The sequence below is a fragment of the Streptomyces sp. NPDC102441 genome, from assembly GCF_044765585.1.
Taxonomy (GTDB): Bacteria; Actinomycetota; Actinomycetes; order Streptomycetales; family Streptomycetaceae; genus Streptomyces.
Genome location: NZ_JBIWKH010000006.1, coordinates 1 through 55,123, shown reverse-complemented (window position 1 = coordinate 55,123; position 55,123 = coordinate 1). Strand labels below are relative to the sequence as shown.

General features: G+C 70.1%; 59 protein-coding genes and 1 pseudogene (1 of these 60 cut by a window edge). 39 read left to right on the top strand and 21 right to left on the bottom strand.

Annotated elements, in window-relative coordinates; all coding sequences use genetic code 11:
* From ACIREO_RS14355 to ACIREO_RS14330, 6 genes are all read left to right on the top strand, one after another.
* Positions 1-518, top strand: partial view of a cytosine permease gene (locus ACIREO_RS14355; protein ID WP_404108919.1) — the 3' end only. Its footprint begins 877 nt before the window's first position; the window shows 518 of its 1,395 coding nt (coding positions 878-1,395); its start codon lies off the left edge, out of view; it ends in the stop codon at positions 516-518.
* On the top strand, positions 515-1,822 hold the full coding sequence (locus tag ACIREO_RS14350; protein ID WP_404108916.1) for a M20/M25/M40 family metallo-hydrolase: 1,308 nt from the start codon (positions 515-517) through the stop codon (positions 1,820-1,822). The genes ACIREO_RS14355 and ACIREO_RS14350 overlap by 4 nt, the downstream gene beginning before the upstream one ends.
* A 127-nt stretch (positions 1,823-1,949) precedes the next feature.
* Positions 1,950-2,606: a class I SAM-dependent methyltransferase gene (locus ACIREO_RS14345; protein WP_404108913.1), complete on the top strand. Its 657-nt coding sequence runs from the start codon at positions 1,950-1,952 to the stop codon at positions 2,604-2,606.
* 22 nt (positions 2,607-2,628) lie between these two features.
* A complete protein-coding gene (locus ACIREO_RS14340; protein ID WP_404108910.1) occupies positions 2,629-3,555 on the top strand; it encodes an N-acetylmuramoyl-L-alanine amidase in 927 nt (308 codons plus the stop codon).
* Between the two features lie 186 nt (positions 3,556-3,741).
* Positions 3,742-4,581: a DUF5336 domain-containing protein gene (locus ACIREO_RS14335; protein WP_404108907.1), complete on the top strand. Its 840-nt coding sequence runs from the start codon at positions 3,742-3,744 to the stop codon at positions 4,579-4,581.
* 384 nt (positions 4,582-4,965) lie between these two features.
* Positions 4,966-5,259, top strand: a complete 294-nt coding sequence (locus tag ACIREO_RS14330) for a hypothetical protein (protein ID WP_104785126.1) — start codon at positions 4,966-4,968, stop codon at positions 5,257-5,259.
* Here ACIREO_RS14330 and ACIREO_RS14325 read toward each other — a convergent pair.
* From ACIREO_RS14325 to ACIREO_RS14315, 3 genes are read right to left on the bottom strand one after another with little or no spacing between them, the layout of a single operon-like run.
* Positions 5,256-6,335, bottom strand: coding sequence for a prenyltransferase (locus ACIREO_RS14325; protein WP_404108904.1), 1,080 nt, complete (start codon positions 6,333-6,335; stop codon positions 5,256-5,258). The genes ACIREO_RS14330 and ACIREO_RS14325 overlap by 4 nt on opposite strands.
* Positions 6,332-7,063 carry a class I SAM-dependent methyltransferase gene (locus ACIREO_RS14320; RefSeq protein ID WP_404108901.1) on the bottom strand — a complete coding sequence of 244 codons (732 nt, stop codon included), beginning with the start codon at positions 7,061-7,063 and terminating at the stop codon, positions 6,332-6,334. The genes ACIREO_RS14325 and ACIREO_RS14320 overlap by 4 nt, the downstream gene beginning before the upstream one ends.
* Positions 7,064-7,115: 52 nt before the next feature.
* Complete coding sequence (locus ACIREO_RS14315; RefSeq protein WP_404108899.1) at positions 7,116-8,429, bottom strand: glycosyltransferase family 4 protein; 1,314 nt, start codon at positions 8,427-8,429, stop codon at positions 7,116-7,118.
* Positions 8,430-8,661: 232 nt separating this feature from the next.
* On the opposite strand from ACIREO_RS14315, the gene ACIREO_RS14310 reads away from it, so the two are divergent.
* On the top strand, positions 8,662-9,267 hold the full coding sequence (locus ACIREO_RS14310) for a TetR family transcriptional regulator (protein ID WP_404108896.1): 606 nt from the start codon (positions 8,662-8,664) through the stop codon (positions 9,265-9,267).
* A 358-nt stretch (positions 9,268-9,625) separates the two neighbouring features.
* Here the strand turns inward: ACIREO_RS14310 and ACIREO_RS14305 are convergent, their stop codons facing one another.
* Complete coding sequence (locus ACIREO_RS14305) at positions 9,626-10,132, bottom strand: hypothetical protein (RefSeq protein WP_404108894.1); 507 nt, start codon at positions 10,130-10,132, stop codon at positions 9,626-9,628.
* A gap of 271 nt (positions 10,133-10,403) precedes the next feature.
* On the opposite strand from ACIREO_RS14305, the gene ACIREO_RS14300 reads away from it, so the two are divergent.
* The 5 genes from ACIREO_RS14300 to ACIREO_RS14280 are packed head-to-tail and all read left to right on the top strand — an operon-like array spanning position 10,404 to position 16,033.
* Positions 10,404-11,657, top strand: a complete 1,254-nt coding sequence (locus tag ACIREO_RS14300) for a prenyltransferase/squalene oxidase repeat-containing protein (RefSeq protein ID WP_404108891.1) — start codon at positions 10,404-10,406, stop codon at positions 11,655-11,657.
* Positions 11,654-12,364, top strand: coding sequence for an SCO2322 family protein (locus tag ACIREO_RS14295; protein ID WP_404108889.1), 711 nt, complete (start codon positions 11,654-11,656; stop codon positions 12,362-12,364). Before ACIREO_RS14300 ends, ACIREO_RS14295 begins: the two co-directional genes overlap by 4 nt.
* Complete coding sequence (locus ACIREO_RS14290) at positions 12,361-13,506, top strand: energy-coupling factor transporter transmembrane protein EcfT (RefSeq protein WP_404108887.1); 1,146 nt, start codon at positions 12,361-12,363, stop codon at positions 13,504-13,506. Before ACIREO_RS14295 ends, ACIREO_RS14290 begins: the two co-directional genes overlap by 4 nt.
* A complete protein-coding gene (locus ACIREO_RS14285; protein ID WP_404108884.1) occupies positions 13,503-15,218 on the top strand; it encodes an ABC transporter ATP-binding protein in 1,716 nt (571 codons plus the stop codon). The genes ACIREO_RS14290 and ACIREO_RS14285 overlap by 4 nt, the downstream gene beginning before the upstream one ends.
* A complete protein-coding gene (locus ACIREO_RS14280) occupies positions 15,215-16,033 on the top strand; it encodes an ECF transporter S component (RefSeq protein WP_404108881.1) in 819 nt (272 codons plus the stop codon). The genes ACIREO_RS14285 and ACIREO_RS14280 overlap by 4 nt, the downstream gene beginning before the upstream one ends.
* Here ACIREO_RS14280 and ACIREO_RS14275 read toward each other — a convergent pair whose 3' ends face one another.
* Genes ACIREO_RS14275 through aroQ form a run of 3 tightly spaced genes read right to left on the bottom strand, consistent with a single transcriptional unit; the run spans position 16,034 to position 19,216 of the window.
* Positions 16,034-17,830: a bifunctional sugar phosphate isomerase/epimerase/4-hydroxyphenylpyruvate dioxygenase family protein gene (locus ACIREO_RS14275; RefSeq protein WP_404108878.1), complete on the bottom strand. Its 1,797-nt coding sequence runs from the start codon at positions 17,828-17,830 to the stop codon at positions 16,034-16,036.
* A gap of 55 nt (positions 17,831-17,885) precedes the next feature.
* Positions 17,886-18,749 (bottom strand): shikimate dehydrogenase, encoded by an 864-nt coding sequence (locus tag ACIREO_RS14270; protein ID WP_404108876.1) that lies wholly within the window; start codon positions 18,747-18,749, stop codon positions 17,886-17,888.
* Positions 18,746-19,216: a type II 3-dehydroquinate dehydratase gene (gene aroQ / locus ACIREO_RS14265; protein ID WP_404108874.1), complete on the bottom strand. Its 471-nt coding sequence runs from the start codon at positions 19,214-19,216 to the stop codon at positions 18,746-18,748. Before aroQ ends, ACIREO_RS14270 begins: the two co-directional genes overlap by 4 nt.
* Positions 19,217-19,411: 195 nt before the next feature.
* Here aroQ and ACIREO_RS14260 point away from each other — a divergent pair, with 195 nt between their 5' ends.
* Together ACIREO_RS14260 and ACIREO_RS14255 are read left to right on the top strand one after the other, a co-directional pair.
* Complete coding sequence (locus tag ACIREO_RS14260) at positions 19,412-20,074, top strand: TetR family transcriptional regulator (RefSeq protein WP_404108871.1); 663 nt, start codon at positions 19,412-19,414, stop codon at positions 20,072-20,074.
* 176 nt (positions 20,075-20,250) lie between these two features.
* On the top strand, positions 20,251-21,609 hold the full coding sequence (locus tag ACIREO_RS14255) for an MFS transporter (protein WP_404108868.1): 1,359 nt from the start codon (positions 20,251-20,253) through the stop codon (positions 21,607-21,609).
* An 81-nt stretch (positions 21,610-21,690) separates the two neighbouring features.
* Here ACIREO_RS14255 and ACIREO_RS14250 read toward each other — a convergent pair whose 3' ends face one another.
* Positions 21,691-23,739, bottom strand: a complete 2,049-nt coding sequence (locus tag ACIREO_RS14250) for a bifunctional glycosyltransferase 87/phosphatase PAP2 family protein (RefSeq protein ID WP_404108866.1) — start codon at positions 23,737-23,739, stop codon at positions 21,691-21,693.
* Positions 23,740-23,961: 222 nt separating this feature from the next.
* Between ACIREO_RS14250 and ACIREO_RS14245 the strand changes: the two genes are divergently transcribed.
* Positions 23,962-24,438, top strand: coding sequence for a GNAT family N-acetyltransferase (locus ACIREO_RS14245; RefSeq protein ID WP_404108863.1), 477 nt, complete (start codon positions 23,962-23,964; stop codon positions 24,436-24,438).
* A gap of 14 nt (positions 24,439-24,452) precedes the next feature.
* On the opposite strand, the gene ACIREO_RS14240 is transcribed toward ACIREO_RS14245, so the two are convergent.
* Positions 24,453-26,498: a DHA2 family efflux MFS transporter permease subunit gene (locus ACIREO_RS14240; protein ID WP_404108860.1), complete on the bottom strand. Its 2,046-nt coding sequence runs from the start codon at positions 26,496-26,498 to the stop codon at positions 24,453-24,455.
* 139 nt (positions 26,499-26,637) lie between these two features.
* On the opposite strand from ACIREO_RS14240, the gene ACIREO_RS14235 reads away from it, so the two are divergent.
* The 6 genes from ACIREO_RS14235 (at position 26,638) to ACIREO_RS14210 (ending at position 32,717) form a co-directional block, all read left to right on the top strand.
* Positions 26,638-27,603: a peptidoglycan-binding protein gene (locus tag ACIREO_RS14235; RefSeq protein ID WP_404108857.1), complete on the top strand. Its 966-nt coding sequence runs from the start codon at positions 26,638-26,640 to the stop codon at positions 27,601-27,603.
* Positions 27,604-27,814: 211 nt separating this feature from the next.
* Positions 27,815-28,477 carry an HAD-IA family hydrolase gene (locus ACIREO_RS14230; RefSeq protein ID WP_404108855.1) on the top strand — a complete coding sequence of 221 codons (663 nt, stop codon included), beginning with the start codon at positions 27,815-27,817 and terminating at the stop codon, positions 28,475-28,477.
* A 385-nt stretch (positions 28,478-28,862) separates the two neighbouring features.
* Positions 28,863-29,507 carry an HNH endonuclease family protein gene (locus tag ACIREO_RS14225; protein WP_404108852.1) on the top strand — a complete coding sequence of 215 codons (645 nt, stop codon included), beginning with the start codon at positions 28,863-28,865 and terminating at the stop codon, positions 29,505-29,507.
* Positions 29,508-29,582: 75 nt separating this feature from the next.
* A complete protein-coding gene (locus tag ACIREO_RS14220) occupies positions 29,583-31,262 on the top strand; it encodes an alkaline phosphatase D family protein (protein ID WP_404108849.1) in 1,680 nt (559 codons plus the stop codon).
* A gap of 114 nt (positions 31,263-31,376) precedes the next feature.
* Complete coding sequence (locus tag ACIREO_RS14215; RefSeq protein ID WP_404108846.1) at positions 31,377-31,835, top strand: DoxX family protein; 459 nt, start codon at positions 31,377-31,379, stop codon at positions 31,833-31,835.
* A gap of 207 nt (positions 31,836-32,042) precedes the next feature.
* The gene (locus ACIREO_RS14210; protein ID WP_404108844.1) at positions 32,043-32,717 is read left to right on the top strand and encodes a DedA family protein; all 675 of its coding nucleotides are present in this window, start codon (positions 32,043-32,045) and stop codon (positions 32,715-32,717) included.
* A 17-nt stretch (positions 32,718-32,734) separates the two neighbouring features.
* Here the strand turns inward: ACIREO_RS14210 and ACIREO_RS14205 are convergent, their stop codons facing one another.
* On the bottom strand, positions 32,735-32,956 hold the full coding sequence (locus ACIREO_RS14205; protein ID WP_404108841.1) for a DUF2277 domain-containing protein: 222 nt from the start codon (positions 32,954-32,956) through the stop codon (positions 32,735-32,737).
* Positions 32,957-33,026: 70 nt separating this feature from the next.
* Between ACIREO_RS14205 and ACIREO_RS14200 the strand changes: the two genes are divergently transcribed.
* From ACIREO_RS14200 to ACIREO_RS14150, 11 genes are all read left to right on the top strand, one after another.
* Positions 33,027-34,634 carry a recombinase family protein gene (locus ACIREO_RS14200; RefSeq protein ID WP_404108838.1) on the top strand — a complete coding sequence of 536 codons (1,608 nt, stop codon included), beginning with the start codon at positions 33,027-33,029 and terminating at the stop codon, positions 34,632-34,634.
* Entirely contained in the window at positions 34,631-34,810 is a 180-nt protein-coding gene (locus ACIREO_RS14195; protein ID WP_404108836.1) for a hypothetical protein, read from the top strand. The genes ACIREO_RS14200 and ACIREO_RS14195 overlap by 4 nt, the downstream gene beginning before the upstream one ends.
* Before the next feature lie 824 nt (positions 34,811-35,634).
* The gene (locus tag ACIREO_RS14190; RefSeq protein WP_404108833.1) at positions 35,635-36,045 is read left to right on the top strand and encodes a hypothetical protein; all 411 of its coding nucleotides are present in this window, start codon (positions 35,635-35,637) and stop codon (positions 36,043-36,045) included.
* A 288-nt stretch (positions 36,046-36,333) separates the two neighbouring features.
* On the top strand, positions 36,334-36,843 hold the full coding sequence (locus tag ACIREO_RS14185) for a hypothetical protein (RefSeq protein ID WP_404108831.1): 510 nt from the start codon (positions 36,334-36,336) through the stop codon (positions 36,841-36,843).
* A 242-nt stretch (positions 36,844-37,085) separates the two neighbouring features.
* Positions 37,086-37,337, top strand: a complete 252-nt coding sequence (locus ACIREO_RS14180; protein ID WP_404108829.1) for a hypothetical protein — start codon at positions 37,086-37,088, stop codon at positions 37,335-37,337.
* Positions 37,338-37,524: 187 nt separating this feature from the next.
* Positions 37,525-37,755: a hypothetical protein gene (locus tag ACIREO_RS14175; RefSeq protein WP_404108826.1), complete on the top strand. Its 231-nt coding sequence runs from the start codon at positions 37,525-37,527 to the stop codon at positions 37,753-37,755.
* Positions 37,748-38,161: a hypothetical protein gene (locus ACIREO_RS14170; RefSeq protein ID WP_404108824.1), complete on the top strand. Its 414-nt coding sequence runs from the start codon at positions 37,748-37,750 to the stop codon at positions 38,159-38,161. Before ACIREO_RS14175 ends, ACIREO_RS14170 begins: the two co-directional genes overlap by 8 nt.
* 144 nt (positions 38,162-38,305) lie before the next feature.
* Positions 38,306-39,142, top strand: a complete 837-nt coding sequence (locus tag ACIREO_RS14165; protein WP_404108822.1) for a phage major capsid protein — start codon at positions 38,306-38,308, stop codon at positions 39,140-39,142.
* A gap of 633 nt (positions 39,143-39,775) precedes the next feature.
* Positions 39,776-40,204: a P27 family phage terminase small subunit gene (locus ACIREO_RS14160; RefSeq protein WP_404108819.1), complete on the top strand. Its 429-nt coding sequence runs from the start codon at positions 39,776-39,778 to the stop codon at positions 40,202-40,204.
* Positions 40,201-40,467 (top strand): hypothetical protein, encoded by a 267-nt coding sequence (locus ACIREO_RS14155; RefSeq protein WP_404108817.1) that lies wholly within the window; start codon positions 40,201-40,203, stop codon positions 40,465-40,467. The genes ACIREO_RS14160 and ACIREO_RS14155 overlap by 4 nt, the downstream gene beginning before the upstream one ends.
* A 556-nt stretch (positions 40,468-41,023) precedes the next feature.
* A complete protein-coding gene (locus ACIREO_RS14150) occupies positions 41,024-41,368 on the top strand; it encodes a hypothetical protein (protein WP_404108814.1) in 345 nt (114 codons plus the stop codon).
* A gap of 142 nt (positions 41,369-41,510) precedes the next feature.
* On the opposite strand, the gene ACIREO_RS14145 is transcribed toward ACIREO_RS14150, so the two are convergent.
* The gene (locus ACIREO_RS14145; protein WP_404108812.1) at positions 41,511-41,774 is read right to left on the bottom strand and encodes a hypothetical protein; all 264 of its coding nucleotides are present in this window, start codon (positions 41,772-41,774) and stop codon (positions 41,511-41,513) included.
* A gap of 268 nt (positions 41,775-42,042) precedes the next feature.
* Here ACIREO_RS14145 and ACIREO_RS14140 point away from each other — a divergent pair, with 268 nt between their 5' ends.
* Entirely contained in the window at positions 42,043-42,300 is a 258-nt protein-coding gene (locus tag ACIREO_RS14140; RefSeq protein ID WP_404108810.1) for a GntR family transcriptional regulator, read from the top strand.
* Positions 42,301-42,412: 112 nt separating this feature from the next.
* Here ACIREO_RS14140 and ACIREO_RS14135 read toward each other — a convergent pair whose 3' ends face one another.
* The 3 genes from ACIREO_RS14135 to ACIREO_RS14125 form a co-directional block, all read right to left on the bottom strand.
* A complete protein-coding gene (locus ACIREO_RS14135; protein WP_404108808.1) occupies positions 42,413-42,850 on the bottom strand; it encodes a hypothetical protein in 438 nt (145 codons plus the stop codon).
* Positions 42,851-42,966: 116 nt separating this feature from the next.
* Positions 42,967-43,311, bottom strand: coding sequence for a hypothetical protein (locus tag ACIREO_RS14130; RefSeq protein ID WP_404108804.1), 345 nt, complete (start codon positions 43,309-43,311; stop codon positions 42,967-42,969).
* 5 nt (positions 43,312-43,316) lie between these two features.
* Positions 43,317-43,532, bottom strand: coding sequence for a hypothetical protein (locus ACIREO_RS14125; RefSeq protein WP_404108801.1), 216 nt, complete (start codon positions 43,530-43,532; stop codon positions 43,317-43,319).
* 157 nt (positions 43,533-43,689) lie between these two features.
* On the opposite strand from ACIREO_RS14125, the gene ACIREO_RS14120 reads away from it, so the two are divergent.
* A complete protein-coding gene (locus ACIREO_RS14120; RefSeq protein WP_404108799.1) occupies positions 43,690-44,253 on the top strand; it encodes a flavoprotein in 564 nt (187 codons plus the stop codon).
* Between the two features lie 58 nt (positions 44,254-44,311).
* Here the strand turns inward: ACIREO_RS14120 and ACIREO_RS14115 are convergent, their stop codons facing one another.
* A complete protein-coding gene (locus ACIREO_RS14115; RefSeq protein ID WP_404108796.1) occupies positions 44,312-44,791 on the bottom strand; it encodes a DUF6194 family protein in 480 nt (159 codons plus the stop codon).
* Between the two features lie 63 nt (positions 44,792-44,854).
* Between ACIREO_RS14115 and ACIREO_RS14110 the strand changes: the two genes are divergently transcribed.
* Positions 44,855-45,568, top strand: a complete 714-nt coding sequence (locus ACIREO_RS14110) for a MerR family transcriptional regulator (RefSeq protein ID WP_404108793.1) — start codon at positions 44,855-44,857, stop codon at positions 45,566-45,568.
* 193 nt (positions 45,569-45,761) lie between these two features.
* Here the strand turns inward: ACIREO_RS14110 and ACIREO_RS14105 are convergent, their stop codons facing one another.
* Both ACIREO_RS14105 and ACIREO_RS14100 read right to left on the bottom strand, forming a co-directional pair.
* On the bottom strand, positions 45,762-47,042 hold the full coding sequence (locus ACIREO_RS14105; protein WP_404108791.1) for an LPXTG cell wall anchor domain-containing protein: 1,281 nt from the start codon (positions 47,040-47,042) through the stop codon (positions 45,762-45,764).
* Between the two features lie 321 nt (positions 47,043-47,363).
* Positions 47,364-48,215 carry a helix-turn-helix transcriptional regulator gene (locus tag ACIREO_RS14100; protein ID WP_404108788.1) on the bottom strand — a complete coding sequence of 284 codons (852 nt, stop codon included), beginning with the start codon at positions 48,213-48,215 and terminating at the stop codon, positions 47,364-47,366.
* Between the two features lie 86 nt (positions 48,216-48,301).
* On the opposite strand from ACIREO_RS14100, the gene ACIREO_RS14095 reads away from it, so the two are divergent.
* The 3 genes from ACIREO_RS14095 to ACIREO_RS14085 all read left to right on the top strand — a co-directional run bounded on the left by ACIREO_RS14095 (position 48,302) and on the right by ACIREO_RS14085 (position 50,876).
* The gene (locus ACIREO_RS14095; protein ID WP_404108785.1) at positions 48,302-49,084 is read left to right on the top strand and encodes an SDR family NAD(P)-dependent oxidoreductase; all 783 of its coding nucleotides are present in this window, start codon (positions 48,302-48,304) and stop codon (positions 49,082-49,084) included.
* Positions 49,085-49,173: 89 nt separating this feature from the next.
* Entirely contained in the window at positions 49,174-50,085 is a 912-nt protein-coding gene (locus ACIREO_RS14090) for an alpha/beta fold hydrolase (RefSeq protein WP_404108782.1), read from the top strand.
* A 53-nt stretch (positions 50,086-50,138) separates the two neighbouring features.
* Positions 50,139-50,876 (top strand): MerR family transcriptional regulator, encoded by a 738-nt coding sequence (locus ACIREO_RS14085; RefSeq protein ID WP_404108779.1) that lies wholly within the window; start codon positions 50,139-50,141, stop codon positions 50,874-50,876.
* Between the two features lie 16 nt (positions 50,877-50,892).
* Here ACIREO_RS14085 and ACIREO_RS14080 read toward each other — a convergent pair.
* The 4 genes and pseudogenes from ACIREO_RS14080 to ACIREO_RS14065 all read right to left on the bottom strand — a co-directional run.
* A pseudogene (locus ACIREO_RS14080) lies at positions 50,893-51,107 on the bottom strand (hypothetical protein); the annotation flags it as partial.
* Positions 51,107-51,955 (bottom strand): helix-turn-helix domain-containing protein, encoded by an 849-nt coding sequence (locus ACIREO_RS14075; RefSeq protein WP_404108776.1) that lies wholly within the window; start codon positions 51,953-51,955, stop codon positions 51,107-51,109. The pseudogene ACIREO_RS14080 and the gene ACIREO_RS14075, both read right to left, overlap by 1 nt.
* Before the next feature lie 25 nt (positions 51,956-51,980).
* On the bottom strand, positions 51,981-52,511 hold the full coding sequence (locus ACIREO_RS14070; protein ID WP_404108773.1) for a DUF6879 family protein: 531 nt from the start codon (positions 52,509-52,511) through the stop codon (positions 51,981-51,983).
* Entirely contained in the window at positions 52,480-52,743 is a 264-nt protein-coding gene (locus tag ACIREO_RS14065; protein WP_404108770.1) for a hypothetical protein, read from the bottom strand. The genes ACIREO_RS14070 and ACIREO_RS14065 overlap by 32 nt, the downstream gene beginning before the upstream one ends.
* Positions 52,744-53,448: 705 nt before the next feature.
* Between ACIREO_RS14065 and ACIREO_RS14060 the strand changes: the two genes are divergently transcribed.
* Entirely contained in the window at positions 53,449-54,567 is a 1,119-nt protein-coding gene (locus tag ACIREO_RS14060; RefSeq protein WP_404108767.1) for a methyltransferase domain-containing protein, read from the top strand.
* The last annotated feature ends 556 nt before the right edge of the window (positions 54,568-55,123 follow it).

Below are 55,123 nucleotides of genomic sequence, written 5' to 3'. Positions count from 1 at the left end.
AGATCAACGACTGGAACCTGTACGGCTCCTCGCTCGGCGTCGTCAACTTCTTCCAGGTCGTCTTCGGCAGGCGGCTGCACCGCGGAGTCGTCACCGTCGCCCTCGGAGCCGCCGGCACCCTCCTCTCCGCGGTCGGCATCATGACCCACTTCACGGAGTTCCTCTCCCTGCTGGGCGTGATGATCCCGCCGATCGGCGGGATCATCGTCGCGGAGTACTGGGTCGTGAAGCGGATGCGAAGGCCGCTGGACGAGACCCGCGAGGCACAGACCCTGCCCGCGACCTCTCCCACCTGGGTGCCGATGTCCCTGGCCATCTGGCTCGCCGCGTTCTGCGTCGGCAAGTTCTACGACGGCGGCATCCCGGCCCTCAACTCGCTGGCCACCGCCTTCCTGCTGTACTGCGTGCTCGGCCTGCTGGGCTGGATCAAGCCGTACGGCACCTCCACCCTGGACGACGACGCGCACACCCCCGCGCCCGCCGCCGCCCACGTCACCACCCCGACAGGAGCAGCATGAGCATCGTCCCCGCGTCCGGGCAGGCCCAGGAGGAGGTCGTCGGTCTCTGCGCCGAGCTGATCCGCTTCGACACCTCCAACCCCACCAGCGACGAACGCGCGGCAGCCGACTGGGTGGTGGCCCGGCTCGCCGAGGTGGGCATCGAGTCCGTACTGGTCGAGTCGGCCCCCGGCAGGGCCAACGTCATCGCGCGTATCGCGGGCGCCGACCCGTCGCGGGGCGCCCTGCTGGTCCACGGCCACCTCGACGTCGTACCCGCCGACGCCTCCGAGTGGCAGGTGCCGCCGTTCTCCGGCGAGATCCGCGAAGGCTACCTCTGGGGGCGCGGCGCGATCGACATGAAGGACACGGTCGCGGTCATGCTGGCCACCGCGCGGCACTTCGCCCGGACCGGCACGCGTCCGGCCCGCGATCTGGTGCTCGCCTTCCTCGCCGACGAGGAGGCCGGCGGGAAGTTCGGGGCGCACTGGCTGGTCGAGCACCGCCCCGAGCTCTTCTCCGGGGTCACCGAGGCCATCGGGGAGGGCGGCGGCTTCTCCTTCGCGATCGACGGCACCCGCCGGCTGTACCCGATCGAGAACGCCCAGCGAGGCATGGCGTGGATGGAGCTCACCGCCACCGGCCGGGCCGGCCACGGCTCCTCCCCCAACGACGAGAACGCGGTCACCGACCTCGCCGAGTCCCTCACCCGGATCGGCCGCGAGACCTTCCCGGTCCGGCTGATCGAACCGGTCCGCGCCCTGCTGGAGGAGGCCGCACGTCTCTACGGTGTGGAGTTCGACGAGGACGACATCGAGGGCACCCTGTCCCGGCTGGGCCCGGTCGCGGACTTCATGCAGGTGGTACTGCGCAACTCCGCCAACCCCACCATGTTCACGGCCGGTTACCAGACCAACGTGATCCCCGGGAAGGCGACCGCCCGCGTCGACGGGCGCTTCCTGCCGGGCCACGAGCAGGAGCTGATCGACACGATCGACCGGCTGCTGCTGCCCTCCGTCAGCCGCGAGTGGGTCAACCACGACATAGCGATGGAGACGACGTTCGACGGGCCGCTGGTCGAGGCGATGTGTGACGCCGTCCGCGCGGAGGACCCGGACGGCCACCCCGTCCCGTACTGCAACCCCGGCGGCACCGATGCCAAGGCCTTCACCCACCTGGGCATCCGCTGCTTCGGCTTCAAGGGGCTGAAGCTCCCGCACGACCTGGACTACGGCCGGCTCTTCCACGGCGTGGACGAGCGCGTTCCGCTGGAGGGCCTGCGCTTCGGTGTCCGGGTCATGACCCGGCTCTGGCAGAGCTGCTGACCTGACCCGGCAGCCCTGCCAGGGGCCCCGGCCCGGGCCCGCCCGTACGCCCCCGCCGATCCCTGTCGCGGGGGCGTACGGCACGATGGGACGCCGTCCGATCCACCGCCCCACCAGGAGGAACCCCGTGGCCGCCGAGTCGCCCGCCCGTCCCGAGCCGGATGTTCTCGCCGCCTTCGAGGCCGCCAAGGGCTTCATGCCGGTCCACGAAGGGCTCGCCCTGTACGCCGCCGCCGTCGAGGCCGCCGCGCTCGGGCTCCCGCTCCTGGAGGTCGGCACCTACTGCGGTCGTTCCACGATCCTGCTGGCCGCCGCCGCCCGCGCCGCGAAGGTGACGGCGCTCACCGTCGACCACCACCGGGGCAGCGAGGAGCAGCAGCCGGGGTGGGAGTACCACGACCCGTCGGTGGTGGACCCGGAGACCGGCCTGATGGACACGCTGCCGACCTTCCGGCGCGCCCTGCACCGGGCGGGCCTGGAGGAGCACGTGGTGGCGCTCGTCGGCCGGTCCCCGCAGGTCGCGGGAGTCTGGGGCGGGGCGCTCGGTCTGGTCTTCATCGACGGCGGACACACCGACGAGCACGCGAACGGAGACTACGAGGGCTGGGCCCCGAAGGTGGCCGACGGCGGTCTGCTGGTCATCCACGACGTGTTCCCCGACCCGGCGGACGGCGGCCAGGCTCCGTACCGCGTCCACCGACGCGCCCTGGCCTCGGGGGCGTTCACCGAGATCTCGGTGACGGACTCGCTGCGCGTTCTGCGGCGTACGGGGACGGGCGTCTGAGGCTCACGGATAGCATCGCGACGTGCGTCACGAAGAGTTCACTCCCCCCATATCGCGTACGGGTCCGCGCCGCAGGCCCGTGTTGGCCGCGGCGGCGCTGGCCGGCGTCTGTCTGACCGCCGGTGGATGCGCGGGTGACAACGGGCAGAGTCCCGGGGCCGCGCCCCGGTCCGCGTCACCCTCCCCCGCGTCGTCCACCCCCTCGCCCCGGCAGTCCCCGGACCCGGCCGGGTCCCCTTCGACCGGGCCCACTTCCGCGAAGCCCCGGCCCGAGGGGCCGCTCGCGGATCGCACCGTGGTGATCGACCCGGGGCACAACCCGGGCAACCGGGACCACACCCGGGAGATCAACAGCCAGGTCGACATGGGCACCGGGCGCAAGGAGTGCGACACCACGGGCACGGCCACCAACTCGGGTTACGCGGAAGCCCTGTTCACCCTCGACGTCTCCCGCCGGCTGCGCACACTGCTGGAGGACCGGGGCGCGAGGGTCGTCCTCACGCACGACGGTGACCGCCCCTTCGGTCCGTGCGTCGACGAGCGGGCGCGGATCGGCAACGAGGAGCGGGCCGACGCGGTCGTCTCGGTCCACGCGGACGGTTCCGCAACCGGGAACCGTGGATTCCACGTCATTCTCCCCGCAGCGGTGAACGGAGACGGCGCGGACACCGCGAAGATCGTTGCCCCTTCGCGTGAACTTGGAGTACGGATTGCGGGGAATTTCGTACGCACTACCGGAAGCGCCCCTTCCAATTACATCGGCGGCGACACCGGCCTGGACACCCGTGACGATCTCGGCGGCCTGAATCTGTCGACCGTGCCCAAAGTGTTCATCGAATGCGGCAATATGCGTGACCCGAAGGACGCCGCCCTGCTCACCAGTGCGGACTGGCGCCAGAAAGCCGCTCTCGGTATGGCCGAGGGCATCAGCAGCTATCTGAAGAGGTAGTTCTGCGGTGATAGTGACGACATTGGGGGGATAGCCCGTCCGAGGTCCGGGCAGCATCACAACCCGCCCGGGCAGACGATAGATTCATCCGTACGATGGGGAGCCGCCCCCGAGCTTCGCGCCGTAACAGCCGTTCGGGCAGCATCGACGACCGCCCCGACGAGACGACCGACTAAGGACCTTCACGTGAATATCCGCTCCCTCACTCGAGGCGACGGCGTGGTGATCGGAGCAGCGGTCGTGCTGTTCATCGCCTCTTTCCTCGACCTCTCCGGCTACGACTGCCCCTCGGGCGTGGACTGCTCGGGCTACAGCGCGAACGCCTGGGACTCGCTGTCCGTCCTGATGGGCATCTACCTCGCCGGCATCATCGGCGCCGCGCTGATGATCGTCAGCCGCGCGATGCCGGGCCGCAAGGTGGTCGGCTTCGAACTCAACCAGTTCGGCGCCGCGTTCACCGTGTTCTCGCTGTGGACCATGTTCTGGACGATCATCGACGCGGGTGACGCGGGTGCCGGTCTGATCCTCGGACTGCTGGCGACCCTCGTGCTGGCAGGCGGTGCCGTGGCCACTCCGCTGGTTCCCGCGCTCCAGGCCCCGCTCCTGGGTGCACCGCGCCCGGCGCAGGTGCAGCCGGCGTACGGCCAGCAGCCCGGCCAGGGCTACGGCTACCCCGGTGGCCAGCAGCCGTTCGGGACGCAGCCCGGCCAGCCCCAGCCGTACGGTGCCCAGCCGGGCCAGCCTGGTCAGCCGGCTCAGCCCGGTCAGCCGGAGCACCAGCAGCAGGCCGCGCAGCCGGCTCCGCAGGGCGGTGGGGCACCTGCCGGTGACTTCACCCCGTTCTGGTTCGCGGTTCCGGTGGCCCGTCCGCTGTACGGCGAGGACGGCGCCCCCAACCCGATCGCCGAGCTCGCGCCGGGTACGTGGTACCTCGCGGTGGAGCAGCGTGGTCCGGGGCTCATCGCCCAGACGCAGGACGGCCGTCGTGGCGTCCTCCAGGACACCACGGGCATCCAGCGCGGCTGAGCCGTCGCACACGAGTGGCCCCCGCCCGGAAGGGCGGGGGCCACTGTCGTACCCGGCCGTGTGGCCCGTACGAGGGCGTCGTGGTCCTCAGCCGGAGGAGGACCGCTCCAGCCGGAAGCCAGCAGTCCCCGCGGGTCATCCGCCCAGTTGGAAGGTGGACGGGACCTTGTTCTTCACCTCGGCGTCCGCCTCGCCCTTGCCCATCCTGGTGCGTACTTCTGCTTCTGCGCCGACGTCGTGGGACTCGGGCTCGCGGAGCTGCTGGCGGCCTGGGCGCTGTCGTCGTCACCGCAGGCGTCGCCAGGCTCACCCGCGCGGGAGCGGGCCGCGACCCGGCGCACGCCGTACGGGTTTCACTCACGGTAAAGCGGCAATCCGGAGAACATGTCTCCCAGAACAGGCACAGGAAGCAGTACCGCCGCACGCGTCATAGCCGTCGTCGCGGACATCATGGCCTTCATCATCATTCTGTGGATCCTGATGTACCTGCTCGACGCCAACCGGGGTAACGACCTGGTCCAGTTCGTCCAGGACTCGGCCCGCTGGCTGGCCGGCTGGTCGTACGACCTGTTCACCTTCGACGAAGCATGGGCGCGTGTCGTCACCGGTTACGGTCTGGCCGCCGTGGTCTACCTGTTCATCGGCCACGCCGTGGCGGGCCGGGTCCGCCGCTTCTAGGAAACCCGGCAGCAGTCCGGTTCGAGTCCCGTCGGCAGCCGTTCGCCGCTGAAGACCGCGGTGGTCGCCTCGTCCCCCCCGAGAGCGGCCACCGCGAGCAGCAGTGATCCGGCCGTCCAGGTGGTGAGTTCCTCCGGCCATATAGCCCGCTCGCCCTCGAAGACGTATCCCGTCCAGTAGAGGCCGCCCTCGGCCCGCAGGTGCTGGATGGACTGCAGGATCTCCAGGGCGCGGTCCGACTCCCCCGTCACCCAGAGCGCCAGGGCCAGTTCGCAGCTCTCACCGCCCGTCACCCAGGGGTTGGGGAGCACACAGCGCACGCCGAGGCCCGGGACGACGAAGCTGTACCAGCCGTCCTCGATCCGCCGGGTCGCGGCGGAACCGGTGACCGCGCCGCCGAGTACCGGGTAGTACCAGTCCATCGAGTAGTGGCTCTTGTCCAGGAACAGCTCGGGGTGGCTGCGGATCGCGTGGCCGAGCGCTCCGGCGGCGAGCTCCCAGTCCGGCTGGGCCTCCTCGCGCTGTTCGGCCAGCGCCAGCGCGCAGCGCAGCGCCTGGTGGACGGAGGACGAGCCGGTCAGCAGGGCGTCCGTCACAGGGGTGCCGTCGGCTTCGCGCTTCCAGCCGATCTGCCCGCCGGGCTGCTGGAGCTTCAGCACGAACTCGATCGCGGCGAAGACCGTCGGCCACATCCGGTCGACGAACGCGTCGTCACCGGTGGCGAGGTAGTGGTGCCACACACCGACGGCCACGTAGGCGCAGAAGTTGGTCTCGCGCCCCAGGTCCGTCGGCCGGCCGGGGTCACCGTCGTGGTACGCGGCGTACCAGGAGCCGTCCTCGTTCTGGTGGCGTGCCAGCCACGCGTAGGCGCGGGCGGCGGCCTCGTGCTCACCGGCCGCGTCCAGCGCCATCGCGGCCTCGGTGTGGTCCCACGGGTCGAGGTGGTGGCCGCGGAACCAGGGCAGTGCCCCGTCCTCGCGCTGCACGGCGAGCAGTGCGGCCACGGTCTCGGCCGCCTGTTCCGCGGTGAGGACACCCGGCAGGACCAGGTGCTCGGTCTGCTCCGGCGTGCTCACGCCTCGGCCTTCGGAAGGTGCGGCTTCGTCGCGTACGCGACGAAGCTCTTGCCGACGACCGGGTTGAGCAACTGCTCGGTGACCCGGGTGGCCAGGGGCTTCTTCATGATGTCCCAGACCAGCAGCTTGTGGTAGGCGCGCACCGGCAGCGCCTTCTCGTTGTCCACCCCGAACGCGCACTTCAGCCACCAGTAGGGACTGTGCAGCGCGTGCGCGTGGTGGGTGCCGTAGGGCTTGAGTCCGGCCTCACGGATCCTGCCGAGCAGCTCGTCGGCCTTGTAGATGCGGATGTGGCCGCCCTCGACCTCGTGGTACGCGTCGGAGAGCGTCCAGCAGACCTTCTCGGGGCCGTAGCGGGGCACGGTGATCGCGATCCGGCCGCCGGGCCTCAGCACCCGGACCATCTCGGCGAGCACGCCCTTGTCGTCGGGGATGTGCTCCATCACCTCGGAGATGATGACGACGTCGAAGGAGGCGTCGGGGAACGGCAGGTTGAGCGCGTCGCCCTCCATCGCGGTGGCGGTCGCGCCCGCGGGTGCCTCACCGGCCTCCTTCATCGCGGCGAACCACTTCGCGACCTCGCGGATCTCCTCGGCGTTCTGGTCGAGGGCCACCACCTGGGCGCCGCGCCGGTAGCACTCGAAGGCATGCCGGCCGGCGCCGCAGCCCAGATCGAGCACCCGGTCGCCGGCGGCGAGCGGGAAGCGGGTGAAGTCGACGGTCAGCACGGGGGCCTGCCTTCGAGGTCGGAGGTACGGATTCCGGGAGCCACGGGGGCGTTCACCTGCGGGCCCCCCGGGCGGCGATCGACTGACGGTACAGCTCGACGGTGCCGAGGGCGGCCTTGGCCCAGGTGAATCTGGCCAGCACCCGGGCGCGGCCGGCCTCGCCGAGGCGGGCGCGCAGTTCGCGGTCGCCGAGGAGCCGGCCGAGCGCCGCGGCCAGTGCTCCCGCGTCGCCGGGCGGCACGGCCAGACAGGTCTCCCCGTCGGCCCCCGTGACCTCCGGGATCGCGCCGCCGGTGGTGGCCACCAGCGGGGTCCCGGTGGCCATGGCCTCGGCGGCGGGCAGCGAGAAGCCCTCGTACAGCGAGGGGACGCACGAGACCTGGGCGCCGCGGACCAGGTCGACGAGCTCGGTGTCGCTGATGCCCTTGACGAACTCGACGGCGTCCTGGAGCCCGTGGCGCTCGATGGCCCGGGCGACGGGGCCTTGTTCGGCCCGCTTGCCGACGACCACGAGGTGCGCCGACGGGTTCTCGGTGCGGAGCTTGGCGAGGGCCTCCACGAGGTGGACGAGGCCCTTGAGCGGGACGTCGGCGCTGGAGGTGGTGACGATCCGTCCGGGCACCTCGGCGACCGAGGGATCGGGCGACCAGAGGTCGGTGTCGGCCCCGATGTGCACGACCCGGACACGGTCCCGGCGCACCCCGAGGTGCTCGACGATCTCCTGCTGTGACGAGCCGGAGACGGTGAGGACGGACGGCAGCCGGCGGGCGACGCGCTTCTGCATGCGGGTGAAGCCGTACCAGCGGCGTACGGAGAGCCGGCGACGGACGGACTCCGCGGCGTCCAGGTCCAGTTGCCGGTCGACGGTGATGGGGTGGTGGATCGTGGTGACGAGGGGCGCCCCGAGGTCCCCGAGCAGGCCGTAGCCGAGCGTCTGGTTGTCGTGCACGACGTCGAAGTCACCGCGCCTGGCGAGGAGATGACGGCGCGCCCGCAGACTGAAGGTGAGGGGCTCGGGGAAGCCGCCGGTCCACATGGTGGCGACCTCGGCGAGGTCGATCCAGTCGCGGTACTCGCCGGGTCCCGGCGTGCGGAACGGGTCGGGCTGGCGGTAGAGGTCGAGGCTCGGCAGCTCGGTGAGCGGGACGCCCTCGTCGAGTACGGGGTAGGGCTGGGCGCCGATCACCTCGACGCTGTGGCCGAGCCTGGCCAGCTCGCGGCCGAGGTGGCGGACGTAGACGCCCTGGCCGCCGCAGAAGGGGTTGCCCTTGTAGGTCAGGAGCGCGATGCGCAACGGGCGGTCACCGTCGGTGTCCGGGGTGCTGCCGCCCGCGAAGGGGCCCGTCTCTATGGCCTCAGCGGTCACACTCGGCCCCCTTCTCGCTGCGTGGTCGCCGGAGCGTAACCGGTCGCGCTAATCTAGAACAAGTTTCAGACTGGGTGGTTCAACCCGCACCGAATCTACCGGCAGGTAGCGTCGGCGTGACGGCCGGATCAGGTGATTCGCGCCACGGCAGACACCCTGGCATGCTGTGCGCCCCCGAAAACAGGCGCCCGGCCGGACAGGGAACCGGTTCTCCCTTTTTGGATGGGGACAGATGACAGCGGAAGCCAGGCCTGCGGAGCCTCCCCTGACGGAGCGCCAGGAGGCACGCCGCCGCAGCATTCTGCAGGCCGGTGCCCAGCTCGCGGGGCGGGGCGGTTTCGAGGCGGTGCAGATGCGTGAGGTGGCGGACGCCGCCGGGGTCGCCCTGGGCACGCTGTACCGCTACTTCCCGTCCAAGGTCCATCTGCTGGTGGCCCTCATGCAGGACCAGCTCCAGCATCTCCACATCACGCTCCGCAGGCAGCCGCCCGCCGGGGACGACGCCGCCGAGCGCGTCGCCCGGACGCTGATGCTGGCCTTCCGGGCGCTCCAGCGCGAGCCGCATCTGGCGGACGCCATGGTACGGGCGCTGACCTTCGCCGACCGTGGGGTGAGCCCCGAGGTGGACGCCGTGTCCCGGCTGACGACGACGATCGTGCTGGACGCGATGGGGGTGGAGAACCCCACGCGGGAACAGCTGTCCGTGGTCCGGGTCGTCGTGCACACCTGGCACTCGACGCTGATCGCCTGGCTGTCGGGGCGTGAGTCCATCGCCCAGGTGAGACGGGACATCGAGACGGTGTGCGGACTCATCGACCTGCCGGCGGACACCGGCTGAGACGTGCCCGGCCGGGCCGCGCCGAAGTAGGCCCGTGGCGTCCGTAAGCGTCCGTACGCGATGGGTGCCACGGCGTTCGTCGTAGCGCAGCAGCGGGCGCGGCTTCGGCGTAGGCGGCGGCGAGTTCGCGGGCGCCGTCCGATGCCGCTCGCGGCCCCGGTGACCAGGGCGGTGCGCCCGGCGAGGGCGGGGAGGTCGTGCCGGCGGGTCCGGGAAGTCTCCGTGGGCGTCACCGTAAGGACGCCGCCGCCCGCATCACAGGGGCCGGTGCACTACCCCGGTGCGGCCGCATGGTGGCGGAGCACTTGATGCGTGACGCGTGCCCGCCGGGCCGGTGCGTGATCGCCGACTCCGGCTGTCAGGCCGGGTCCTCGTAGTCGCCCCTGATCTTCGCGGGCAGCCGGCAGCCGTCCTCGACGGCGGTGAGGGACACGGTCCGCCCGGTGTCCGCCACTGCGTAGTACCGGGCGTACAGCTTCCAGCCCCGCTTGGCGAGCGTGCGGTAGGTGACGTCGTGCTCGGCGTGGCTGGAGACGATCTCCCAGTCGTGCTGTCGCAGCCGCATCACCGTCGCCTCGAAGGCTCCGGCTGAGTCCGCCGCCGGCGCGTAGCCCGTCCAGGGCGCGACGCACGTGTGCCATTCGCCCTTCGGCAGCCCTCCCGTGGAGGTGTCGCCGGGCGGGAGGCCTCCGGCCTCGGCGAAGCCGGCTATCTCGTCGGAGACCGTCCGCGCGGTGAACTGCGGGGTGGGTTCCGGGGAGGGAACCGGGGCGCTCCCGCTGTCGGCCAGGACGCCGCAGCCCGTCGTCACCGTCATGAATCCGGCCGCCACGGCGGCGACGGCCACCGTCCTTCGTCTGCGCACTGGTGCTTCCCACCCGGTCGTCCCACCCCACGGGCACACGCCCATGAGACCCTCCGCCGGAGTTTCGCACGGGCTCTGACCTGCTGGGAAGGGTCGCGTTCCGGACGGTGCGGCTGTCCGCCCCGAAGAGTTCGGGAGCTCCCCGGTAGAGTGGGCTGGTCTTCATCATGCCCGTACCAGGGGGAGCCGGTGCGAATCCGGCGCCGACCCGACCCCTACGCGCTCGGCCGGCTCGAGCAGGGGAAACCCCATTCGAGAGGCCCAGCCCGCCATGTCCGTCCGCCGCCGCGCTGCAGCGCTCGCGTTCACCGCCGTGCTCTGTGGAGCGGCCGCCCCTGCGGCGGTCGCCGCGCCGAGCCCGTCCCCGTCCACGCCCGATCTTCCGGCGGGGCTGTACGGCACCAAGGACCCGACGTACGACGGGGTGTGGCGCCAGTCGCTGTCCTTCCTCGCCCAGAAGATCGAGCTGGTCACGCCCGCCACGCAGTCGGTGGACTGGCTCGTCGGCCAGCAGTGCGACAGCGGGGCCTTCGCCTCGTACCGCGACGCCTCCAAGCCCTGCGACACCAAGACGGTCGCGGACACCAACGCGACGGCCGCCGCGGTCCAGGCCATGGTCGAGCTGTCCGCGCACCCTGAGGTCGTGGACAACGGGGTCGCCTGGCTGAAGTCCGTACAGAACGAGGACGGCGGCTGGGGCTACAACCCGGGCAGCCCGAGCGACGCCAACTCCACCGGTGTCGTGGCCGGGGCGCTGGCGCGGGCCGGCGTGCCCGTCGCCGACGTCACCACGGCGGGCGGGAAGACTCCGTACACGGCGCTGCAGACCTTCGCGCTGCCCTGCGGGGGCGAGGACGGCGGGGCGTTCGCCTATCAGCCGGGCAAGAAGGGCGAGCTCACCGCCAACGCGGACGCCACGGCGGCCGCGGTCCTCGGCGCGATGGGCAAGGGCATGGCCTCGGGGAACTACAACGCGGCCAAGGCCCCCGTCTGTACCAAGGGGACCGGCCTCACCCCCGAGCAGTCCGCGCAGAACGGCGCCTCCTACCTGGCGGAGACGCTCGCCGGGTCGGGGCATCTGGACCTGCCGCCGATGCCGGGCGCCGAGGACTCGGAGCCGCAGCCGGACTTCGGCAACACGGCGGACGCGGTCGTGGCGCTCGCGGCGGCCGGCCACAAGGACAAGGCGGCCGGAGCGGTCGGGTATCTGGAGAAGCACGCGCAGAGCTGGGCGAAGGAGGGCGGCCCCGCCGCCACCGCCCAGCTGGTGCTCGCCGCCCACGCGACCGGCACCGACGCCCGTGACTTCGGCGGCGTCGACCTCGTCGGGCAGCTGAACGCGACGGGCCCGGCGCCCGCCGCCACCGCCGTGCCCTCACCGACCACGACGGCGCCCGAGAAGCCCGCGGACACGAGCAGCGACGACGAGGGCCTCGGCATCTGGTGGATCATCGGCATCGGTCTCGCCTTCGGCGCCGGAATCGGCTTCCTGCTCAGCGGACGCCGGAAGAACCAGCAGCTGTGAGAGCCTGTCGGGCCACGGCGGCGGTGCTCCTCCTCGTCGGCGCCGTCCTGGCCGTGCTGGGCGCGGGGAGTGCGCAGGCCGCCGGTTACCGCTACTGGTCGTTCTGGGAGGGTGACGGCGGGAAGAACTGGACGTACGCCACCCAAGGGCCCTCCCTGGTCCGGCCGGACGACGGCGCGGTGCAGGGTTTCCGCTTCTCGGTGAGCGCGGATTCCCAAAACTCGGCGCAGCCGCGCCGCGCGCCGGGCTTCGGGGCGGTCTGCGCGGACACCCCGGCGAAGGACGGCCTCAAGCGCGTCGCGCTGGTCATCGACCCGGGTACGGCCGCGGACGCGCCGGACGGCGAGAAGCCGCCCGCGCCGCGTACCGCCTGCGCGCGGGTCGCGCCGGACGCGACCACGGCGGAGGCCCTCGCCTCGGTGGCGAAGCCGCTGCGTTACGACAGCGCCGCGATGCTCTGCGCGATCTCGGGCTATCCGCGGTCGGGCTGCGGTGAGCAGGTAGGCGGGGACACCGGTGGAGCGGATTCCAGCGATCCGGCCACGGCGTCCGCCGCCGACGGTGGCCCGGACGGCGGCGACGGTGGCCCGGACGGCGGTGACGGTGGCCCGGACGGCGGCGGCCCGTCGGTCGGTGTGCTCACCGGCGTCGGCGCGGTGCTCGTCCTGGGTGTCGCCGCCGTGCTGCAGGCCCGCCGCCGCCGATGACCCGCTCCACCGGCCCTGCCCGGCTCCACCCTGCCCTGCGCGCCCCCGGCGCCACCCGGAGCAACGCTCTGCCGGCCGGGGCCTGGTGGCTGTGGGCACTCGGTCTTGCGACCGCCGCGTCCCGTACGACCAACCCTTTGCTGCTGGGACTGCTGGTGGGCGTGGCGGGCTATGTGGTGGCGGCGCGCCGTACGGACGCCCCGTGGGCCCGTTCGTACGGGGCGTTCATCAAGCTCGGGCTGTTCGTCGTCGCCGTGCGGCTGGTGTTCTCCGTCGTCCTCGGCTCCTCGGTCCCCGGTTCGCACACCCTGCTCACGATGCCGGGGGTGCCGTTGCCCGACTGGGCGCAGGGGATCAGGATCGGCGGCCGGATCACGGCGGAGCAGTTGGTGTTCGCGCTGTACGAGGGCGCGAAGCTGGCCACGCTGCTGATCTGCGTCGGTGCGGCGAACTCGCTGGCCAACCCGGCCCGGCTGCTGAAGTCGCTGCCCGGCGCCCTGTACGAGGTGGGGGTCGCCGTCGTCGTCGCGATGACGTTCGCGCCGAACATGGTCGCCGATGTGGCGCGGCTGCGGACGGCCCGCAGGCTGCGCGGCCGTCCGACCGGCGGGGTCAGGGCGGTGCTCCAGATCGGGCTGCCGGTGCTGGAGGGCGCTCTGGAGCGTTCGGTGGCCGTGGCGGCGTCGATGGACGCGCGGGGGTACGGGCGCACCGCGCGGGTTCCACCCGCCGTCCGCCGCACCACCCATGTGCTGACGCTCGGCGGGCTGCTGGGCGTGTGCGCGGGGACGTACGGGCTGCTGGCCGCGCAGGGCGCCGTGCACGGGCTGCCGTTGCTGCTGGCCGGGCTGGTCGCGGCGATGGCCGGGCTCAGGCTCGGCGGGCGCCGCTCGGTGCGTACCCGCTACCGGCCCGACCTGTGGGGCGTACGCGCCTGGCTCGTCGCGGCCTCGGGCGCGGCCGTCGCGGCGGCCATGATCTGGGCGGGCGCCGCGGCCCCGGAAGCCCTCAGCCCGGGCGTCGTCCCGCTCACCGCCCCCGTACTGCCTCTGTGGCCCGCCGCCGCTGTACTGATCGGGCTGCTGCCCTCCGTGGTGGCACCGCTGCCCGCTTCCCTCTCGGACTCCAAGGAGCGCCCATGATCCGGTTCGAGAACGTCTCGGTACGTTACGAGGGTGCCGAGCGCCCCACCCTGTCCGGGGCCGACCTCACGATCCCCGAAGGCGAACTGGTGCTGGTCGTCGGACCGTCCGGCGTCGGCAAGTCGACTCTGCTGGGTGCCGTGTCCGGTCTTGTGCCGCACTTCACCGGCGGGGTGCTGACCGGCCGGGTCACGGTCGGCGGCCGTGACACCCGCACCCACAAGCCGCGTGAACTCGCCGATCTGGTCGGCACGGTGGGCCAGGATCCGCTCGCCCACTTCGTGACGGACACCGTAGAGGACGAGCTGGCGTACGGCATGGAGTCGCTGGGCCTCGCCCCGGACGTGATGCGACGCCGCGTCGAGGAGACGCTCGACCTGCTGGGGCTCGCCGAGCTGCGTGACCGGCCGATCGCCACGCTCTCCGGAGGCCAGCGGCAGCGGGTCGCGATCGGCTCCGTCCTCACCCCGCACCCCAGGGTCCTGGTCCTCGACGAGCCGACGTCCGCCCTGGACCCGGCCGCCGCCGAGGACGTCCTTGCGGTTCTTCAGCGGCTGGTGCACGACCTGGGCACGACGGTGCTGATGGCCGAGCACCGGCTGGAGCGTGTGGTGCAGTACGCGGACCAGGTCCTCCTGCTGCCCACGCCGGGCGCCGCCCCGGTGATGGGCGCGCCCGCCGACATCATGGCGATCTCTCCCGTCCGGCCGCCGGTGGTGGCCCTGGGCAGGCTCGTGGGCTGGGACCCGCTGCCGCTGTCGGTGCGCGACGCCCGGCGCCGTGCGGTGGGCCTGCGGGAGCGCCTCGCCGATGTGGAGCCGCCGGCGCGTGCGGCCCCGGCGGACACCGCGGTCGCCCCGCTCCCCGCTCCGGCCGCCGCCCGCTCCGGTCTCCTGAGCCGGCTGTTCGGCCGCCGCCCCGACGCCGCCCCCGCGGAACCCCCGGTCCTGGACCCCGTCACCCGGATCGAGCGGCTCGGGGTGCGGCACGGCAGGGTCCAGGCGCTGCGCGGGGTGACGCTGTCCGTGGCACCGGGCGAGACCGTGGCACTGATGGGCCGCAACGGCGCGGGGAAGTCGACGCTGCTGACGTCCCTCGTCGGGATGACCGAGCCGACCACGGGATCCGTCCTCGTCGGCGGCCTGCACCCGTCCCGTACACCGCCGCGCGAGATGGTGCGCCGGGTCGGGCTCGTACCGCAGGAGCCGCGCGACCTGCTGTACGCGGACACGGTCGCCGCCGAGTGCGCGGCGGCCGACTCCGACGCGGGGGCGCCCGAGGGCAGTTGCCGGGCGCTGGTCTCCGAGCTGCTGCCCGGGGTGCCGGACGACGTCCACCCCCGTGATCTCTCGGAGGGCCAGCGGCTCGCGCTGGCGCTCGCCCTGGTGCTCACCGCCCGTCCCCCGCTCCTCCTCCTGGACGAGCCGACGCGCGGCCTGGACTACGCGGCGAAGGGGCGGCTCGTCGGCGTACTGCGCCGGCTGGCCGCCGAGGGCCACGCCATCATCCTGGCCACGCACGATGTGGAGCTGGCGGCGGAGCTGGCCGACCGGGTGGTGATCCTGGCCGACGGTGAGGCCGTCGCCGACGGCCCGACCCGCCAGGTCGTGGTCTCCTCACCCGCCTTCGCCCCGCAGACCGCGAAGATCCTGGCTCCGCGTGAGTGGCTGACGGTGTCGCAGGTACGCAGGGCTCTGGAGGCTCTCGGATGACGGCCGGGTCCACCCGCCCGGTCCGGCTCGGTCCGCACGCCGTCGCCGCGCTCGTCCTGATCAGCGCGGTCGGTCTTGTCGCCTTCGGCTGGCCGCTGCTGGCGGGGGCGGGCTCAGGTCTCGCTCACGCGCAGGACGCGCCGTGGCTGTTCGCCGTCCTGCTGGTGCTGCTCGTCGGGGTGGTCCTCGCGACGATCGCGGACTCCGGTCTGGACGCGAAGGCCGTCGCGATGCTGGGCGTCCTCGCGGCGGTCGGTGCGGCGCTGCGTCCGCTGGGCGCGGGGACGGCCGGCCTGGAGCCGATGTTCTTCCTGATGGTGCTGAGCGGCCGGGTCCTGGGGCCGGGCTTCGGATTCGTGCTCGGCTCGGTCACGATGTTCGCCTCGGCGCTGCTCACGGGCGGGGTCGGGCCGTGGATGCCGTTCCAGATGCTGTCGATGGGATGGTTCACCATGGGCGCGGGCCTGCTGCCGGGCCCGGACCGGCTACGCGGCCGGGGCGAGCTGCTGATGCTGGCGGGGTACGGCTTCGTGGCGGCGTTCGCGTACGGCACGGTGATGAATCTGTACGGCTGGACGCTCGTGCCGGGGCTCGGCTCGGGAGTCTCCTTCGTCGCGGGCGACCCGCTCCACGAGAACCTGGTCCGCTTCTTCGCCTACTGCACCGCCACCTCGCTCGGCTGGGACCTGGGCCGCGCCGTCCTCACCGTCGCCCTGACCGTGGCCGTCGGCCCGACGCTGCTGAGAGCGCTGCGCCGGGCGACCCGCCGCGCCGCGTTCGACGCGCGGGCCGACTTCGAGGGCCTCCCTGGCTGATCAGTCGGCCAGTGCGTGCTGCGCGGCGAGCCTGACGGGGGCGTTGCGGGCGCCGTAGCCGTCGTAGCCGCCGACGCGCTCCACGAGTTCGAAGAAGACGCGGCCGGTCGTCACGGTGTAGCAGTGCCGGAACTCTCCCTTCTCGTCGCGGTCGTGGAGGATGCCGAGCTCGCGGTAGGTCTCCAGCTCGCCCGGGGCGAACTCGTAGTGCGCGGCCAGGTCGTCGTAGTAGTTGGCGGGAACGGGCAGCAGCCGGGCACCGGCCGCACGGGCCTGGCGGACCGTGGTGACGAGGTCGTCGGTGACCAGGGCCACGTGCTGCGGGCCTCCTCCACCCCGGGCCGGGTCCTGGGTGGGGGACGCCCCGATACCGAGGGCGATGCGCACGGTGCCGTCCTCGTTGCTCGCGGCGCGGCTGCGGAGCAGTCCGTACGGGTCGGCGAGGTCGACGCTCGCGTGCGGGCGCAGACCGAGTACGCCGCGGTGGAAGAGGGTCGCCTCGTCGAATTGGTGCCAGGGCTGGGTCAGTGCGACATGGTCGACGCGGGTGATCCCGATGGGGGCGGGGGTGTGCGGGGCGGGTGCGAAGTCATGGGTCCAGCCGCTGTCGCCGGTGCGGTCGGTGACGCAGAAGAAGAACTCGGTGCCGTCGGGCGCGGCCACCGCGTCCAGCGGGGCGTCACCGGGGGCGCGGCGCCGTGGCAGGACCGGGGCGAGCAGCGACTCGGCGCGTTCGGAGGCTTCCGCCGGGTCGGGGCTCTCCAGGCCCACCGCGGTGAGCGCGGGCTCCGGCGGGTGGCTGCCGGTGTCGGTGTTGAGCAGGATGCGTGCCTCGCCCTGTTCCCAGAGGTCCACCGGCTTTCCGGAGTGCCTGGCCGTACGGGAGAAACCCAGCGCGGTCAGCAGCGGCGCGATCCTGGCGGTGTCGGCCGTGGCGATCTCGACGAAGGCGAACCCGGTGGGAACGACCGGTGCCGGAGGTGCCGTCAGCCCCGCCGACTCCTGGAGCAGCGTCAGCGAGCGCAGGGCGTCCACCGCGGTGCGGCCCGCGTCCGCCTGACGGAAGACGTCGTTGAACACCTCCAGGGAGAGGGGCCCGTCGTAGCCGGCGCGGACCGCGGCCCTCACGAGTCCGGTGACGTCGAGGTCGCCCTGGCCCGGGAAGCAGCGGTGGTGGCGGCTCCACTGCAGGACGTCGAGGGACATCTGCGGGGCGTCGGCGAGTTGCAGGAAGAAGATCTTCTCCCCCGGGATGGCCTCGATCCCCGCGACGTCGGAGCCCCGGGCCAGGATGTGGAAGCTGTCCAGACAGACCCCGAGGGCGGGGTGGTCCGCCGCCTCGACGATGCGCCAGGCGTGTTCGTACGTGCTGACATGACGGCCCCACGCCAGCGCCTCGTACGCGACGCGGATCCCGTACTCCTGCGCGAGGCCGGCCAGCCGGCGCAGCTGCCCGGCGGCGAGGGCGTCGTCGTCGACGGCGTACGGGGACACGCTGGAGCAGACCAGGACGGTGTCGGCGCCGAGCCTGCGCGTCAGCCGGAACTTGTGCTCGGCGCGCCGCAGATTCCGGGCGAACTCGTCGGCGGGAACGGCCTCGATGTCGCGCATCGGCTGGAAGAGGTCGATCGTCAGACCCAGGTCGGCCGCCCGTTCCCGGATCTCCTCGGGGCTCAGCGGGCTCCCGGTCAGGTCGTTCTCGAAGATCTCGACACCGTCGAAGCCGGCGCGCGCCGCCGCGGTGAGCTTCTCGGTGAGCGTGCCGCTGAGCGAGACGGTGGCGATGGACGTACGCATGTCGGTCCTCCTGCGGGCTTCGGCAAGTCGGTGGGGCGGTGCTTCGGTGGGGCTCTCAGGGCGCGGAGGTCAGATCGGCGATGTCGGCGAGCATGCGGGCGGTGTCGGGCTCGCGGCCGGTGAAGAGCCGGAAGGAGTCGGCGGCCTGATAGGCGGCCATGCCTCCGCCGTCGAGGGTGGGGCAGCCGAGGGCGCGGGCGGTGCGGACGAGCGTGGTGTCCAGCGGCCGGTAGACGACCTCGGCGACCCACAGCCCGGGGTGCAGCAGGTCCGCGGGGAGCGGGAGCCCGGGGTGGGCGGCCATGCCGATGGGCGTGGCGTTGACCAGGCCGTCGGCTCCCGCCGTCCGCGCCGCGATGTCCAGGAGGTCGGCCGCCGCCGCCCGACCGGGGCCGAAGTGGTGGTTCAGTGAGGCGGCAAGTGCCTCGGCCCGGTCGGGCAGCGCGTCCAGCACGGTGAGCCGGCCCGCGCCCAGGGCGAGAAGGGCGTGGGCGACGGCGGCTCCGGCACCGCCGGCCCCCAGCTGCACCACTCGCTCCAGCGGGGCTTCGGGCAGACCGCGCGCGAAGGAGGCGGCGAAGCCGGTCGCGTCGGTGTTGTGGCCGACGGCGAGGTCGCCGTCGAAGACCACGGTGTTGACCGCACCGAGCGCCTCGGCCTGCGGCGAGAGCGCGTCGAGGTGGGCGAGGACCTGCTGCTTGCAGGGGTGGGTGACGTTGAGGCCGTCGTATCCCATGTCACGTGCGGAGCGGACGAGTTCACCGGTCTTCTCCGGCGGGACACCGAGCGTGCCGATGTCGATGAGGCGGTAGAGGTAGCGCAGGCCCTGCCGGTCCGCTTCGCGTTCGTGGAGCGCCGGGCTGAGCGAGGGGCCGATACCCGAGCCGATGAGGCCGACGAGATAGGAGTCCGGGCTCACCGGCTGACCTCCAGGAGCAGGGCGAGGTGGGTGAGCGCCAGGGCGTAACCGTGGGCGCCCGCCCCGCAGATGACGGTGTCGGCGACGGCCGAGACGTAACTGTGGTGGCGGAAGGCCTCCCGCCGGTGGATGTTGGAGAGGTGGACCTCCACGACGGGCAGCTCCACGGCGGCGAGCGCGTCGCGCACAGCGACCGAGGTGTGGCTGTATCCGGCGGGGTTGATCACGATGCCCCGGTGCGCGGTGCGGGCTTCGTGGATGGCGTCGATGAGCACCCCCTCATGGTTGCTCTGCCGGCAGTCGGCGCGCAGCCCGAGTGGAGCCGCGGTGCTCCGGCAGAGCTCGTCGATGCCGGCCAGGGTGTCCTTCCCGTACACCTCCGGCTCGCGCAGGCCCAGCAGGTTGAGATTGGGCCCGTTCAGCACGAGGACGGGTACGCCGGGGGGCGGGGCCGGTGTGTTCGGCATCGTTCACTTCCCGTGGAGTGCGGCCGTGGAGTGCGGCCGTGGAGTGCGGCCGTGGAGTGCGGCGACTAATGTACGGACTGGTTAGTTAGTCATACCGAAAGATGTCCGTCCAGGGAAGACCCCGGGCCGGATCGGCCGCCCCGGGCACCGGATCTAGAATCGCGGGCACGCACCTGCCTGCCGCGAAGGATCCGGATGACCAGCACCGAAGGCCCAGCCCAGCCCGCCGTGCGGACCCGCGACGCGGCGCGCACCAAGGACGAGATCCTCACCGTGGCGACACGGGAGTTCGCCCGCATCGGGTACGCGGGTGCCCGGGTCGACGAGATCGCCGCCCGCACCCGCACCACGAAGCGGATGATCTATTACTACTTCGGGGGCAAGGAGCAGCTGTTCACCGCGGTCCTGGAGCACGCGTACACCAGGATCCGGGAGGCCGAGCAGCTGCTGGACGTCGAACATCTCGACCCCGTGGCGGCGGTGCGCCGGCTGGCCGAGGTCACCTTCGACCACCACGAGGACCACCCGGACTTCATCCGCCTGGTCAGCATCGAGAACATCCACGAGGCCGAACACATCGCCGCATCCGCCGAGTTGAGCCGTATCGGTTCCCCGGCGATCGAGGTCCTGCGGCGCATTCTCGACACGGGACGCGCGTCGGGGCTGTTCACGGCGGATGTCGACGCCGTGGATCTGCACGCGATGATCAGCTCGTTCTGCTTCTTCCGCATCGCGAACAGACACACCTTCGGCGCGCTCTTCGGCCGCGACCTGGTGGACACCGGCCGGCGCGAGCACTACCGGGCCATGCTGGGCGACATGATCATCGCGTATCTCACCGCCGACCGGGCGGAGTAGGGCCGGGCGTCGCGGGCCGGAGGCCTCGCGGACCGGGGCCGATTCTGCGCGAACCCTTGACAGGGACGCCAACTGCTCGCAGCATCCGTAGCCATCCGCAACTAACTACCTAGTGCGTTAATTAGCCTGGGTCCGCTCGTTCCTCCCCCCACGGAACGTCCCCGAAGGAGCCCGACGTGACCGCTCACGCCCCTGCCCCCGCTCCCCCACCCCAGGCCCAGCCCCGTAAGGCCGCGCTCGCCGCCTGGATCGGCAGCGCGCTGGAGTACTACGACTTCTTCATCTACGGCAGCGCGGCGGCGCTGATCTTCCCCAAGGTCTTCTTCGACGCGTCCGACCCGGCCAACGCGACCCTGCTGTCACTGGCCACCTTCGGTGTCGCCTACGCGGCCCGTCCGGTCGGCGCGCTCTTCCTCGGGCACTTCGGGGACCGGGTCGGCCGCAAGAAGATCATGGTCTTCACGCTGATACTGATGGGGCTCTCGACGTTCCTCATCGGCTGTCTGCCCACCCGGGACCAGATCGGCGGGGCCGCACCCGTGCTGCTCGTCCTCCTGCGGATCCTGCAGGGGATATCCGCGGCGGGCGAGCAGGCCAGTGCCAACTCGATGAGCCTGGAACACGCGCCGCAGCACCGGCGCGGCTACTTCACCAGCTTCACCATCAACGGGACACAGGCCGGTCAGCTGATCGCGACCCTGGCCTTCATCCCGGTCGCCGCCCTGCCCGAGGAGCAGCTCCTGTCCTGGGGCTGGCGCGTCCCGTTCTGGCTGAGCGTCGCCGTCGCGGTCACCGGATACGTCATCCGGCGCACCCTGGAGGAGACCCCGGTCTTCACCAAGCAGGCGGCGACCGAGGGCGTGGCGAAGATGCCGCTGGCCGTCCTGCTGCGCGACCACTGGGCCGATGTGCTGCGGGTCGTCGCGGCCGCCGTGATCGCCACGGTCAGCACGATCTTCACCGTCTGGGCGCTGTCGTACGCGACCAGCGACGCCGTCGGTATGAGCCGCACCGGCATGCTGTGGGTGGGCGCGCTGGCCAATGTGGTCGCCCTGTTCACCATCCCGCTGTGGGCACGGCTCTCCGACCGCGTCGGACGCCGTCCCGTCTTCCTCGTCGGAGCCGTGGGCAGCGCGGTGACGATGCCCCTGTACCTGTGGGCGATCTCCACCGGCAGCTACCCACTGGTCCTGATCCTCGGGGTGCTGGTCTTCGGCGTCGTCTACAGCGCGGCCAACGGCATCTGGCCCGCCTTCTACGCCGAGATGTTCCCCACCCGGGTCAGGCTCTCCGGCATGGCGATCGGCACCCAGACCGGCTTCGCCATCGCGGGCTTCGCCGTGGCCTTCGCCTCGCAGATCGCCGGCCCCGACGGCGACAACTGGGCCGGAGTCGCGGTCTTCGCCGCCGCGCTCTGTCTGCCGCCGGTCGTCGCGGCGCTCTCCGCGCGCGAGACCGCTCATGTGGAGACTGAGCAGCTCGGGGAGCGGAACGGCGAGGCGGCGACGGAGGCCGGGGCGTCGGTCAAGGCCTGAGCCCCGGCCCGGCGTAGGGCCCGTGCACGGGCCCTACGCCTTGCTGACCGCCGGTTCCTACGCCTTGCTGGCCGCCGGTTCCTACGCCTTGCTGGCCGCCGGTTCGGGAACGGGTTCCCCGTCGGCGGGGACGGCCGCCCGGTCCGGCGGTCCGGCCGCCCCGGTGCCCGCGGCGGCCTGGAGCCTGCGCGGCCCGGACAGGGCGTACGTCAGGCCGAAGCCGGCGGCCACCACCGCCGCACCGCCGACCGCGTCCAGCACCCAGTGGTTGCCCGTGGCGATGATGGCGGAGACCGTGAACAGCGGGTGCAGCAGCCCCAGGACCTTCATCCACGCCTTCGGCGCGAGCAGGGCGATCACCACACCGCACCACAGCGACCAGCCGAAGTGCAGGGACGGCATCGCCGCGTACTGGTTGGTCATCGCGGTCAGCGCACCGAAATCGGGGCTGTCGAGGTCCTGCACGCCGTGGACCGTGTCTATGAAGCCGAGTCCCGGCATCAGGCGCGGCGGTGCCAGCGGGTACAGCCAGAAGCCGAGCAGGGCGAGGACCGTGGCGAAGCCGATGGTGCTGCGGGCCCATCGGTAGTCCGGGGGCCGGCGCACGTACAGCACCCCGAGAATCACGAGCGGCACGATGAAGTGGAACGTCGAGTAGTAGTAGTCGAAGAAGTCGCGCAGCCACGGGACGGAGACGACGGCGTGGTTGGCCCAGTGCTCGATGTCGATGTGCAGCCACTGCTCGGCGGAGTGGATCTGCCGGCCGTGCTCCTCGGCGGTGGAGCGCCCGGCGGTGGCCGCCAGCCGGACCTTCGCGTACGCGGAGTAGACGACCCGGATGAGCAGGAGTTCCAGCAGCAGGTTGGGGCGGCTGAGCACCCGGCGCCAGAACGGCAGCAGCGGCACCCACGCGTAACGCGCCGGCACCGGCTTCGCGTAGTCCGTGGGGACCGGCCGCTGCCAGTGGGGCGAGGTGCGGGACAGGAACGGCACGGCGCAGGCCGCGCCGAGTGCGGCGACGAGCAGCACGTTGTCGCGTACGGGAAGGACCACGCCGACGTTCGGCAGCAGCATCTTCCCCGGCAGGGTGAGGACGAGCACCACGACCGCCGGCCAGACCAGCCGGTCCGAGGCCCGGGTGCCTGCACGGCCGACGACGGCGAGCAGTACCCAGAGCAGTTGGTGCTGCCATGCGGTGGGCGACACGGCGACGGCGACGCAGCCCGTGATCGCGACGGCCAGGAGCAGCTGCCCGTCCCGCGCGTAGCGGACCGCACGGCGCAGGCCGAGGAACACGACGGCGGCGGCCAGGACCAGGAACAGGGCGATCTCGAGGGGTCCCTGGAGTCCCAACCGCAGCAACGCGCCGTGCAGGGACTGGTTGGCCAGGCTGTCCGGGCGCGCGCCGAGGCCGGCGCCCGCGAGATGGTGCACCCAGTACGCCCAGGAGTCACGCGGCATCACCGCCCAGGCGAGCGCCGTGCAGACGGCGAAGGTGGCACCACCGGTGGCGGCGGCCCTGCGTCTGCCGGTCAGCCAGAACAGGACGGCGAAGAGCAGGACGGCCGGCTGGAGTGCGGCGGCGATACCGGTCAGCACACCGGGGAGGCGCTCACCGCGTACCGCGAAACAGGCGAGGAGCACCAGCAGCACCGGCAGGATGCTGGTCTGGCCCAGATGCAGGGTGGTGCGGACGGGCAGCGACACCATCAGCAGGGTGATCGCGAGGGGCGCTGCCAGGAACGCGGTACGCCGGCTCACGGGTGCGGGCAGGGCGCGGACGGCGACGAAGCCGAGCAGCACGACGAGCAGCAGCGAACCGAAGGTCCATACGACGCCCAGCGCCTGTTCGGCCGAGACGGTCAGGGGCCTCAGCACCAGCCCGGCGAACGGCGTCCCGGTGAACCGGCCCGGGTCGTACAGGGACCCCGCGATGTGCAGGACCCCGGTCGCGCCGGTCCAGGTCTCCAGATCGGTGAGGCGTTCGCCGGGCGGCTGTCTGAGTACCACCGCCACCTGCCGTACCGCCAGGACGCCGACGAGCAGCCACAGGACGGCTCTCGCCGCTGCGGCCCTCGCCCCCGGATCCGCCGCCGCGTCCCCCCGCACACTGCGCTCCACATCTGTCACGCTGCGCCGACCCTCCCGTTTTCATGCACTGTCCCGGCCCGGGTATGTGCGGATGAAGCCTCGCACTGCCCTGTCGGATAGACCCAATCAACCCCCACTTAGCCTGACTGTCACCACCGATTTGCCGAAAGAATGCCCGATTCCCGATGAGCCGAGCGCCGTGAGGCCGGGTGCAGCCGTTAATGGTTCGTCACCCCGTCGCGCACCGGCCAGAATGGATCAATGACGTGGACCGTGACCCCCGAGCACTTCGGCAGCCCCGAGGCGTCCCTGCTGCGGCGGGACTACTACGACGAGGTGGCGAGCCGCTACTGGGGCCGGCCCGCGACCACGGCGGAGATCGACGACGGGCTGAGGGACGACGGCGTCGACCGGCTCGTCCCGCCCACCGGGGAGTTCCTGGTGGGGCGGTACGGCGGCAAGCCGGCCGGCTGCGCGGGCCTGCGGCTGGTCGACGCGGCGACGGCGGAGCTGACCCGGGTCTTCGTCCGGCCCGCCTTCCGCTCGACGGGCGGTGGCGGCCTGCTGCTCGCGGGCATCGAGAGCGCCGCGCGGGCGTACGGGGTGCGGCGGATCCGGCTCGACACCCGTAACGACCTGGTGGAGGCACGCGGGCTGTACGAGAAGCACGGGTACGCGGAGATCCCGGCGTTCAACCGCGGCCGTTACGCGGAGCACTGGTTCGCCAAGGAGCTCTGAGCTCCCGCGGTCGCTCAGCCCACCGAGTGGTCGCGGCGCGGTTCGGGCATGTGCGGCCGCTCCTTGCTCGACCCGCTCACCTCGGCCGACAGTTCCGTCACCAGACGGATCAGGTCGGTGGGCCGGTCAGGGCCCCACCAGTCGCCCAGCAGCTCGGCCAGGGACTCCTCGCGGGCCTGGGAGAGCCGGACCACGGCCTCCGCGCCCCGGTCGGTGAGCACCAGCTGCATCCCCTCGCGCCGGGCGTAGCCGAGCCCCTCCACCTGGCGTGCGGCCGAGGTGATCACCCTCAGCGGCACGGGGGCGACCTCGGCCAGCCGGCCTGGCTCGACGGCACCGTGCCGTTTGATGCGCAGCAGCAGCCAGCTGGCGGCGGGCTGCAGGTCATATCCCGCCTTCGCGGTGATCTTCTCGTAGATCTCCCGCCGCCCCTCACGGGTGGCGAGCACCGAAAGGGCGCGGGCGCATTCGTCGTACGAGGAACGCTGGACCGGGTTGGATGCCAGGGTCTCGCTGGGGTCAGGAGCCATCACCGACCCGCGCAGGGGCTCCTCCTTGAGGAACCAGGCGAAGACGAACGCGACGAGGACGACGGGGACGGCGTAGAGGAAGACATCGGTGATCGAGGTCGAGTAGGCACTCAGTACCGAGGGGCGCAGGTCGGCCGGGAGCCGGCCGATGGCCCGCGGGTCGGCGGACAGGGACCCGGCGTCGACACCCGACGGAAGGGAACGGCCGCTCAGCGCGTCCTCGAGTTTTCCGGTCAGCCGGTTGGTGAAGATGGTCCCGAACACGGCCACGCCGAAGGACGCGCCGATGGACCGGAAGAAGGTCGCCCCGGACGTGGCGACGCCGAGGTCCTCGTAGCCGACGGAGTTCTGCACGATCAGCACGAGCACCTGCATCACCAGGCCGAGTCCGGCGCCGAAGACGAAGAAGCAGAGGCTCATCGCCCAGGTGGAGCTGGTCTCGGAGAGCGTGTGGAGCAGCAGCAGGCCGACGGTCGTGAGGGCGGTGCCGGCGATGGGGAAGACCTTCCACCGGCCCGTCCGGCTGACGATCTGGCCGGAGCCGGTCGAGGTGATCAGCAGCCCGAGGACCATGGGCAGCATGTGCACACCGGACATGGTCGGGGTGATGCCGTGCACGACCTGGAGGAAGGTCGGCAGATAGGTCATGGCGCCGAACATCGCGAAACCGATGACGAAGCTGATGGCGGCGACGAGGCTGAAGGTCCGCATCCGGAACAGCTTCAGCGGCAGCACGGGTTCGGCCGCCCGGCGCTCGGCCGCGACGAAGGCCACGAGCAGCACCACGGCGAGGGCCGCGAGGGCGATGATCTGCACGGAGCTCCAGGCCCAGGTGGTCCCGCCGAGTGAGGCGACGAGGATCAGGCAGGTGGCGACGGAGGCGATGAGGAAGGTGCCCAGGTAGTCGATGGTGTGCTTGGTGCGGCGGACCGGGATGTGGAGCGCCGCGGCGATGACGAGCAGCGCGACGATGCCGATGGGCAGGTTGATGTAGAAGACCCAGCGCCAGCTGAGGTGCTCGGTGAAGAAGCCGCCGAGCAGCGGTCCCAGCACGCTGGTCACACCGAAGACGGCGCCGAACAGGCCCTGGTACTTGCCTCGCTCACGCGGGGTGACGATGTCGCCGACGATCGCCATCGACAGCACCATCAGCCCGCCGCCGCCGAGCCCCTGGAGGGCGCGGAAGCCGATCAGCTGCGGCATGTTCTGGGCCATGCCGCAGAGTGCGGAGCCGATGAGGAAGATGACGATGGCCGTCTGGAAGAGCTTCTTGCGCCCGTACTGGTCTCCGAGCTTGCCCCAGAGCGGGGTCGCCGCGGTCGCCGCCAGCAGGTAGGCGGTCACCACCCAGGACAGATGGTCCAGGCCGCCCAGTTCGCTGACGATCGTGGGCAGAGCCGTGGACACGATGGTCTGATCGAGTGCGGCGAGCAGCATGCCGAGAAGCAGCGCGCCGATGGACACCAGGACATTCCGCCGGGACCGCCCCTCACCTCCTGCAAGGGGTGGCGGGCTCAACTGCTGGGCCATGAGCATCTCCTCGGGTCCGCTTCACCCCTATCCTGGCTGTTCTGTGCCGTTATGGCCTGCCGAGCAGCGGTACGGGCGTTGGGCTTCCCCGTGGCGGCCTGCATAATCGCTGGCAGTTCAATGGGGAGGGGAACCCACGATGACCGGACACATATGCCCGGAGTGCGGCGGCGAGCGGAGCGCGAGACCCGGGACGGGGTGTGCCTGCGGAGCCCGTCCCGCCGAGCGCGACGCACGGTCGGCGGAGATCGCGGCGGCCGAGGACTTCGACCCGCTGCGGATCCGGCCGTATGTGACGCTGACCAGCGATGACACCCCGGAATCCGGTGCGCCGACGGCGGACACGACGATGCCTCTGTTCCTGGACGGCGCGCCGGCGGGAGCACCGGGGCCCGCTCGGGGCTCCGGGCCGGGCGCCCTGCCCGACGCCGTCGCGGGCGACGAGGCCCATCGGCGTACCGCCGCTGCCTACGCGGGCGGCGGGCCCGATCCCGTGCAGCCGCGCCGTCGGCGGCCGTTCGCCGTTGCCGCCGTGGGGGCGGCGGTGGCCGCGGTGGTGGGCACGGCCGCTTTCGCGAGCGGGCTGTTCGACGACGAGGACGGCCGGGAGGCGGCGCTGCCCGAGGTCACGACGAGCGCGCCGGCCATGAGCGGCGGGCCGGCCACCTCCGTGTCGGAGTCCCCGTCCGCGTCCCCCTCGACCACGCCGTCCCGGTCGGCATCGGCGTCGCCCTCGACGTCACCTTCTCCGTCGGGGAGCACGTCGGCGTCGCCTTCGGCCCCCGCTTCGAAGACGCCGTCGCCGTCCGTGTCCGCGACGAGGACCCCCGCCACGACAGCGGCAGCGCCGCCTGCCGAGATGGCGTCCGGGAACACGCTGCGGCGTGGGGACCGCGGCGCGGAGGTCTCAGAGCTCCAGCGGCGGCTGCAGGAGGTCCGGGCCTACCGGGACAAGGAGGACGGCTACTACTCGGAGAACGTGGAGGAGTCCGTCGCCGAGTTCCAGAGGTGGGTGTCGGTCAAGGACGACCCGTCGGGCGTCTACGGGCCGGAGACCCGTCGCGCCCTGGAGGAGCGGACGAGCGGCGACGGGCGGCGGCCCTGAGGGCACCGCGGGGCGGATCCGCGTCGGCACGGGCGTTACGACGGCCCCGGTCCGCAGGATTGGCGTTTCGGCGAAGGTTTTTGTATCGTGATGGAACAAAGTAGCCTCCGCTCGTTCTCCCTGACCGGCGGGCGGGGCTACTTGTTTTCTTCACCAGCAATTTTTCTTCACCGCAGCTACGAGCTGTTCACCCGCGCTCTGGAGCATGCCGATGTCGGCCACCGTCCTCGAAGCCCGCGCCCTCCTGCTGGACATGGACGGCACCCTCGTGAACTCCGACGCGGTGGTGGAACGCTGCTGGCGCCGCTGGGCGACCGCACAGGGGCTCGACCCCGAGGCGGCGCTCAAGGTGGTCCACGGACGCCAGGGCTACGCCACGATGGCCGCCCTGCTGCCGGACCGCCCCATGGAGCAGAACTACGCGGAGAACCGGATCATGCTCGCCGAGGAGACCGCCGACACGGACGGCGTGGTGCCCGTCGGCGGCGCCACCGCCTTCATGGCGTCGATCGCCGGACTCCCGCACGCCCTCGTGACCTCGGCCGACGAGGCCCTCGCCCAGGCCCGGATGACGGCCGCCGCCCTGCCGGTGCCGGAGACCCGCGTCACCGCCGAGATGGTCGGCGCCAGCAAGCCGGACCCCGAGGGCTTCCTCAAGGGCGCGGCCGAGCTGGGCTTCGACCCGGCGGACTGCATCGTGTTCGAGGACTCCGAGGCCGGCATCGCGGCGGGCCGTGCGGCCGGGATGCGCGTCGTGGGCGTCGGCCCGCGTGCGGCCGCACTCTCCCCCGACGCCCACGTCGAGGACCTGACGCACCTCCGGGTGGAGGCGGCCGGGGACGGCTCGATCCGCCTGCACATCGACGCGCGGTAGACCCCTCTCCCGGCACGCACTCCCCACCCCGTCAGCACCGCCACCAGGACGAACAGCCGCACGGCGACTCCGGGGAGGGTGGGCGCGCCCAGGCCTCCACCTCCCCTCCCCCGCCGCGCCCCGAGCTCGTCCAGCGCGGGGCCCGACCGGTAGCGGCCCGCAGCCGCACCACGGTCTCCCCACCCCTCGAACTGCCGGCCCGTCAGCCCCCGGCGTCGAACAGACTTCGGACGGGACGTCAGACCGACCGTCCTACCCCTTGATGTGACGTGCGCATGTCGCCACTCTGTTACCTGGCGACCACCCCACCGAAACCCGGCGCCGCCACGATGGCCTGGCTCCGCAGGTCGCCAGCTCAACGTCCCCCCACATCAAGGGAGTTCGCATGTCCGGCATCTACGCGCGTCGCATAGCCGTCGTCGCAGCCTCGGCCGCGCTCGCCGCAACCACCGGGCTCCTCACGGCCCCGGCCGCCCAGGCCGCGATGCCCACCCCGGTCAGCGCCTCGACCGCCCGTACGTACCTGACCCAGCTCACCGTCTCCACCGAGGGCTCCTCCTCCGGTTACAGCCGCGACAAGTTCCCGCACTGGATCACCCAGTCGGGAAGCTGCAACACCCGTGAGGTGGTGCTGGAACGCGACGGCACCGGCGTCGTCCAGGATTCCGCCTGCGCCGCCACCAGCGGCAGCTGGTACTCGGAGTACGACGGCGCCACCTGGACCGCCGCCTCCGATCTGGACATCGACCACATGGTGCCGCTCGCCGAGGCCTGGCGCTCCGGGGCCAGTGGCTGGACCAACGCCGAACGCCAGTCCTTCGCCAATGACCTGACCCGGCCACAGCTCATCGCGGTCACCGACAACGTCAACCAGTCCAAGAGCGACCAGGATCCGGGCGAGTGGCTCCCGTCACGCGCCGCCTACCGCTGCACCTACGCCCGCGCCTGGGTGCACGTGAAGCACCACTACGACCTCACCGTCGACTCCACCGAGAAGAGCGCCCTGCAGTCCGCCCTCAGCGGCTGCTGAACCGCCCTCCCCGCCCTCCTCCGCCGTTCCGTAACCTACGGAGCCATTGGTCACGGCGACGCGAGGAGGGCACACATGGCCGGGCTACGCCTGGGACCGCTGCTGAGGTACGTCGACTGGGAGTCCGGTTCACGGGCGACGGTCTGGGTGGAGGCGACCCGGCCCTGCACGGCGGAGGTCCGCTGCGCGGACGGGGCGGGCGGGGTCTCACCCACGTTCGCCGTCCAGGGGCACCACTACGCCCTGGTGGTGGTGACGGGCCTGGCACCCGGCTCGGCCACGCCGTACGAGGTGCTGCTCGACGGCCGCCGCGTATGGCCGCCCGAGGACTCCGGCTTCCCGCCGAGCACCATCACCACACCCGCCGTACCGCAGCCGGACGACGCCGCACCGGTCCGGGTCGCGTTCGGGTCCTGCCGCTGGGCGGCCCCGCCCGCGCACGGGCACGGGCAGGACCCCATCGGCCCCGACGCGCTCGACACCCTGGCCGCGCGTCTCGCCGCCGACCCCGAAGCGGTACGCCCCGACGTCCTCCTGCTCCTCGGTGACCAGGTGTACGCGGACGAGACGTCGCAGGTCACCCAGAGACGGCTCGCGGCCCGCCGCGATCTCGACGAGGCGCCCGGCACGGAGGTCGCTGACTACGAGGAGTACACCCATCTCTACGACGAGTCCTGGCGCGACCCGGACGTGCGGTGGCTGCTCTCCACGATCCCCAGCTGCATGATCTTCGACGACCACGACGTCATAGACGACTGGAACACCAGCGCCGCCTGGCTCCAGGAGATGCGTCGCACGCCGTGGTGGCACGAGCGCATCGTCAGCGGACTCATGTCGTACTGGGTCTACCAACACCTCGGCAACCTCTCCCCCGACGCCCTGGAGGCCGACCCGGTCTACGCGGCCGTACGCGCCGTCCCGGACGGCACCGAGACTTTGCGCGACCACGCGGCGGCGGCGGACGCCGACCCCACGCGGACCCGGTGGAGCTACCGGCGTGTTTTCGGCCGAGTACGGCTGCTGATGGTGGACACCCGGGCGGCCCGGTCCCTCGAGGAGCAGCAGCGGTCGATGCTCCGCGAGGAGGAGGAACGGTGGCTGCGCGACGAGACGCTCGCGGACGCCGGCGCATACGACCATCTATTGATCGGCACCTCGCTGCCATGGCTTCTGCCGCCCCTCATACACGACGCGGAGACCTGGAACGCGGCCCTGTGCCGCGGGGGCCGGGGCGAACGCTGGGCACGTCTCGGGGAGAAGGTGCGCCGGGCCGCTGACCTGGAGCATTGGGCCGCGTTCCCCGAGTCCTTCCGCCGCCTGTCGGACCTGCTGAGGGAGGCGGGAAGCGGGCCCGCCGCGCCTGCGACGGTATGTGTGCTCTCGGGTGATGTGCACCACGCGTACGTCGCGGAGCCCCAGTGGTCCGGTTCCGCCCCGGACGGCACTACCGCCGCCCGCGTCCTGCAATTGACCTGCTCTCCCGTCCACAACTCCATCCCCGCCTACATACGCACCGGCTTCCGCTTCGGCTGGAGCCGGGCCGGCCGGTGGCTCGGGCGCGCGCTGACGCTGCACGGGCGGACGGGGAGCCCGCCGATGCGGTGGCAGAAGACGGGCGGACCGTGGTTCGGCAATCAGCTCATGACCCTCACTCTGCATGGCCGGAAAGCTGCGCTGACATTGGTTCAGGCCAGAGCGACCCCCACGGGAGCACAGCTCGAGACGGTACTGGAGCGCGACCTGACGTCGAACTGATGACCAATTTTCAGACACTCGACAGAATGTTGAACTTGCAAGTAATACTGAGGCCACCCTAACCTGTGGGGCCCGATCGGTTCACGTCCCCAGACCGAAGGAGCCCCACCCCCCATGTTCATACGCCTGAACCGGGCCCAGCCCTACGCACTCGGCCTTTTCCGCTTCGTCATCGGTTTCCTCTTCGCCTGCCATGGCGCCGCCTCACTGTTCGGAGTCCTCGGCGGCTCCATGGGCGGTGGCGCCGTGCCCGCCGGCACCTGGCCGGGCTGGTATGCCGCGGTGATCCAGTTCGTCGGCGGCATCCTGGTCGCACTCGGCCTCGGCACCCGATTCGCCGCTCTCATCTCCTCCGGCTCCATGGCCTACGCGTACTTCAAGGTGCACCAGCCGGAGTCGCTGTTCCCCCTGCAGAACGGCGGCGAGGCCTCGGCCGTCTTCTGCTGGACCTTCCTCCTGCTGGTCTTCACCGGCCCCGGCGCGATCGCCCTGGACCGGCTCTTCTCCTCGCGCGGCGGCTCCGCGCGTGAGAGCGAGCCCGCCCCCGAGAAGGCCCAGGCCGTCTCGGTCTGAGCCCTCCACACTCCCCCGCCCCGGCCCCCCTCCACCCGAGGGGGGCCGGCGTCGTACGTGACCTGCACGACATCGGGCGTCCGCCCGGCGAATACCAGGTGAACAGGGTGAACGGCAGGCGTACGCTGTACAGCTGACCCTGCCGCTCCTGCCGCTCCCCTGCGACGTCGCGGCGTTGACACGGAACACGGGAACGGGGAGTAGAAAGTGCTCGAGAGTGTGGGTGCCCTGACCGGCAGCCCATGGATCTACGCAGTGGTCGCCCTCTCGGTACTTCTGGACGTCTTCCTGCCCGTCCTCCCCAGCGGCGTGCTGGTGATCACCGCGGCCACGGCCGCAGCCGCGAGCACGACCACGGTCACCGCCGCGGCCGGCGAGGCCACCCGGCAGGTGCCCTCACTGCTGGTGCTGACCCTCTGCGCGGCCACCGCCTCGGTGCTCGGCGACCTCGTGGCCTACCGCCTCGCGTGGCGCGGCGGGGAACGCCTCGACCGGGCCATCGCCCGCTCCCGCCGCCTCACCTCCGCACAGGAGAGTCTCGGCACGGCGCTGAGCCGGGGCGGAGGCGCGCTGGTCGTCGTCGCCCGGTTCGCCCCGGCCGGCCGCTCCGTCGTCTCCCTGGGTGCGGGAGCGGCTCACCGCAAGGTGAAGGAGTTCCTGCCCTGGTCGGCCGTCGCCGGTGTGGCCTGGGCGGTCTACAGCGTGGGTCTCGGCTACTTCGGCGGCCAGTGGCTGGGCGCGGGCTGGCTGGGCACGGCCGTCTCGGTCCTCGCCCTGTTCCTCGCGGGCGCCCTCGCGGCACTCGTCGTCCGCCGCCCCGCCCACACCTCGGCCGCCCCGGCCACAACGGCCCCGGTCACCGGAGCCCCGGCCGGGACCTGACGGCCCGCGCGGCCGGCTCAGGCCCGGGCGGCGCCCCGTATCTCCAGGCCGTCCAGCAGCCGCTGGGTGGCCTCGGTGATCTCGGCCACCGCACGGTCGAAGACCTCCTGGTTGTGCGCGGCGGGCGCACGGAACCCCGACACCTTGCGCACGTACTGCAGGGCGGCGGCTCTCATCTCCTCCTCGGTGGCCTCTTCGGGGATGGACGGTGGACGAAGCGTCTTGATGCTGCGGCACATGTCTCCAGGCTTTCCGGTTCGGTACCGCAGTATGACGCCATACGCGCACCGCACCCGTAATCTCGACTCCGTGAGGGCCGTTTCCTATGGTAGGCAGAGCAAGCAGCGTGAGGACGAGTCACGCACCAGCCCTGAGGGGCAGCGCAAGGCAACCCGGGACCTGATCGACGCACGCGGGTGGACGTTCGCCGGGCACTTCGAAGACGTAGGCCGCTCAGGCTTCGACCCCAAGATCGTTCGCCCCGGCTTCGAAGCGCTCATGGCTGCGGTTCGGGCACATGAGTGCGATGTGGTGGTGATTCCGGCGCTCAGCAGGCTCACCCGACAGGGCGCGTACGAAGCCATGAAGATCAACGATGAGCTATCGCGCCACGGTGTCTCGCTGGTGTCGGTCGATGAGCCGTTCCTGGACACGTCCAACCCCATCGGCGTGGCAATCTTCGCGCTGATTGCTGGCCTGGCCCAGCAGGAATCGGAGTCCAAGCGGCAACACATCCTCCGAGCACAAGCGGCGATCCGGCAGGTTGGCGGGCACGTCACCGGCAGCGCACCGTATGGCTTTATTTCGGAGCGGGTGACTGTGCCGGTGCCAGGCCAGGAAGGAACACTCACGGTCACGCGCTTGGTGCCGGACCCTGTCACAGTCGGGCACGTGCGCAGCATGGTGGATGACGCCATGAGCGGCCTAGCTGCGAACGCCATCGCAAAGCGGCTGAACGCCGAAGGTGTGCCCACCTCCCATGGTGCGGATCCGGCCACCAAGTGGCACACCGCCAGCGTCTACCGAGTGCTGCGCGATCCGCGCCTCGCTGGGTTCGCCTCCAAGGTGGCTGACCAACGTCGTGAGCCTCAGCGTGATGCGGCCGGCGAAATCCTCCGGACCCATGTCGGCATCGTGACGCCCGGCGAGTGGTTCGCGCTGCAAGAAATCGTCAGTGGCAAGCGGCCAGAAACCCGTAAGCATGCGGGCACTCCTGCGCTGCTCTCAGGCTGGCAATTTCTATTCTGTGCCCAGTGCGGGGGCCCGATGCAAGCAGGCGTAGGCCGTGGTTTGCGCTATTACCGCTGCACTCGTCCTGCGAACGCCTCAGCGGAACACACCCTGTCATCGGTGCGCATGCCGAACCTGGACGACATGGTGGTACGTCGCACCTTTGCCAGGCTGACGGCCATCGCGGGAACGGATTTCGGGGATCTCAGCGAGGCAGACCAGTCGCTATGGGTCGAGGCTTCGCGCCGCTTTGCGCACCAGGAAGATCGATCCGGAATCGAGACCCAGCGCGCCGAAATGTCGGCTGCTCTGGAGTACAACCGGGCAGCACTCGTGACGCTCTATCAGGACCGCGAGCAGGGCGCCTACATGGGGAGCACCGGAACGAAGATATTCCGCGATTCCGCAGAGCGCCTTGCAGCGGAGGAAAGCCGACTGGAAGCAGCGCTAGCAGACTTGGACGGTGCGAGCCTGGCGAGCATCAGCCTGCCCGTGGAAGCGTGGGTTTCCGCAAATGGGGACCCGCTGGGAGAGGATGCCCCGTGGCATAGCTGGGACCTCACCACGCGCCGGGAGTTCCTCGCGCTGTTCATCGACAGGATCGACGTCGGAAAGCCCACAGCGTACGGGCGGGCCAGCAAGGTTGAGGACCGGCTGGCAATCACATGGGCTGGCGGCGAGGCATGATCCCGGACCAGCGCGACGAGTGGGAATACATCCGCTGGACGTTGGAACGCCTGTACAGCGCCCAGCGTGATGGCGACGAGACCGTGTGGACCGCGCAGAAGGTGACGCGCTGGGAAGCCGTCCAGAAAGCACTACAGGGGTACCCAGAGCTGTTGGGGGTATCCAGCAGCAAGTAGCACAGCGCATCGGGGCCCCTGGACACGACGTCTGGGGGCCTTTCCGCTGCGCACCGCCGGGCGGTTTCTGTGATGGGCACGCAGCGGGATGGGCTCGGCAGGCCGCTGACCTGGGACTACTCGGCCGTATCAATTTTCTTGTGATGGGAGTAATACCTCCAATACGCGTACAGAGGGTTACTACCAATCATAGAAAAACTGTGACGGCCGCATTTCCGCTGGTCAGAGCCGTGAGTGCCCGGCCGGCCCGTCCCGCTGGCGCGCAGCGCATGATCACCCGCCCGTGAAGCCTGTCGGTGGCACTGTGCGCTCAGCAGCCATCCCCGCCGAGAAAGTCCGCATTCTGAGCACCAGCCGGAGTGGCAGCGGGCAGATCTGGCAGGGTCAAAAACGCCGTGGGCACTTTTGGCGAGGCGCGGCAAGCCGCTGACCAGCGGGAACGGGCCGAGTGGGCAAAAACGACCCGGACTGTACCTATCTCTCCATACACGTATTAGGGGGTTAGGTACGTAGGGCAGAAAAGTACCCACGGCTCAGCCGGTGACCGTTCCCGCTGGGCTCGCACGCCAGCGATGCCCAGAGCTCAGCACACCCAGGAAGCCCCTGCGTGCCCGTCTGCCGCCCTCCGGGCCTTCCTTGGCAATTCCCCCCGACCGTGGACCCAGAGCCCCTCAAGGCCCGTTGTGTGGCTTCCTTGCGTGAGTGGGTCCGCTGTCCGCCCACCAGGGGGCTTCCCCAGAGCCTCAAAGCGAGTGAGAGGCCGTGGGGAAGCCCCCTGGTGACCGACCAGCGGACCCACGGCGCCGACTTCCACGGAGGAAACCATGGCCGAAGTTACGTACGCATCCTGGCACCTCGACTTGCGCCGATTCCGGGGGCCCGCCTCGCTACATGGCTGCGCCTGGTGTGGCCTTACGGCCGAGGAATGGGCGCTGGATCCACTTACCGAGTATCCGATTCAGCGCGATGAGCCGGACGGGCACCCGTACTCAGCGTTCAGCGCGGCCTATATGGCGCTCTGCCGGTCCTGTCACCGCCGTATGGACAAGCTTCGGCACCAAGTCAGCGAGGCTGATTTCCCGGCGGCCCTAGCGGCGCTGAGAGCTTCCCGGCGAGCACTGGTCAGCGATGGCCACCGGCGCATTGACGCTGAGTACCGGGCAAGCGTTGCGGAAGCCATTCACCGCGAGTTGGACCACCGCGACATGAAGCGCGCCATGCGCAAGCGGGACTGAACCGACTCACCGCCCACTCAGGGGCCAGGCTCAGCAGGAAACGAGCCTGGCCCCTTTACATGCCCCGGGGCACCGATGAAGCACCTTCCCGAATGCCTTGCCCTGTCCGATGACGCGCTGAGTCAGCCGCTCTGGACCATTCCGCCGGGCACGCCGAACGGCATTTCTGGTTGCTCGGAACCGGCGAAACGTCATGCGCGATGACACCGGTGACCGCGTTATCGAGTGGTCACCGCAAAACGGCACTGAGTGAACGAACACCCCCAACTGCAATCGGAATAGACCACCATGACCATTCACGACGCCACTCAACTGGGCGCCTTTGACCATGCCGCCACCGTGGCAGACATCATTCATACCGGCGGCTTTACGCTGATCCGTGACATCCCCTATACCCGCTTGCGCGGAACTACCTGGGATCCCAAGGATGTTGCCCGGCAGCGCGGTGAGCCCATTCCCAGCGGCCGGCAGGCTGACATCCTTCACAACGGTCGGGCATTCCCGGTGACGTCCCGCACCAACCCAGCGATATCCGCCCGATACGCCGCTGAGCAAGCCGCCGGGCAACCCGGGCGAACCTTCGCCAACACCACTGGCACCGTGGCCGAGTTGGGCCACCAGGCGACGCACAGCGGACCATGCGCTGAGTGCGGGACCACCTTTTCGCAGACTCGTCCCCGGGGCCAGCGGCGGAAATGGGCGACCACGTGTCCGGGATGCGCAGAGTACCGGCGCCGGCGTCTGGCCGCTGAACGCAATCGGCGCTATCGACAGGCCAAGCGGGACATGGCCCCGTGACGCATTCCCGTAAGAGGTAGAGGAACTTCGTCATGGTGGGTCCTCTACTCCAGTGGTTGGTGTGCCACAGAGCGGCCCGGGCCGATGTCTTCGGACTCCCCGGGCCGTTCGGCATCCCCCACTCCCGCGCTGGGCATCGGCGCTTGCTTCCCACAGTCTTCCCCCGTATCTGCCGAATCCCGATGCCCCGGGAGTCAGCGGGTGCGGGGGTTTCGTCTTTTCCGGAGGAAATTGTGTCCCGCATGCGCCCCGACGATCGCCAGTTCGCCTCGCTGATCAACATGTCCATGGACGCTGTGGCGGTGACTTCCCGCGATGAGGTGGAATCGTTCCCTATCTGGATAGCGGCCAACGATTGGCTTAAGGCCAACGGGCATTCCACCGTCCCGCTGGGTGCCTGGTCGCGGGTTATGGCGTCGACCGGGTGCCGAATGACGCCGGCCCGTTGGGAGAACGGTAACCGGGCCCGAATTCTGGGCTTCAAGCTCCGCTAACAGACTTCCGGGGCTTCATCCCGGAATACCGACCAGACGGCGTGTCCCCGCTCCCGTTCGCGCTGTCTGGTCTCCCCCTGCCCGTGCCCCGTGAAGTCGTCAGCGGTCCTCCTCCGTCCCGCTGGCGGCCTCTCAGTGCACGGTCCACACCTACCCCGGAGAAATCCTCATGGATTCAACCTCAGCCATGTTCGCCGCCACGCAGATGATCGCCCGACTCCACAGCGAGGCTTCGCCCGTGCTCTTCCCGGCCGAGATGCTCGCCGAAATCCTATGGGTCAGCGCCGCTGATCTCCGTGCGTTTACGGGCGATTCGCTGGCCGCTTCCCAGGCCGTGGACTTTGTCCGCCGAACGGCTTTCAATCACGTCCTCTTGGACATCCTCGACGGCACCGGAAGGTTTGATCGGAATGGCTGAACAGATTGAGCCAGTTGTGCCGGCCGAGGAAGCTCCCAGCGCCAACGCAGAGGCTGCGAAGTGGCGAACCAAGCTTCGCGAGGCTGAGGCCCGGCTAGAGGCAGCGGAATCCCGCACTAATGCGCTGCTCCGCAGGGCTGTGGAATCCCGCGTAGCCGATCGTCTGGCGGAACCCTCCGATCTCTTCGAGTTGGGCGCTGCTGAGCTTGCTTCGCTGATTTCCGAAGACGACACCGTGAACGGCGAGGCTCTTGATACCGCTGTAGGCGAATTGCTTGTCAAGCGCCCGGGGCTCGCCGCTCAGCAGCCGGAGACGTGGGGAGACGTTGGCCAGGGTGGCCGTTCTGGACCGCCCCCGGCGGAAATCACCATGGCTGACGCCTTCAAGGCTGCAAGACGGCCGTAGTACTTCGCAGTAATGGCGCTGTGAGTTCCCCAGGTGGGAGACAGCGCCACGCAGTACCGCCCCAGGTGGGCAAATCTTGACGTCCTATCGCCAGGCGCGAAGTGGACTACCTCATCCATTCTTTCCTGACAAAAGGACATTCTCATGACTCTCAACTCCACTGGCGCTGGCCCGATTCTGCCGGACCAGTTTGGCGCCCTGGTTGAAAAGCCGGTCGGCGAGCTCTCGGTAGCACTTCAGGTTGGCGCTGAGGTCCGTACTTCCGCGCACACGTTCCGGATCCCTATTTTGGTCTCCGATGTTCCCGCTGGTGCTGTCGCGGAAGGCAGCGAGATTGTGGCGGGTGACGCCGTGTTTTCGGAGCTTGCGGTTACGCCGGCGGCTTTTGCTGGCCTGACTATCGTCACCCGTGAAGTCGCGGATGACAGTTCGCCTAGCGCAACGGCCACTGTGGGCAAGTCAATCGCCCGAATGATCGCCAACTCCGTTGACCACGCACTGTTCAATGTGATGTCGGCCCCGAACCCGGCTGGGCTTGCGGCCCTTGCGGGAATCAGCGAGGTGGACGCCCCGGCGGTATTCGCCAATCTGGACGCCTTCAATGAGGCTGTGAGCCTTTCTGAGGCTGCGGGCGGCACCATCACGGCATGGGTCATGAACCCGGCCACGCTGCTTGCGGTCAACACCGTGAAGTCTGCGACCGGTTCGAACCTCGACCTACTCAATGCGGCGCCTACTGAGGCTGGCCGGAGCACCATTCTGGGACGGCCGGCGTTCTCCAGCGCCCATATGCCCGACGGTGTCATCTACGGAATCAGCAAGGAAGACATGATGGTCGTTGTGCGCGAGGATACGCGTCTCGACATTGATCACTCAGCGTACTTCTCGTCAAATCGAGTTGGTGTTCGTGCCGTGATGCGCGTTGCATTCGCCGTTCCGGTCCCGGCTACCCAGGTGCGCATCACCCAGGCTGCCGAGTAACACCCCCGGCAAGCCACTGAGAGCCCCCAGGTGCCCTTATCACGGGGTACCTGGGGGCTCTTCTGGCATCCCCCTCCTATGCCCTTAGGCGGCCCCCTGCGGCCCTATGGCCTGAGCCCTAAGGCGGGCACCATCACCATGCGCTATTGCATCTGTATGCGACTCAGGCTCACGCGCGCTATCCATGCGCTGATCAGTAAGCCATGCGCCTAACCACAGCGTGGATGCACAGCGCAACGCGATAGCTGATCGATGGACTATCTCGCTGCGATATCACACTGAGTGCGCAGCGCATTGGGCTGATGAACGGCAATGAATTGGCCGATTGAGCACTGATTACATGCGGGCAATCACCATATGTGACGGCGTGAGCACGCTTAGGCATTGCCATTTGCCTCTCAGGACGTCAATTCAGCGCGATTGGGCGGCCATTATGCGCTGTCGCAGCAGCAATGAGGCCCATTCCGCGACGCTGAGTAGCCAATTGGCCGCTGAATTCTCGTTCCGGCCCCCCACCCCCCAGGCGGGCAACCCTTGATGGCCATGACACCCACCGAGAGGGAGACAAGCGCGTGACGCAGGGGGCCTTGACCTTTTTCGTTGGCTGAGCTGCGCTTTTACTTTGGAGACTACATGATCGAACCCGATTGGGTTACCGAATTTGGGGCCAGCGAACGCACCGCCGCTGATTGCTCCGCCGTTTGGCAGCGGATGATCGTCGATATTGCGCTGACCGAATCACAGCGGGACGCCGGCGCCGCGTATTGTCTGGCCGTTGCCCGCGTTGCTGAGGCTGAGCGACTGATTTCGCGTGATGGCCTGGTAGTGGCTGGCGCCAATGGGCATCTGGTCAAGCACCCGGCGACTACGTTGGTCACTGCCTATTCGGCATCCGTGCGCGCGCTGCAAAATTCGCTGGGGCTCACGCCGTACGCAGCAGCGAGGAACGCGACCATGGCCAAGTCGGGAACCGACCCATATGACCCGCCGGAGACGCCCGAGGACCGCCGGCGAGAGGCCGCCCAGCTCGCTGCGCTGAAGAAGTTCGAGGAGTGGGTGTGATGAATCCGCTGTTTGCCGAACTTGAAAAGACTCTGCACGCCGCCCGGATGACTCCCCGGCCCGTTGCTGAGGCTTTCGCAGCGCTGATCGACAAGCACCGCGCAGCGGAGAATCTCGATGAGCGAGAGGCCGACGCGCTGCGAAGCATCCTCTACGGATCTCTTCTCGACCCTTTCGCCGAAACTGACCCGGAGTGGACTCAGGCATTCCGGCCGAAGATCGCCGGGTATCTCGCCGACGGAACTCCGGTGATGAACCGATGAGCCTTCCTCCGCTGGCAACCACAGCACAATTGGCGGTTTGGATGCAGACGGACCCCGAGTCCCTTCCCGCGTCAGCGGGTTTGATCCTGGAAACCGCCAGCGCGATCATCCGGCGAGAGGCCCGGACAAACTTTGTCCGTGAGACTCGCACGCTGACGTTCTACCCGGCGGGTGCCACCATTAATGGTCACTGCTGGCGGTACGCCGTGGACATTCCACTGAGACCGTTGGTCAGTATCGACTCTGTGTCCGTCGCCGGCATCCCGCTGGAAGTGTCAGCCTACGAAGTCCGGCGAGATCGCCTGTTTCTGCGTACCTGCGCGCCTGTGAGCGTCGCTCTGACCGCTGGGCATGCGGAAGTGCCCGGCGATGTGCTCGCAGTCGTTCTGACAGCCGCTCAGCGGGTTCTCTCGAATCCCGGGGATCTCCGACAGGAAACCGTGGGCTCCATGTCCATGACCTACGCAGCGGAAACGATCGGCGTAAGCCTCAGCCCCGCTGATAAAGACTTGCTCGCAAGCTACCGGCGACGTGCCGTGATGGTGAGGCTGACGCCATGAGCGCGATGTACGCAGATTCAGTCATGCGCCTACGCGCTGATTTCGTCGTCGATCGTTACGGCAATGCGTCCACAGAACGGGACTGGCCCAATGCTGAGCAGCAGGCGATAGCCGGTGTCAACGTTCAGCCGGACAGCAGCCTTGAGCTAGTAGGCGAACGGACCAGCGTGACTACGGCATGGCGACTGATCGGACCCAAGGGACGAGACCTTGACGTGCTGCGGACCGATCGGCTGGTCTTCGATGGCATGACGCTGGAAGTCGACGGGGAGCTTGCCCGGTACCGATACGCGGGCCGGGTCCACCACGTTGAACTCCGCATGGTCCGGGTTAGCGGTTGAGGGGTCCCCCCATTAATGTCGGCATCCTCGCTGCGCGGCCCGGCCGAGTTTCACGGTCACACCCCTGGCGACGCCAAAAAGCCCCGCTGCGCACCCGGATCATGGGCCGCGTAGCGGGGCTCTTCTATTTGGTCTAGACCACTCAGCTTCCTGACAGCGGCTTTCGCAGACTCGCCGCCAGAGCATCCCGGAGAAGATCAGCGCTGGGTCCGGTTCCCGGGGTCTCTGGGAGCCGTTCAGCCCTCAACTCGGCAACTTTCACGGCGTCTTGCGCTGAGCGACACACGTAGCGGAGTGCGAGCCGGAGTGCTGCGGGGTCTGCGTCGTCGTCGTCCGCAATCTCCATACCTGACGTGGCGTCATATGTAGCAGCAGCCAACATGCCGATCTCGATGTCGTCGGCCATCGTGTTGATCAGCCCACCCCCACGGGGGACGAAGCAGGATCCACCGTTCTCAGCGGCCCACGGCAGTCGCCGCATCAGCGTGGGGAGTGCCGGGATTCGTCCAGCGCTATTGTCGGTCACGTCATCAGCTCAATCCGTTGATGGCCATGCCCCGGGGCCGTTCGCGCGGTCGCCGGGGCTTTCGCTGACCAATGTAGCGCCTTGTATCGCTTCGTATCTAGACGTATCTCGTGATGCCGACTCGTTACGGGGCTTGAACCATGGATCCATGGACGCTGACAGCGCGATTGATCCGGGCGCACCGCTGACGCCTTACAGGCAGCTCGCCGAGATTCTCCGCTTGCGCATCGCGCGTGGTGACTGGGCCGCCGGCCGGGCGATCCCCTCGGAAACCCAACTGGTCCAGGAGTACGGGTTGGCTCGCAGCACAGTGCGCCGTGCCATCGCTGTCTTGGTGGCGGACGGAATCGTCTTCGTGGTCCCTCAGCGGGGAACCTTCGTGGCTGAGACGCCCCCGGACGCCTGACAGACTTACCGCTGTGACTTGACAGACTCTAGTGTGCGACGCACCACTGACAACGCGCCTGGGGACCTACCCCGGCCTGCCGTCCCCGAGCCGTCCGAGCCCCGGTTTCACGTCAGACGACCGGCTTCGCCCGGTTGGCGCACAGGGCCCAGATCACGAAGGTGTCGAGCGCGATGGAGATGATCGCCCACACCGGTTGGTACGGCAGCCAGATGAAGTTCGCGATCAGGTTCAGCGCCGCCAGCCCGATACCCACGCCCCACGCCCATGCCGCGCCCTTGAGGATGCTCCATCCGACGAGTACCAGGACCACCCCGAGGATCAGGTGGATCCATCCCCAGGCGGTGATGTCGAACTTGAACGTGTAGTTGCTGATGCGCGTGTACACGTCGTCGGACGCGATGCCCGCGATCCCCTTGACGATGGCGAGGATGCCGTCGACGAGGAGCACGACCCCCGCGAACAGCGCGCCGGTGGCCGCCCATGGGTTGCCGGGGTCGGAGGCGGACGGCCGCGACGAGCCGGGTGCGGATGCTGATGACTGGACCATGGGTTTCCTCCGCTCGACGGACTCGCCCCGCACTACTGCGGGCAGATCCGACCCTGTGCGACGACCTCACCGGCCACGACCCGGACGCACCCGATCGGGTGGCGCCCCTGCCCTGCTCAGGGCGCTCCCACGGTCACGACCTGCCCCTGCGCGTCGACGGTGAGCACCACCCGCTCGACCTCGTTCGTCAGCGCCAGGGCCGCCCAGACGACGCCCCAGAGGCAGCACGAGAAGACGGTCAGAAACGCGTGCAGCACATGGTTGACCGCCTGTCCGCGCACCAGCACGGCCTGGCTTCCGGACCGTGACTCCACCCGCCATCCGGCGGCGACCCGCCGGCTCACCACCCAGTCGAGGACCAGGCCCCGCTGCGTGGCGTCAGGGGCCCCCGTGCTCGCCCCGTAGTAGCCAGGGGGCGGTTCGAGCGACGCCTCGTGCCGGTGTGCTCCACGACGCTTCACGGGGCTCACCTCCAGGTGTCGAGGTCTCCGCCCCGCCACTCGATCAACTCCGGCTGGTCCAGGTCGATCTCCTCGGCCCCCTGGGCGAGCCCGGCCCGCCGGAGGAACGAGGCGACGTCCCCGCGCCCGTGCGCCAGCCCGACGATCTGCCCCCGCACGGTCACCCGCCGCCCGCCGGTCGGTGAGGGCGGGTACACGATCACAGGTGGATGTCCGGACATGCCTCCACGGTCCCCCGCGCCTGGTCACCTCGCATCCCGGGGCCCGGTGGATCGGTCTTGTCGGGCTGCCAGGACGCGGTTCTCACCGGTCCCGGCCGGGCATCCTTCTCTGCGGTCGAACAGAGGCCGACCGTACGGACCAGGGTGGAGGAGAACAGTGAGCGCAGGCAGCCGCGGAGTTCTGGGAGTCGTGGGTACGGCCACCGATGGCGTCGAGACGCTGCGCACCGGGCTGGTGGAGCCGGCCCTCGCGCTGGGCTGGCAGGTGGCCGTGACGCTCACCCCGAACGCCGGCCGGTGGCTGAGGGCGAACGGTGAGTGGGACCGTCTGGAGTCACTGACCGGCCTGCCGGTAAGGGACACACCTCGTCTGCCGGCCGAGCCCCGCCCGCACCCCGTGGCCGACTGCCACGTCGTCGCACCGGCGAGCGCGAACTACGTCGCCAAGCTCGCGACGGGTATCGCCGACAACCAGGCCCTGACGCAGGTGAGCGAGGCACTCGGCACCGTCGGCGTCCCCGTGGTGGTGTTCCCCCGGATCAACGCGGCACACGCGCGGCACCCGGCGTGGGAGGGGCACCTCGGGACCCTGCGCAGGGCCGGCGTGGAACTGGTGTACGGCGCGGACGTCTGGCCCCTGTACGAACCACGCCAGGGCCCGGCGGTCCGGGAGCTTCCGTGGGCGGCGATCCTGGGCGGCCCGGCGGTGGGCCCTCGTTGAGGGCGGGGCACCGCCCGCTGGAGCGCGTCTGAGGGCTCCTGGCGGCCTGTCGTCCGCATCATGCTGGGCCCGGCGCCGCTCCTGCTCGTCGCTCATGACGTGCACGTGCGAGGTGATGGGCCTCGCCGAGCAGCCCCCGGACCGCAGCATCGGTCCGCGGGCCCGGATTCACCACCGCGAGCCAGGCGACGGAGCCGTAGACGGGGTGTGCGATCACGGTGTCGGTGACGCCGGGGTCGTCGTCGCCCGCTGGTTCGCGCGGCGCGTGGCCGGCCCGGTCGCTGAACGTCTCCTTGCTCACGGCGATGTTGACGCGGAAGGTGTCCGGGCGGTCCAGGCGCGACCTGTCGTCGCCCGGGTAGTCCTTCGTCACGATCGTCACGAACGGTTGAGCCGCTTTCGGCACGACGCCGTCAGGGGAGTAGTAGAAGAAGGTGTCCCCCCAGCTGATCTCAGGGGATCCGTCGCCGGGTGCCGGCGTGACGGCCAGGACCCCGTCGAGGCCTTCCACGAAGTCGGTGATCTCGTCGATGGTCATGTGCTCAAGCGTTTCATTAAGGTGCTGGTGGAGACTTGGAACCGGAATTCTGAGGAGCCACGGGTGACAACCCTCAAGTCGTCGGTCCTGCGCACGGTCGATGTCGCGCGACGCGCCGGGTACTCCGTCCAGCAGGTCCGTAACCTCGAACGCGACGGTGTCCTGCCGCCGGCGACACGCACGGCGGCGGGTTACCGGATCTACGGGGAGACACATGTGCGGTCCTCGCTGGCCTACCGTGCGCTCGCGGCCGCCACGGGCCCGGTCGAGGCCAAGCGGATCATGCGTACCGTGCACGAGCGCCCGGCCGCGGAGGCACTGGCACTGCTCGACGCGGCCCACGCCCGGCTCGACCGGGAGCGTAAGGACCTGGAACTCGCCGAGGCGGCTGCCGCGGCGATCTCCGCCGAGCCGATCGAGGACGTACGCCCGTCGGACTCGATGAGCGTCTCCGAGCTCGCCACGGCGCTCGGGGTGCGTCCGTCGGCCTTGCGGCACTGGGATGCCGAGGGACTCGCGGTTCCGGACCGGGTCCCCCCACGAGGGACGCGACGCTACTCACCGGCCCAGACCCGGGACGCCCGGATCGTGCACCAGCTGCGCGGCGCCGGCTACCGCATCGCCCCGCTCCGGGAGCTGATGCCGAGTCTGCGGCTCGGGCCCGGACAGGACGAGGTCGGAGCGGCGCTGGCCGCCCGGGCCGCGAGCGTGGCGGCCCGCTCCCGCGCCCTGCTCGACGCCGCCGTCCCGCTCGGTGCGGTCCTCGCGGGGCGATGAACCGGCACCGGTGACGCCGCAACAGCGGTTGGGCCCGTGCCGTAAGCGCTGACAGCCGGCCGCCGTGGCGGCTGTGTCACCACCACCACGGCGGCCCTGTCACCGCAGTGGGCCCGACACCGCCGACGATGCCGGGCCCACTGGGCGTTCAGTGCGTGGACCGGGGTGCCTGGTCGGCACCCCGCCCCATGCGTCAGGCGTGCGAGCCCGCCTTGCGCCGCCGTACGACGAACACCGCACCCGCGCCGATCGCCAGGGCCGCGCCGCTCGCGAGGGCGAGCTGCGACGTGGCGGTGGACGAGCCCGTGGCGGCGAGGCTGCCGTTCACGGGACTGGCCGACGCGCCGCTCTGCGGCTTGAGGTCCGAGGTGTTCGGCTTGGTCGTGCTGGGCTTGGCGTCGCCGACCTTGCCGGGCTTGCTGCCGGCGGCGGCGATCATGAACTCGTAGCCTTCGAGGTCGGGACTCCCGCCGCAGGTGCCGTCCTCGTTCCAGTAGTCACCGGCGACGAAGGTGACGCCGTTGCCCGCGGGGGCCTTGGCGTCCACCGTGAGGCGCATCTTGATGTCGGAGTGGGCGCCGGCCTTCAGCGGGCTGATCTTGTCGATGTAGTTCTCGTTGTCGACGTTCTCCCACTTCGAGGACGAGGCGGACGACCACTGCAGGTGTACGAGGTCGTCGAGGCCGTTGAGTCCGCTGCGGTCGGTCGCGTGGACGTAGACGAACGGGAACACCTCGTCCATCGTCTTGTCGGTGCCGTTGGCCACCCGGAGGTTGAAGGTGACCTTCGTGCCGGCGACGACCGTGGACGGCAGACCCGTGACGACCGTGGTGAGCTTGGGCTCGGGAACGCAGGTCTCGTCGTCCCCGCCCTCCTCGGCCGCCTCCTCCTTCGCCTTGGCCAGCGCCGCGTCGGCGGCGTTCTTGTCGGCGAGCGCCGCCTTCGTGGCCTTCTGCGCCTGACCGATGACCTGGGCTGCGGCGACCCGCGCGTCCTGGTACGCGTCCGAGGCCTCCTTCGCCTTGGCGTCGGCAGCGGTCTTGGCCCCGTCGGCAGTCACGGCGGCGGCCTGGGCCTTGGCGAGAGTGGCCGCCGCGGCGGCCTTCTCCTCGTCGGTGGCCGTATCCGGAAGAGCGTCGACGGCCGTCTGCGCGTCGACGACCGCCTGGTCGGCGGTGGTCTTCGCAGCGGCGGCCTCTGCTGCCGCCAGCTTGGCGGCCTCGTCGGCCTGGGCGAGGGGAGAAGCCCCCTCAAGGGTTTTCAGAGCCGCCAGGGCGGCCTTCTCGGCCGCCACGGCGTCGTCATACGCCGTCTGCGCTGCGGCGGCGGCCTTTTCCAGCTCGGCGACGGACGGCTTCTCCTGTGTCTGCGCTGCCGGCTTGTCGTCGGCGAACGCGGGGGTCACCGACAGCAGGAGGACAGGCGTGGTCACTGCGGCGGCAACGGATGTGGCAAGAATCCGGCGAATCTTCACAAGAGCCCTTCGGGGTCCGAAAAAGAGATGAAGGGGTCGCAGCGGAATGGGACACGCAGGTGCGACTTGAGGTGATCGTATGACCGGAACAGCGCCCTGCCGTCACATTTTCTTCACTTGCCCGCCCCGGCATCACGGCACAGGGGCAGACAGAAAAGACGAATGGGTGCAGTTGCTTTCACTGCCTGTGCTTTCACTGTGAGGAACGCCACATGGCCTGTACGCGTCACCCGGCATCCCGGGTGGCGGATCGGGCGACGGAGGGCCGGAACAGCGAGTCACCCGCCCGGCAGGGGGTGTTCACCGTGGCCGGCCACGGAGCTATCCCTGATAGTCGCTCACGTCGGCCCCGAGGACGCCCAGAAGAGCCAGGGCCTCGGCGTCAGGGGACCCCGTCGGTGCGCTGTAGAGCACGAGGCGCTGGTCCCGGTCCGTGAGGGTGAGCGAGTCGCAGTCGACGGTGACGTCCCCGACGGCCGGGTGACGGAACGTCTTCGTGAGCATCGGCGCGGCCCGCACGTCGTGCCGCTCCCAGAGCCGGGCGAAGTCGGGGCTGGCGTCGCGGAGTTCGCCGACCAGGCCGGCGACCTCGGGATCCGTCGGGTAGCGGGCCAGGGTGGCACGGAGGTCCATGACCACATGGTGCCGGAACTCGGCGGTGTCGGAGACTCCGTACAGCCTCGTGCCGGGCCGCGACGGTTCGAGGAACGCCCGGCGCGCAAGGTTGCGGTCCTCAGGGGCGAGCCCGCCGAAGTCCTCCATGAGCGCGGCCGCGAGATCGTTCCACGCGAGCACCTCGAACGCGGCGGACACGACGAGAGCGGCCGTCTGCGGCAGCCGCTCGATGAGCGCGAGGATGCTCGGGCGGACGTCGCGCCGGTGCAGTCGGGTACGGGTCGGCGCGGTGCCCGCGAGGACGTGGAGGTGGTCGGACTCGGCGTCGGTGAGCCGCAGCGCGCCCGCGATCCCGGCGAGGACCTCGCCCGACGGCCGCGGCGCCCTGCCCTGCTCGAGCCGGACGTAGTACTCCGTGGAGATGTGCGCGAGGACGGCGGTCTCCTCGCGGCGCAGCCCCGGCGTCCGGCGTCGCGGCCCGGAGGGAAGGCCGACGTCCTCCGGCCGGAGCCGCTCACGACGGCTGCGGAGGAACGCCCCGAGCTCCTGTTTGTCCATCCGCCAAGTCTGCACGCTCCGCGACGGCGGATCCTGGTACAGCCTGTGCCTGTATCCGGCCCGGAGACCGGGCCGACACTGCCGTCATGACGAACAACACCGACATCGCACCCATCGGCCTACTCACCGGCAAGGTCGTGTTCATCACCGGCGCCAGCCGCGGCATCGGGGCGGCAGCGGCCCGGCTCTTCGCCTCCGAGGGCGCAGCCGTCGTGCTCGCCGCCCGCAGCACGGACGCCCTCGACCGCGTCGTCACCGGGATCCGTGCCGACGGCGGCGTCGCCGACGCCGTCACCCTGGACCTCGCCGACCGTACGAGCATCCGCGCGGCCGTCGACCGCGTCGACGAGCTGCACGGACGGCTCGACGGCGCCTTCAACAACGGCGCGGCGATCCAGCAGCCCGGCCCGCTCGACACCACGAGTGACGAGGACATCGACGAGCAGTTCGCCGTGAACTTCCGCTCGCACTGGACCGCCATGAACGCCGAGGCCGCGCTCATGCGACGGAACGGCGGCGGGGCGATCGTCAACACGTCGAGCATCGGCAGCCGCCGCGCGAACCCCGCCCTCCCCGCTTACGGCGCCATGAAGCGCGCGCTGGACAGCATCACCGAGACCGCCGCCGTGACCTGGGGCCCTCAGGGAATCCGCGTGAACGGCATCACCCCCGGCGGCACCGCGACGGAGATGATCGACACGTGGGAGGCGAAGTCCCCCGGCACCATCGAGCAGATCAAGACATCGATCCCGCTCGGCCGCATGGCCGAGCCCCGCGAGGTCGCCGAGGTGGCCGCATGGCTGCTCAGCGACCGTGCCTCGGTGGTGACCGGCGCGATGGTGCCGGTCGACGGCGGCGCCAGCGCGTGAGGAGAGCCTGAGCAGACCGTGGCGGCGGGTCCTCGAAGTCGACCTGTTCGGTTGACCTTGCCCCTGCGTCAAGGTTGGAGGCTGGTCGCATGACGGACAACAGCACCTCTCCGGCACGGCTCGCCCCGCCGGTCGGAGAGTTCCAGGAGATCGAGGGCCGCAGCGTTTACGTGCACCGGTCGGGCAGCGGCGGACCGGCGGTGGTCTTCCTGCCGGGCGCCAGTGCCGTGGGCCTGGACTACCTCGGTGTCCAGCAGGAGGTTTCCCGGTTCACCACCGCCGTTGTGTACGACCGCGGCGGCACGGGCTACAGCGACGCCCTCCCGCTGCCGCGCACCGCTGCCGAGGTGGCCACGGAGCTGCGCGAGCTGCTGCGGGCCCAGGACATCGCCGCCCCGTACGTCCTGGTGCCGCATTCCCTGGGCGGCTTCTACGCACACCGGTTCGCGCAGCTGTACCCGCAGGATGTGGCCGGGCTGGTCTGGCTGGACGCCTTCCACCGTGACTGGGACGACTTCATGCCCGCTGCGGCGGGTCTGGCCGCGGTCGAGCAGATGGCACCCGACCGGGAGCAGCTGGAACAGATGCGCCCTGCCGTACGCGACATGACGGAGGAACTGCTCGCGGGCTATCCGGAGCACGTACGGCGGGCACTCGTCGATGCCAAGGTGAGCGACGAATGGACCGACGTCGGCATCGCCGAGCGCACCGGACTCGCCGGACTCGCCGCCGAACTGCGGACCGGGCCGGACATTCCCGATGTCCCGGTGATCGCTCTCACCGTGGTCGGCACCGACCCCGCCCAGCAGACGCTGACGTCGGACCGGACGTTGCGGGAGATGCACGACGGGCACATGCGGATGGACGCGGCCCTGGTGGGCACGGTCTCGCACGGAGAACAACGCCTCCTCTCCGACACGGTCCACCACCGGCTCTGCTTCGACCGACCCGATGCCGTGGTCCAGGCGATCCGCGACGTCGTCGACCGAACTCGCCTCTGAGGGCCGCCCGTAGACTCGGCACACCGACATTGCACGAGAACCCTAGGAGGACGGTGCTCACGATCAGCCGGCTCGCGGCAACCGCCGGCGTGACCGTACGCACCGTTCGCCACTACCACCACGTCGGCCTGTTGCCCGAGCCCGAACGCGACGCCTCCGGCTACCGCCGGTACGGCGCCCAGGCGGCGGTGGATCTCATCCGGATCAGGACCCTCGCCGATGCGGGCGTACCACTGGCCCGCATCGACGCGCTGCTCCACGCACAGCCGGCCGAATTCGCCGCCGCCGTCACCGACATCGACGCGGAGCTCCAGCACAAGATCGGCCGGCTCACCGAGTACCGCCGCCGGATCGCCCAACTGGGCAGCGGCGAAAGGCTGGTGCTGCCACCCGAGGTGGTCGCCGTCCTGGACCGGATGCGCGGTCTCGGGGTCAGCGAACGCCGGGTCCTGCTCGAGCGCGACGCGTGGATCCTGATGCAGGCACTCGACCCGCACGTCATGCCGCAGCGGATACGGGACAAGAACGCCGGCCTCGACGACCCCGAGACGACGCGCCTGTACCTCGCCTGCGACCAGTCGGTCGACTGGGACCCGGACGATCCACGCCTGGACCAGCTCATCGACGACCTGGACGCGTGGGAGATCGAACACGAACGGGACGGTGAGCAGGCCGGGTACCTGCGGCTGGTCTCCTCCCGGATCTCCGAGGCGTCACCGGCATGGCAGCGCATCGTCAACACGCTCGTCCACCGCGCAGACCTGCGCCGAACCGCCGGGCACGACAGCTGACGGACGCGGCGCCCCGTCAGGAGCAGACGATCGGACAGCCACGCCGGACCGAGTGCTGAGCAGCGCGCAGATACAGCGCGACGTAGAAGGCCGTATCCAGGTCTTCGCTCCAGGGCCCCGGCCGGGCAGCGGCGAGTTCCTTCGCCGATCCTTCCTGAACCACATGGTCAGGCCGAGGTTGTCGCACATCGACGGCATCTCGGCCGGCAACTCGATGACTGCCGCCAGTTTCAGCCGAGCGCGTCGATCGCCTTCACGATCAGGGCCCGCGCCTCCGTGCCGTACACCGCCGTCCGCCGCATCTGCTCGAACGCCCGCATATACAGGTCGATCTCGCTGGGCTGAGTGATCCGCACCTGCGCCGACACCAACTCGACGGACACGAGCTCGTCGTCGTACACATGGAACGTCTCGCGCGGCCACTGACCCCGCTCCGCCGTCGTCGGGATGATGCCCAGCGACACCGCGGGCAGGGCTCCGGCCGACAGAAGGTACCCGAGCTGCGCAGCCATGGCCTCGGCATCGCCGATTCGGTAACGAAGGACCGCCTCTTCCATCAGGAGGACGAATCGGTGGCCACGCTCGTGAATGATCTGCGAGCGCTCCACTCTTGCGCGGGCGGCGGCGACGCTGTCGTCGACGGGGAGGTCACGGAATCGGGCGCTCATCCCGAGGACGGCCGCAGCGTAGCCCTCGGTCTGGAGCAACCCGGGCACGAGGGAAGAGGAGTACACACGGAACAGCTCTGTCTGCTGGAAGAACGCCACTGCGCTGTCCTGGAGTTGCTTCAGTCCGCTACGCGTCCGGTGGCGCCACTCGCTGTACATCGACTCCGCGTGCAGGGACTGTGCGAGCACGTCCTCGGCCTGGCCATCAGCCCCGCAGGTGCCGCACCACAGCCGGATGTCCGTGGCGGTCGGTGCGGTACGCGCGTTCTCGATCCGGGACGTCTTCGCATGGTGCCATCCGCACCCCGACGCCAGCTCGACAACGGTGAGGCCCGCCCCCTTCCGCAGGTCACGCAGCCGCCTGGCGACGACTTCGCGAGCGGACTGTGCAGAAGAGGAGGGGATCGTCATGTGTGACCTGTCCGATTGGTTCTGATCAGCGAGTCGTGTACTCGTCGTGTGGCACCGCTCGTCCCCACACCGTCTCGAACGCGCCCGCGCACAGCCCCACAGCCACCGGATCGTCGGTGAGTTCCGGGCCCTGCGATGAGCCGTCACCAGCAAAATGGTTCCACTGGACGACGCGACCGTCGAACAGCCAGAAGTCGTTGCCGGGCAGTGCGATAGCCGAGGCCTGACGTCGCGGTAGCCATCTCACCTGCTCGCCGGCCGCCACGTTCGTGAACGTGCCCGAGTGCTCATACCGGATGTACTCGCTCACGGGCTCGGACACGATCCGCGCGCGGCGTATGGTCACGCCGCGGCTGACGGTTTCGGCTACGAGGTCGAGCCACGGCCGCCACCAGGACGCCCGGTCGACGGGATCGTGGCGATACCCGGCGCGCCAGTCGGCGAATGGGCCGCGCTCGTAGTCGACAGCGTACGCGTCCCGCATCTCCAGATGTACGGCGGATTGAGTGCAGTCGCCGAGAAGGTCACGGAAGCTGGGCGGCACGTTCGACGGCATCGCATGCCTCCCTGATCATGCCAACCATCCTGGCGGGGATCCGGATTACCGCTTCGGTGTCGGGGATTCCCACAGAGTGCCCGGGGACCTCCGTCGCCGCGCACTCCGCCTCGAGTTCGGGGCCCGGCTTCCATCCCTGGAAGATCAGTTCCTTCTCCTCGAGGTCCGCCCAGACGGTCGGGCTTTCGTGATCGCCCGTGGATGGGTCGATCCCGATGAACAGTAGCGACATTGCTGACTCCATCCATGGGGGTGTGCATTTCTGTGCATCACCGTCAGCTACGCGAACCAGGCACGTCAAGGCCCCAACCTCATTTTCCGCCAGCCGGGGGAATGTACGCACAGATCTGCACACTGCTGGTGTACGTACATGAGTCATCTCTACGGTCCTCGGTATCCCTCACCGACCGAAGGGGAGATGACCCATGGCTATAACGCTCAAGGTGTACGAGGTGAATCGCGACGGCAGGCTCCGGGTGGTGCGCGAGGAGTCAGAGGTCGTTCCCCTGGGCACGTCCGAACCGTCTTCGGCATACCCCGCATGCGAGTGCCCTCGGTGCGAGAAGTGTTCGCCATGACCGCACCGCCCCGCCCACTCCCCGGGCCAGAACGGCTGACATGGGACCAATCCGCCGGCCGCGCCTGCATCTACTGCGCACAGCCGCTCACGTCCGGCGCGGTCCGCGTCGGCACGATCCGGGACCGCCTCGGCGCGCACATCCTCGACACCGAGGCCTGGGGCGGGCCCTGCTGCTTGACCACTGCACCCCCCGATTCCAACTGACAGAGGAGAGAACCGTGGATGCTCTACGGCACACCCCGACGGAAGCAAGCGACGGCAAACACGGCGGATCCCCCGCCCCGATCAAGCCCTGGACCCCTCCGCCGACCCCGCCGTCCCCCGACGGTGGGGGCCCGTCCCGCACCGGAGGCTGATGTGAGCGCCACGCAGAAGGTCCCCACCCACCAGGGCCTGGTACAGGATCTCGACGGACGCGGGCTGCTCAGCCCCCGTTGGCGGCAGGTGTTCGACGCCGTACCAAGAAGCCTGCTCATCCCCCCGCACATCTGGCGGCAACTCCCCGACCGGTGCGAACCGGTCGTAGGGACGGCCGCATGGCTGGCCCTGGTCAACTCGGACGAACCAGTCGTCATCCAGCTCGACGACGGGACGGTGGACGGGCCAGGCATCGCAACGTCCTCCAACTCCCAGCCCAGCATGGTCGCCCGCATGCTGGACCTGCTCCAGACCGAGGACGGCCACCGGGTATTGGAGATCGGCACCGCATCCGGTCACGTGGCCGCACTGCTGTCCGAGCGCCTCGGCGACGAGCAGGTCCACAGCGTCGAGATCGACCCCGCCCTCGCCCAGCAGGCCGCCGGCTTCCTCGCGGAAGCCGGATACCACCCGCACCTGCGCTGCGGCGACGGCGAACGGCCCTGGCCAGGCGTGGACCCCGTCGACCGGCTGATCTCCACCTGCGCGCTCCGGCACATCCCGCCCACCCTGCTCCGACAGGTCCGACCGGGCGGAATCATCGTCACACCGCTCGCGCGGGACTTCTGGTCCGGCGCCCTGGTCAAGCTGCACATCCAGGACGACGGCACCGCCGTCGGCACATTCCACGGCGGCGCCTCCTACATGCCCATGCGCTCGCACCGCACAGTCGACCCCCACGAAGTCGAGGGGGCGACGGGCAGAAGCCGCAGGCCGGGACTGGACCCGGCGCAGCTCCTGTGCCTGGGGTTCGCGCTGTACGCCGGGGCCCGGCTACCCGGCGTACGCCTGACGCACACGGACACCCCTGCCGGTACGCAGGTATGGGCGAGCCGCGAGGACGGGGCCGCCAGCACCGCAACCACCGGAGAGGACGTCTGGCAGTACGGCCCCGGCTTCCTCTGGGAGGAGATCGAGCAGACCTGGCTCGAGTACTCCGCACTCGGGCATCCTGAAGCCGCTCAGTTCGGGCTGACGGTGACCGCCCGGGGGCAGCAGATCTGGCTCCGCGACCCACGTGCGGTAATCGAGCCTGCCAGGCCGGGGCAGCGAGCCTGACGGAATCGCCCACCGATCCGGGCCGACGCATCTGGCAGGCCGGTGATCAACCTGTCATGGACTCTCGGTGAACCGGACGGACCATGCGTAGCCACTCAAGCTGTCGTGCGGAACTCGCCGGACCTCTCTGACCTGGCAGCTGTCGTGGGCGTACTTGAGGGCGAAGCGTTCGTGGCGCTGCGTGTCGGTAAGGTCCTCCATGGAGAGAGGTGCTCCGACGACGAGGTCCTCGTGAAGGACTTCGTCCGTGGCGGCCCCGTTCGAGCAGGCCGAGCAATGATGCGTTTTCGGTAGGGCCATACGTTCAGTGTGCGCCTACCTCTGCGGCTCTGCGGTCCACAGCGCATACGGCTGCGCTGCACAGCGGCTACAGGCCGGAAAAGTGCCGGACGGACGGTCCTCCTGATGGCGGACGAAACGCTTAACGCCGCGCGTGGCGGATCTTCAGCCGTCCGAACCGTTCCTAGTGACCTGGTTCGGAGATGCGTGAGCAGTAGCGGCAGATCCGGTCGAGGATCTGGTCGGCGGTCTTGGTCCACTTGAAGGGCCGGGCCTC

Excerpts from the sequence above, each read along its gene's own strand:
- ACIREO_RS14350 (WP_404108916.1), top strand. The coding sequence starts at position 515 with ATGAGCATCGTCCCCGCGTCCGGGCAGGCCCAGGAGGAGGTCGTCGGT.
- ACIREO_RS14330 (WP_104785126.1), top strand. The coding sequence starts at position 4,966 with ATGTCTCCCAGAACAGGCACAGGAAGCAGTACCGCCGCACGCGTCATA.
- ACIREO_RS14310 (WP_404108896.1), top strand. The coding sequence starts at position 8,662 with ATGACAGCGGAAGCCAGGCCTGCGGAGCCTCCCCTGACGGAGCGCCAG.
- ACIREO_RS14300 (WP_404108891.1), top strand. The coding sequence starts at position 10,404 with ATGTCCGTCCGCCGCCGCGCTGCAGCGCTCGCGTTCACCGCCGTGCTC.
- ACIREO_RS14290 (WP_404108887.1), top strand. The coding sequence starts at position 12,361 with ATGACCCGCTCCACCGGCCCTGCCCGGCTCCACCCTGCCCTGCGCGCC.
- ACIREO_RS14285 (WP_404108884.1), top strand. The coding sequence starts at position 13,503 with ATGATCCGGTTCGAGAACGTCTCGGTACGTTACGAGGGTGCCGAGCGC.
- ACIREO_RS14280 (WP_404108881.1), top strand. The coding sequence starts at position 15,215 with ATGACGGCCGGGTCCACCCGCCCGGTCCGGCTCGGTCCGCACGCCGTC.
- ACIREO_RS14275 (WP_404108878.1), bottom strand. The coding sequence starts at position 17,830 with ATGCGTACGTCCATCGCCACCGTCTCGCTCAGCGGCACGCTCACCGAG.
- aroQ (WP_404108874.1), bottom strand. The coding sequence starts at position 19,216 with ATGCCGAACACACCGGCCCCGCCCCCCGGCGTACCCGTCCTCGTGCTG.
- ACIREO_RS14260 (WP_404108871.1), top strand. The coding sequence starts at position 19,412 with ATGACCAGCACCGAAGGCCCAGCCCAGCCCGCCGTGCGGACCCGCGAC.
- ACIREO_RS14245 (WP_404108863.1), top strand. The coding sequence starts at position 23,962 with ATGACGTGGACCGTGACCCCCGAGCACTTCGGCAGCCCCGAGGCGTCC.
- ACIREO_RS14240 (WP_404108860.1), bottom strand. The coding sequence starts at position 26,498 with ATGGCCCAGCAGTTGAGCCCGCCACCCCTTGCAGGAGGTGAGGGGCGG.
- ACIREO_RS14235 (WP_404108857.1), top strand. The coding sequence starts at position 26,638 with ATGACCGGACACATATGCCCGGAGTGCGGCGGCGAGCGGAGCGCGAGA.
- ACIREO_RS14230 (WP_404108855.1), top strand. The coding sequence starts at position 27,815 with ATGTCGGCCACCGTCCTCGAAGCCCGCGCCCTCCTGCTGGACATGGAC.
- ACIREO_RS14225 (WP_404108852.1), top strand. The coding sequence starts at position 28,863 with ATGTCCGGCATCTACGCGCGTCGCATAGCCGTCGTCGCAGCCTCGGCC.
- ACIREO_RS14220 (WP_404108849.1), top strand. The coding sequence starts at position 29,583 with ATGGCCGGGCTACGCCTGGGACCGCTGCTGAGGTACGTCGACTGGGAG.
- ACIREO_RS14215 (WP_404108846.1), top strand. The coding sequence starts at position 31,377 with ATGTTCATACGCCTGAACCGGGCCCAGCCCTACGCACTCGGCCTTTTC.
- ACIREO_RS14205 (WP_404108841.1), bottom strand. The coding sequence starts at position 32,956 with ATGTGCCGCAGCATCAAGACGCTTCGTCCACCGTCCATCCCCGAAGAG.
- ACIREO_RS14195 (WP_404108836.1), top strand. The coding sequence starts at position 34,631 with ATGATCCCGGACCAGCGCGACGAGTGGGAATACATCCGCTGGACGTTG.
- ACIREO_RS14190 (WP_404108833.1), top strand. The coding sequence starts at position 35,635 with ATGGCCGAAGTTACGTACGCATCCTGGCACCTCGACTTGCGCCGATTC.
- ACIREO_RS14185 (WP_404108831.1), top strand. The coding sequence starts at position 36,334 with ATGACCATTCACGACGCCACTCAACTGGGCGCCTTTGACCATGCCGCC.
- ACIREO_RS14180 (WP_404108829.1), top strand. The coding sequence starts at position 37,086 with ATGCGCCCCGACGATCGCCAGTTCGCCTCGCTGATCAACATGTCCATG.
- ACIREO_RS14175 (WP_404108826.1), top strand. The coding sequence starts at position 37,525 with ATGTTCGCCGCCACGCAGATGATCGCCCGACTCCACAGCGAGGCTTCG.
- ACIREO_RS14170 (WP_404108824.1), top strand. The coding sequence starts at position 37,748 with ATGGCTGAACAGATTGAGCCAGTTGTGCCGGCCGAGGAAGCTCCCAGC.
- ACIREO_RS14165 (WP_404108822.1), top strand. The coding sequence starts at position 38,306 with ATGACTCTCAACTCCACTGGCGCTGGCCCGATTCTGCCGGACCAGTTT.
- ACIREO_RS14160 (WP_404108819.1), top strand. The coding sequence starts at position 39,776 with ATGATCGAACCCGATTGGGTTACCGAATTTGGGGCCAGCGAACGCACC.
- ACIREO_RS14150 (WP_404108814.1), top strand. The coding sequence starts at position 41,024 with ATGAGCGCGATGTACGCAGATTCAGTCATGCGCCTACGCGCTGATTTC.
- ACIREO_RS14145 (WP_404108812.1), bottom strand. The coding sequence starts at position 41,774 with ATGGCCGACGACATCGAGATCGGCATGTTGGCTGCTGCTACATATGAC.
- ACIREO_RS14140 (WP_404108810.1), top strand. The coding sequence starts at position 42,043 with ATGGACGCTGACAGCGCGATTGATCCGGGCGCACCGCTGACGCCTTAC.
- ACIREO_RS14135 (WP_404108808.1), bottom strand. The coding sequence starts at position 42,850 with ATGGTCCAGTCATCAGCATCCGCACCCGGCTCGTCGCGGCCGTCCGCC.
- ACIREO_RS14125 (WP_404108801.1), bottom strand. The coding sequence starts at position 43,532 with ATGTCCGGACATCCACCTGTGATCGTGTACCCGCCCTCACCGACCGGC.
- ACIREO_RS14115 (WP_404108796.1), bottom strand. The coding sequence starts at position 44,791 with ATGACCATCGACGAGATCACCGACTTCGTGGAAGGCCTCGACGGGGTC.
- ACIREO_RS14100 (WP_404108788.1), bottom strand. The coding sequence starts at position 48,215 with ATGGACAAACAGGAGCTCGGGGCGTTCCTCCGCAGCCGTCGTGAGCGG.
- ACIREO_RS14095 (WP_404108785.1), top strand. The coding sequence starts at position 48,302 with ATGACGAACAACACCGACATCGCACCCATCGGCCTACTCACCGGCAAG.
- ACIREO_RS14090 (WP_404108782.1), top strand. The coding sequence starts at position 49,174 with ATGACGGACAACAGCACCTCTCCGGCACGGCTCGCCCCGCCGGTCGGA.
- ACIREO_RS14075 (WP_404108776.1), bottom strand. The coding sequence starts at position 51,955 with ATGACGATCCCCTCCTCTTCTGCACAGTCCGCTCGCGAAGTCGTCGCC.
- ACIREO_RS14070 (WP_404108773.1), bottom strand. The coding sequence starts at position 52,511 with ATGCCGTCGAACGTGCCGCCCAGCTTCCGTGACCTTCTCGGCGACTGC.
- ACIREO_RS14065 (WP_404108770.1), bottom strand. The coding sequence starts at position 52,743 with ATGTCGCTACTGTTCATCGGGATCGACCCATCCACGGGCGATCACGAA.